General features: G+C 71.9%; 54 protein-coding genes and 2 pseudogenes (2 of these 56 cut by a window edge). 33 read left to right on the top strand and 23 right to left on the bottom strand.

The window, feature by feature from the left end; translation table 11 throughout:
• Both MRQ36_RS08355 and MRQ36_RS08360 read right to left on the bottom strand, forming a co-directional pair.
• Positions 1-384: the 5' portion of an ABC transporter ATP-binding protein gene (locus tag MRQ36_RS08355; protein ID WP_374249913.1), read on the bottom strand. The gene continues 720 nt to the left of window position 1, outside the view; 384 of the gene's 1,104 nt are visible here — the first part of the coding sequence; its start codon is at positions 382-384; its stop codon lies off the left edge, out of view.
• A gap of 263 nt (positions 385-647) precedes the next feature.
• A complete protein-coding gene (locus tag MRQ36_RS08360) occupies positions 648-2,273 on the bottom strand; it encodes a hypothetical protein (RefSeq protein WP_242794321.1) in 1,626 nt (541 codons plus the stop codon).
• Positions 2,274-2,425: 152 nt separating this feature from the next.
• On the opposite strand from MRQ36_RS08360, the gene MRQ36_RS08365 reads away from it, so the two are divergent.
• From MRQ36_RS08365 to MRQ36_RS08385, 5 genes are all read left to right on the top strand, one after another.
• Complete coding sequence (locus tag MRQ36_RS08365; RefSeq protein WP_242794323.1) at positions 2,426-3,862, top strand: TldD/PmbA family protein; 1,437 nt, start codon at positions 2,426-2,428, stop codon at positions 3,860-3,862.
• 55 nt (positions 3,863-3,917) lie between these two features.
• Positions 3,918-5,378 (top strand): TldD/PmbA family protein, encoded by a 1,461-nt coding sequence (locus MRQ36_RS08370; protein WP_242794325.1) that lies wholly within the window; start codon positions 3,918-3,920, stop codon positions 5,376-5,378.
• 578 nt (positions 5,379-5,956) lie between these two features.
• The gene (locus MRQ36_RS08375) at positions 5,957-6,763 is read left to right on the top strand and encodes a hypothetical protein (protein ID WP_242794327.1); all 807 of its coding nucleotides are present in this window, start codon (positions 5,957-5,959) and stop codon (positions 6,761-6,763) included.
• Between the two features lie 12 nt (positions 6,764-6,775).
• Positions 6,776-8,689, top strand: coding sequence for a fumarate reductase/succinate dehydrogenase flavoprotein subunit (locus MRQ36_RS08380; protein ID WP_242794329.1), 1,914 nt, complete (start codon positions 6,776-6,778; stop codon positions 8,687-8,689).
• A gap of 3 nt (positions 8,690-8,692) precedes the next feature.
• Complete coding sequence (locus MRQ36_RS08385; protein WP_242794331.1) at positions 8,693-9,796, top strand: succinate dehydrogenase/fumarate reductase iron-sulfur subunit; 1,104 nt, start codon at positions 8,693-8,695, stop codon at positions 9,794-9,796.
• Between the two features lie 121 nt (positions 9,797-9,917).
• On the opposite strand, the gene MRQ36_RS08390 is transcribed toward MRQ36_RS08385, so the two are convergent.
• Positions 9,918-10,358 carry a (deoxy)nucleoside triphosphate pyrophosphohydrolase gene (locus MRQ36_RS08390; protein ID WP_242794333.1) on the bottom strand — a complete coding sequence of 147 codons (441 nt, stop codon included), beginning with the start codon at positions 10,356-10,358 and terminating at the stop codon, positions 9,918-9,920.
• 184 nt (positions 10,359-10,542) lie between these two features.
• On the opposite strand from MRQ36_RS08390, the gene MRQ36_RS08395 reads away from it, so the two are divergent.
• The 3 genes from MRQ36_RS08395 to MRQ36_RS08405 all read left to right on the top strand — a co-directional run bounded on the left by MRQ36_RS08395 (position 10,543) and on the right by MRQ36_RS08405 (position 12,059).
• Positions 10,543-10,851, top strand: coding sequence for a 4a-hydroxytetrahydrobiopterin dehydratase (locus MRQ36_RS08395; RefSeq protein WP_242794335.1), 309 nt, complete (start codon positions 10,543-10,545; stop codon positions 10,849-10,851).
• A gap of 68 nt (positions 10,852-10,919) precedes the next feature.
• Complete coding sequence (locus MRQ36_RS08400; RefSeq protein ID WP_242794337.1) at positions 10,920-11,282, top strand: PH domain-containing protein; 363 nt, start codon at positions 10,920-10,922, stop codon at positions 11,280-11,282.
• A gap of 6 nt (positions 11,283-11,288) precedes the next feature.
• The gene (locus MRQ36_RS08405) at positions 11,289-12,059 is read left to right on the top strand and encodes a class I SAM-dependent methyltransferase (RefSeq protein ID WP_242794339.1); all 771 of its coding nucleotides are present in this window, start codon (positions 11,289-11,291) and stop codon (positions 12,057-12,059) included.
• On the opposite strand, the gene MRQ36_RS08410 is transcribed toward MRQ36_RS08405, so the two are convergent.
• A complete protein-coding gene (locus MRQ36_RS08410; RefSeq protein ID WP_242794341.1) occupies positions 12,025-12,498 on the bottom strand; it encodes a GNAT family N-acetyltransferase in 474 nt (157 codons plus the stop codon). The genes MRQ36_RS08405 and MRQ36_RS08410 overlap by 35 nt on opposite strands.
• A gap of 98 nt (positions 12,499-12,596) precedes the next feature.
• Between MRQ36_RS08410 and MRQ36_RS08415 the strand changes: the two genes are divergently transcribed.
• The 3 genes from MRQ36_RS08415 to MRQ36_RS08425 all read left to right on the top strand — a co-directional run bounded on the left by MRQ36_RS08415 (position 12,597) and on the right by MRQ36_RS08425 (position 14,611).
• Positions 12,597-13,280, top strand: a complete 684-nt coding sequence (locus MRQ36_RS08415) for a vancomycin high temperature exclusion protein (RefSeq protein WP_242800944.1) — start codon at positions 12,597-12,599, stop codon at positions 13,278-13,280.
• 43 nt (positions 13,281-13,323) lie between these two features.
• Positions 13,324-13,815 (top strand): GNAT family N-acetyltransferase, encoded by a 492-nt coding sequence (locus tag MRQ36_RS08420; RefSeq protein ID WP_242794343.1) that lies wholly within the window; start codon positions 13,324-13,326, stop codon positions 13,813-13,815.
• Positions 13,816-13,879: 64 nt separating this feature from the next.
• The gene (locus MRQ36_RS08425) at positions 13,880-14,611 is read left to right on the top strand and encodes a class I SAM-dependent methyltransferase (protein ID WP_242794344.1); all 732 of its coding nucleotides are present in this window, start codon (positions 13,880-13,882) and stop codon (positions 14,609-14,611) included.
• Positions 14,612-14,650: 39 nt separating this feature from the next.
• Here the strand turns inward: MRQ36_RS08425 and MRQ36_RS08430 are convergent, their stop codons facing one another.
• The 3 genes from MRQ36_RS08430 to MRQ36_RS08440 form a co-directional block, all read right to left on the bottom strand.
• Positions 14,651-14,920 (bottom strand): DivIVA domain-containing protein, encoded by a 270-nt coding sequence (locus MRQ36_RS08430; RefSeq protein WP_242794345.1) that lies wholly within the window; start codon positions 14,918-14,920, stop codon positions 14,651-14,653.
• A 128-nt stretch (positions 14,921-15,048) separates the two neighbouring features.
• The gene (locus tag MRQ36_RS08435; protein ID WP_242794346.1) at positions 15,049-15,330 is read right to left on the bottom strand and encodes a helix-turn-helix domain-containing protein; all 282 of its coding nucleotides are present in this window, start codon (positions 15,328-15,330) and stop codon (positions 15,049-15,051) included.
• Entirely contained in the window at positions 15,327-15,731 is a 405-nt protein-coding gene (locus MRQ36_RS08440) for a VOC family protein (RefSeq protein WP_242794347.1), read from the bottom strand. The genes MRQ36_RS08435 and MRQ36_RS08440 overlap by 4 nt, the downstream gene beginning before the upstream one ends.
• Positions 15,732-15,930: 199 nt before the next feature.
• Between MRQ36_RS08440 and MRQ36_RS08445 the strand changes: the two genes are divergently transcribed.
• Both MRQ36_RS08445 and MRQ36_RS08450 read left to right on the top strand, forming a co-directional pair.
• On the top strand, positions 15,931-16,689 hold the full coding sequence (locus MRQ36_RS08445) for an aminoglycoside adenylyltransferase family protein (protein ID WP_242794348.1): 759 nt from the start codon (positions 15,931-15,933) through the stop codon (positions 16,687-16,689).
• Positions 16,690-16,691: 2 nt separating this feature from the next.
• Complete coding sequence (locus MRQ36_RS08450) at positions 16,692-17,057, top strand: PQQ-binding-like beta-propeller repeat protein (protein WP_242794349.1); 366 nt, start codon at positions 16,692-16,694, stop codon at positions 17,055-17,057.
• 351 nt (positions 17,058-17,408) lie between these two features.
• Here MRQ36_RS08450 and MRQ36_RS08455 read toward each other — a convergent pair whose 3' ends face one another.
• The 3 genes from MRQ36_RS08455 to MRQ36_RS08465 are packed head-to-tail and all read right to left on the bottom strand — an operon-like array spanning position 17,409 to position 18,808.
• Complete coding sequence (locus tag MRQ36_RS08455; RefSeq protein WP_242794350.1) at positions 17,409-17,648, bottom strand: hypothetical protein; 240 nt, start codon at positions 17,646-17,648, stop codon at positions 17,409-17,411.
• Between the two features lie 28 nt (positions 17,649-17,676).
• Positions 17,677-18,366, bottom strand: a complete 690-nt coding sequence (locus MRQ36_RS08460) for a hypothetical protein (protein WP_242794351.1) — start codon at positions 18,364-18,366, stop codon at positions 17,677-17,679.
• A gap of 4 nt (positions 18,367-18,370) precedes the next feature.
• Positions 18,371-18,808: a nucleotidyltransferase domain-containing protein gene (locus MRQ36_RS08465; protein ID WP_242794352.1), complete on the bottom strand. Its 438-nt coding sequence runs from the start codon at positions 18,806-18,808 to the stop codon at positions 18,371-18,373.
• Between the two features lie 163 nt (positions 18,809-18,971).
• Between MRQ36_RS08465 and MRQ36_RS08470 the strand changes: the two genes are divergently transcribed.
• The 5 genes from MRQ36_RS08470 (at position 18,972) to MRQ36_RS08490 (ending at position 23,152) form a co-directional block, all read left to right on the top strand.
• Entirely contained in the window at positions 18,972-20,180 is a 1,209-nt protein-coding gene (locus MRQ36_RS08470; RefSeq protein WP_242794353.1) for an MFS transporter, read from the top strand.
• 86 nt (positions 20,181-20,266) lie between these two features.
• Complete coding sequence (locus tag MRQ36_RS08475; RefSeq protein ID WP_242794354.1) at positions 20,267-20,704, top strand: DUF6234 family protein; 438 nt, start codon at positions 20,267-20,269, stop codon at positions 20,702-20,704.
• Positions 20,705-21,613: 909 nt separating this feature from the next.
• Positions 21,614-22,069, top strand: coding sequence for a lamin tail domain-containing protein (locus tag MRQ36_RS08480; protein ID WP_242794355.1), 456 nt, complete (start codon positions 21,614-21,616; stop codon positions 22,067-22,069).
• A gap of 147 nt (positions 22,070-22,216) precedes the next feature.
• Entirely contained in the window at positions 22,217-22,567 is a 351-nt protein-coding gene (locus tag MRQ36_RS08485; protein WP_242794356.1) for a hypothetical protein, read from the top strand.
• 231 nt (positions 22,568-22,798) lie between these two features.
• Complete coding sequence (locus MRQ36_RS08490) at positions 22,799-23,152, top strand: hypothetical protein (protein WP_242794357.1); 354 nt, start codon at positions 22,799-22,801, stop codon at positions 23,150-23,152.
• A 117-nt stretch (positions 23,153-23,269) separates the two neighbouring features.
• Here MRQ36_RS08490 and ychF read toward each other — a convergent pair whose 3' ends face one another.
• Genes ychF through MRQ36_RS08505 form a run of 3 tightly spaced genes read right to left on the bottom strand, consistent with a single transcriptional unit; the run spans position 23,270 to position 25,708 of the window.
• Entirely contained in the window at positions 23,270-24,355 is a 1,086-nt protein-coding gene (gene ychF / locus MRQ36_RS08495) for a redox-regulated ATPase YchF (protein WP_242794358.1), read from the bottom strand.
• 60 nt (positions 24,356-24,415) lie between these two features.
• Positions 24,416-25,150: a peptidase E gene (locus tag MRQ36_RS08500; protein ID WP_242794359.1), complete on the bottom strand. Its 735-nt coding sequence runs from the start codon at positions 25,148-25,150 to the stop codon at positions 24,416-24,418.
• Between the two features lie 60 nt (positions 25,151-25,210).
• Entirely contained in the window at positions 25,211-25,708 is a 498-nt protein-coding gene (locus MRQ36_RS08505; RefSeq protein ID WP_242794360.1) for a MarR family winged helix-turn-helix transcriptional regulator, read from the bottom strand.
• 87 nt (positions 25,709-25,795) lie between these two features.
• Between MRQ36_RS08505 and MRQ36_RS08510 the strand changes: the two are divergent.
• Positions 25,796-26,611: pseudogene (locus MRQ36_RS08510) on the top strand (EamA family transporter); the annotation flags it as partial.
• A 32-nt stretch (positions 26,612-26,643) separates the two neighbouring features.
• On the opposite strand, the gene MRQ36_RS08515 reads toward MRQ36_RS08510, so the two are convergent.
• Positions 26,644-27,111 carry a hypothetical protein gene (locus tag MRQ36_RS08515; RefSeq protein ID WP_242794361.1) on the bottom strand — a complete coding sequence of 156 codons (468 nt, stop codon included), beginning with the start codon at positions 27,109-27,111 and terminating at the stop codon, positions 26,644-26,646.
• 175 nt (positions 27,112-27,286) lie between these two features.
• Here MRQ36_RS08515 and MRQ36_RS08520 point away from each other — a divergent pair, with 175 nt between their 5' ends.
• From MRQ36_RS08520 to MRQ36_RS08535, 4 genes and pseudogenes are all read left to right on the top strand, one after another.
• On the top strand, positions 27,287-28,807 hold the full coding sequence (locus MRQ36_RS08520) for an AlkA N-terminal domain-containing protein (protein ID WP_242794362.1): 1,521 nt from the start codon (positions 27,287-27,289) through the stop codon (positions 28,805-28,807).
• Complete coding sequence (locus tag MRQ36_RS08525) at positions 28,804-29,313, top strand: methylated-DNA--[protein]-cysteine S-methyltransferase (RefSeq protein ID WP_242794363.1); 510 nt, start codon at positions 28,804-28,806, stop codon at positions 29,311-29,313. Before MRQ36_RS08520 ends, MRQ36_RS08525 begins: the two co-directional genes overlap by 4 nt.
• A 48-nt stretch (positions 29,314-29,361) precedes the next feature.
• A complete protein-coding gene (locus tag MRQ36_RS08530; protein ID WP_242794364.1) occupies positions 29,362-31,170 on the top strand; it encodes an ABC transporter ATP-binding protein in 1,809 nt (602 codons plus the stop codon).
• A 60-nt stretch (positions 31,171-31,230) separates the two neighbouring features.
• A pseudogene (locus tag MRQ36_RS08535) lies at positions 31,231-33,051 on the top strand (ABC transporter ATP-binding protein); the annotation flags it as partial.
• Positions 33,052-33,085: 34 nt separating this feature from the next.
• On the opposite strand, the gene MRQ36_RS08540 reads toward MRQ36_RS08535, so the two are convergent.
• Positions 33,086-34,534, bottom strand: coding sequence for a hypothetical protein (locus MRQ36_RS08540; RefSeq protein ID WP_242794365.1), 1,449 nt, complete (start codon positions 34,532-34,534; stop codon positions 33,086-33,088).
• A gap of 138 nt (positions 34,535-34,672) precedes the next feature.
• Between MRQ36_RS08540 and valS the strand changes: the two genes are divergently transcribed.
• Positions 34,673-37,237 carry a valine--tRNA ligase gene (valS, locus tag MRQ36_RS08545; RefSeq protein WP_242794366.1) on the top strand — a complete coding sequence of 855 codons (2,565 nt, stop codon included), beginning with the start codon at positions 34,673-34,675 and terminating at the stop codon, positions 37,235-37,237.
• 157 nt (positions 37,238-37,394) lie between these two features.
• Here the strand turns inward: valS and MRQ36_RS08550 are convergent, their stop codons facing one another.
• The 4 genes from MRQ36_RS08550 to MRQ36_RS08565 all read right to left on the bottom strand — a co-directional run bounded on the left by MRQ36_RS08550 (position 37,395) and on the right by MRQ36_RS08565 (position 40,919).
• Positions 37,395-38,105 (bottom strand): ABC transporter permease, encoded by a 711-nt coding sequence (locus MRQ36_RS08550; RefSeq protein ID WP_242794367.1) that lies wholly within the window; start codon positions 38,103-38,105, stop codon positions 37,395-37,397.
• Between the two features lie 69 nt (positions 38,106-38,174).
• A complete protein-coding gene (locus MRQ36_RS08555) occupies positions 38,175-39,134 on the bottom strand; it encodes an ABC transporter ATP-binding protein (RefSeq protein WP_242794368.1) in 960 nt (319 codons plus the stop codon).
• Positions 39,131-40,012, bottom strand: coding sequence for an ABC transporter permease (locus MRQ36_RS08560; protein WP_242794369.1), 882 nt, complete (start codon positions 40,010-40,012; stop codon positions 39,131-39,133). The genes MRQ36_RS08555 and MRQ36_RS08560 overlap by 4 nt, the downstream gene beginning before the upstream one ends.
• Positions 40,005-40,919, bottom strand: a complete 915-nt coding sequence (locus MRQ36_RS08565; RefSeq protein WP_242794370.1) for an ABC transporter ATP-binding protein — start codon at positions 40,917-40,919, stop codon at positions 40,005-40,007. Before MRQ36_RS08565 ends, MRQ36_RS08560 begins: the two co-directional genes overlap by 8 nt.
• A gap of 141 nt (positions 40,920-41,060) precedes the next feature.
• Between MRQ36_RS08565 and MRQ36_RS08570 the strand changes: the two genes are divergently transcribed.
• From MRQ36_RS08570 to galT, 4 genes are all read left to right on the top strand, one after another.
• Positions 41,061-41,609, top strand: coding sequence for a DM13 domain-containing protein (locus MRQ36_RS08570; protein ID WP_242794371.1), 549 nt, complete (start codon positions 41,061-41,063; stop codon positions 41,607-41,609).
• 109 nt (positions 41,610-41,718) lie between these two features.
• Positions 41,719-43,248, top strand: a complete 1,530-nt coding sequence (cysC, locus tag MRQ36_RS08575) for an adenylyl-sulfate kinase (RefSeq protein ID WP_242794372.1) — start codon at positions 41,719-41,721, stop codon at positions 43,246-43,248.
• 187 nt (positions 43,249-43,435) lie between these two features.
• Positions 43,436-44,236, top strand: a complete 801-nt coding sequence (locus tag MRQ36_RS08580) for a DeoR/GlpR family DNA-binding transcription regulator (RefSeq protein WP_242794373.1) — start codon at positions 43,436-43,438, stop codon at positions 44,234-44,236.
• Positions 44,233-45,306, top strand: a complete 1,074-nt coding sequence (gene galT, locus MRQ36_RS08585) for a galactose-1-phosphate uridylyltransferase (RefSeq protein ID WP_242794374.1) — start codon at positions 44,233-44,235, stop codon at positions 45,304-45,306. The genes MRQ36_RS08580 and galT overlap by 4 nt, the downstream gene beginning before the upstream one ends.
• A 304-nt stretch (positions 45,307-45,610) precedes the next feature.
• On the opposite strand, the gene MRQ36_RS08590 is transcribed toward galT, so the two are convergent.
• From MRQ36_RS08590 to MRQ36_RS08600, 3 genes are all read right to left on the bottom strand, one after another.
• Positions 45,611-46,828 carry an NADP-dependent isocitrate dehydrogenase gene (locus MRQ36_RS08590; RefSeq protein WP_242794375.1) on the bottom strand — a complete coding sequence of 406 codons (1,218 nt, stop codon included), beginning with the start codon at positions 46,826-46,828 and terminating at the stop codon, positions 45,611-45,613.
• A gap of 520 nt (positions 46,829-47,348) precedes the next feature.
• Positions 47,349-48,299, bottom strand: a complete 951-nt coding sequence (gene mdh, locus MRQ36_RS08595) for a malate dehydrogenase (protein WP_242794376.1) — start codon at positions 48,297-48,299, stop codon at positions 47,349-47,351.
• A gap of 129 nt (positions 48,300-48,428) precedes the next feature.
• Complete coding sequence (locus MRQ36_RS08600) at positions 48,429-49,289, bottom strand: bifunctional methylenetetrahydrofolate dehydrogenase/methenyltetrahydrofolate cyclohydrolase (RefSeq protein WP_242794377.1); 861 nt, start codon at positions 49,287-49,289, stop codon at positions 48,429-48,431.
• A 412-nt stretch (positions 49,290-49,701) separates the two neighbouring features.
• On the opposite strand from MRQ36_RS08600, the gene MRQ36_RS08605 reads away from it, so the two are divergent.
• From MRQ36_RS08605 to MRQ36_RS08625, 5 genes are all read left to right on the top strand, one after another.
• Entirely contained in the window at positions 49,702-51,306 is a 1,605-nt protein-coding gene (locus tag MRQ36_RS08605) for an ABC transporter substrate-binding protein (RefSeq protein ID WP_242794378.1), read from the top strand.
• A gap of 81 nt (positions 51,307-51,387) precedes the next feature.
• Positions 51,388-52,326: an ABC transporter permease gene (locus MRQ36_RS08610; protein ID WP_242794379.1), complete on the top strand. Its 939-nt coding sequence runs from the start codon at positions 51,388-51,390 to the stop codon at positions 52,324-52,326.
• Positions 52,319-53,266 (top strand): ABC transporter permease, encoded by a 948-nt coding sequence (locus MRQ36_RS08615; protein WP_242794380.1) that lies wholly within the window; start codon positions 52,319-52,321, stop codon positions 53,264-53,266. The genes MRQ36_RS08610 and MRQ36_RS08615 overlap by 8 nt, the downstream gene beginning before the upstream one ends.
• A gap of 7 nt (positions 53,267-53,273) precedes the next feature.
• The gene (locus tag MRQ36_RS08620; protein ID WP_242794381.1) at positions 53,274-54,311 is read left to right on the top strand and encodes an ABC transporter ATP-binding protein; all 1,038 of its coding nucleotides are present in this window, start codon (positions 53,274-53,276) and stop codon (positions 54,309-54,311) included.
• Entirely contained in the window at positions 54,295-55,326 is a 1,032-nt protein-coding gene (locus tag MRQ36_RS08625; RefSeq protein ID WP_242794382.1) for an ABC transporter ATP-binding protein, read from the top strand. Before MRQ36_RS08620 ends, MRQ36_RS08625 begins: the two co-directional genes overlap by 17 nt.
• A gap of 306 nt (positions 55,327-55,632) precedes the next feature.
• Here MRQ36_RS08625 and MRQ36_RS08630 read toward each other — a convergent pair whose 3' ends face one another.
• A protein-coding gene (locus tag MRQ36_RS08630; protein ID WP_242794383.1) for a glycosyl hydrolase crosses the window boundary here: on the bottom strand, positions 55,633-56,062 show its 3' portion. Its footprint extends 2,204 nt past the window's final position; the window shows 430 of its 2,634 coding nt (coding positions 2,205-2,634); its start codon lies beyond the right edge, outside the window; it ends in the stop codon at positions 55,633-55,635.

Here is a 56,062-nt window from a genome sequence, read left to right on the forward strand (position 1 = left end):
CGGGTGCAGCGCGGACAACGGGTCCTGGAAGATCATCGACATGTCCCGGCCGCGCAGCCGGCGTACCTCCTCCTCGGGCAGGCCGACCAGCTGACGGCCGCCGACGACGATCTCGCCGGTGACGGTGGCCCGCCTGGTGTCGTGCAGGCCCAGGACGGCCAGCGAGGTGACACTCTTGCCGGAGCCCGACTCACCCACGATGCCCAGCGTCCGACCGCGCTCGACGGCGAAGGAGACCCCGTCCACCGCGCGGACCACGCCGTCCTCGGTGTCGAACCGCACCCGCAGGTCGCTCACCCGCAGGTAGGGCCCCTCGCCGGAGCGTTGCTCCGGCACGGCGGGGCGGTCCGGTTCCCCGGACGGCGACGATTCCGAGCTGCCCACGACCGCCTCCCTCAGTGTTGAAGAGAACCTACAACAAAGTTCTGAGGGCGAAAATAAGCTACATCCGCGGTCGTGTCAGCGGCCCCAGCGTAACGACTGGGTTTCACGGCTGCACGGGCTCGCCTGGACACCCACCCGCATCGATGTCTGGACACGCCGGTGCGGGCGACGCTTCGACCGGAGGACCTCGTCCCCTGACGGACGTCGCGGCGACGTGACGGAGGGCGAGCGGCCGACGGTGGCGGCTCGCCCTCCGCGTCGACTCAGCCCTCGGTGACGGTGAGGACCACCGGCCCACCGGGCAGCGGCTGGCTGTCCTGGCGGTCCGGCATGTTCCACGCGCTGGTCTTGCGGGCGGCGTCACCCAGCACGAAGCCCACCGTGTAGCTGCCCACCGGCAGACCGTCCCAGGGCAGGTAGAGCCAGTGGGTCACGGTGCCGTCGGCGGCCTGGCTGGCGCCGCCACCCGACTGGGACACCACCTTGCCGTCGGCGTCGTAGAGGTAGACGTCGAGGCTCTGGATCGGTGCCACCTGCACCTGCGTCGAGATGGTGAGCTTGACCGAACTCTGCCCCACCTCGCTCGCCGGCACCGACGACGGGTCAAGCGTCGCGCCGAGCGCCACCGGCGGGTTGACGCTCGGCACCCGGGTGATGGTCAGCCCGGGATCGGGCGCGCCGTAGGCGTTGCCGTACAGCGCGATGTTGCCGGCCCCGTCGACGACCACGATGCCGTCGACCTCGCACTTCTCGGTCTGCCGGTAGACCATGACCCGCACGGCGACCCGGCCGTCGACCCTGGTGGTCGGGTTGCCCCACTGCTGGCAACCGTTCATGACGAAGTCGACGTACACCGCCGAGACGCCCTTCTGGGCGCCGGTGACCGCCATGCTGAGCTCCGTGGGCACCGCGTCCTGCCAGTTGTTCACCGGGTTCGGGTCGACCGTGAAGTCACTCGCCTGCACCGTCGAGTTGGCCGTGGTGGTGATCGAGGGCGCGGTCGGGTTCTTGTAGGTGGCCGTGCCGCCGGCGTTGTTCCGCAGCACCAGCGCCGCCAGCCGCCAGTTGCCCGGAGCCGCGTCGGCCGGCAGCGTGACGGCGACCGTGCACTGCATGTACACGCCGTCCTGCTCACCGCTGGTGGACTGCCCGCACCGGTAGCCGGTGCTGTATTCGTCGCGGTCCCAGGTGACCGGGGCGGTGACGCTCGCGCCGCCCGGCCCGGCCAGCCGGATGGTGCCCTTCCAGAAGCCGGACTCGCCGTCCTGCACGGTGAAGTCGTAGATCACGGTGGCCGGGTCGGTGCCGACGTAGAAGTAGGGCTTGCGCGAGTTGGCCAGGCCGATCGACTGCACGGTCGGCCCCGACGAGTCGACCAGGGTCTGCGCCGTGAAGCGGTAGCCGAACGGCTGGAGCCGGGTGCCGGACACGCTCACCGCGAGGTCGCCGGAGGCGATCGTGACCCGGGTGACCTCCCAGATCGCGGTGGCCGCGTCGGCGTACCGCCGCACCGGCAGGTAGAAGGAATAGGTGGACTCCTGCGGCGTGCCGGACTCGTACGCGGCGCCGCTGCAGCAGCTCTCCTGGAACCGGTAGTCCGCGGTCCAGTCGTGGCCGACCAGCTCGCCGGTCACCGTGCTGCGCATCCGCATGGTCACGGTGCCGTGGACCGAGTCGGCGTCCTGGTCGGTGTTGGTGACGGTCCAGGTGAGCTTGTTCGCCGCGTACCCGCCGGTCACGTCCACCGTGGAGTTTTCGAAGGCGAGCGCGGTGAGGGCGAGTCGTGGGGTTGCCGCGTGCGCGGCGGTGGCACCGGACACGGTCGCGGCGACCATGACGGCGAGCGTCAACGCGCCACGGAGTACCCGGCGCGCGAAAGTGACAGACATGAAGGGTTTTTATCAGTGGACCACGTTTCCGGCTGCCCCGTTTCCGGGCCGGCCGGCATCGGGTGCGTCACGTTGCGACCGGGTGCGGTGCCGGGCCGGGATCGTGCCGACACGACCGACGGATGTCGGTGGGCTCGCCTAGGGTCGGTGGCATGAGCGAGTTCGATGCGGCGGGTGCCGCCGTGCAGGCCGCCCTCGACGCCGGTGCCCGCTATGCGGACGCCCGGGTGATGCACCGCCGCTACGAGTCGATGTCCGCCCGCAACGGCGACATCGAGGAGCTGACCCAGGACGAGAGCATCGGGCTGGGTGTCCGCGCGCTGGTCGGGTCGAGCTGGGGCTTCCACGCCGTACCGGAACTGTCGGACGCCGCGGCCCGCGACGCCGGTCGGCGCGCCGCGCGGATCGCCGCCGCGAGCGCGCGGGTCCCCGGCCCGCCGATCGACCTGGTCGCGGTGGAGCCGACCGTGGCGAGCTGGTCCTCCGGCTGCGACGTCGATCCGCTCGGGGTGCCCCTGTCCGACAAGGGCGACCTGCTGGTCCGGGCCACCGGCACGATGCGGGAGCACGGCGCCGACCTGGCCGAGGGGCTCTACCAGATCTGGGACACCGCCAAGTGGTTCGTCTCCAGCGAGGGGCACCGGATCGACCAGCGGATCCGGGAGTGCGGCGGCGGCATCTCGGCCACCTCGATCGGCGACGGCGAGACCCAACGCCGCTCCTATCCGAGTTATCGCGGGCAGTACGGCACCACCGGCTGGGAGCTGGTCACCTCGCTCGACCTGGTGGGGCACGCCGCGCGGATCGCCGAGGAGTCCCGCGCGCTGCTCACCGCGCCCGAGTGCCCGGCCGGGGAGACCGACCTGATCCTCGGCGGCGAGCAGCTCGCCCTGCAGATCCACGAGTCGGTCGGGCACGCCATCGAGCTGGACCGGATCCTGGGTTGGGAGGCCGCCTTCGCCGGCACGTCCTGGCTCGACCTGGCCCAGCTCGGGTCGCTGCGTTACGGCTCCGAGCTGATGAACGTCACCATCGACCCGACCATCCCCGGCGCACTCGGCAGCTTCGGCTTCGACGACGAGGGCTCCCCGGCGGTCAGGCGGGACGCGGTCCGCGAGGGGCGGTGGGTGGGTGTGCTCGCCGGCCGGGACTCGGCCGCCGTCGCCGGTCTGGGTTACGGCGGCAGCGTACGCGCGGACGGCTGGGCCCGGCTGCCGATGGTGCGGATGACCAACGTGGGCCTGGAACCCGGCCCGCACACCCTCGACGAGATCATCGCGGCCACCGACGACGGGGTGCTGATGGACGTCAACCGCTCCTGGTCGATCGACGACAAGCGGCTCAACTTCCAGTTCGGCTGCGAGGTCGGCTGGGAGGTCAAGAACGGCCGGCGCGGGCGGATGCTGCGCAACCCCACCTACACCGGGATCGGCCCGCTCTTCTGGCGCTCGATGGACATGCTCTCCGGCGAGATCGTCCCGTGGGGGACGCCGAACTGCGGCAAGGGCCAACCGGGCCAGATCGGCCACACCGGCCATCCGTCCGCGCCGGCCCGCTTCCGCAACGTCCGAGTGGGGGTACGCGCATGAGCGCGAGGGATGCGGCGGAGCGGAACCCCGCAGCCGCGAACGGAAGGGTCGCGGCATGAGCGAGCTGGAGATCGCCGGCCGGGTCGTGGAGCTGGTCCGCCGGCTCGCCGGCCCGGACGCGCAGGCCGAGGCCGTGGTGACCCGGACCGACCTGGCGCTGACCCGGTTCGCCAATTCCTTCATCCACCAGAACGTCGCCGAGTCGGGCGTCACGGTGCGGCTGCGGGTGCACGCCGACGGGCGTACCGCGTCGGGTGGCGGGAGCCTGGTCGACCCGGACGGCCTGCGGGCACTGGTCGAGCGGACGCTGACCGCCGCCCGGCTCTGCCCGCCCGACCCGGCGTGGCCGGGGTTGACGCCACCGTCGCCGGTGCCGCCGGGCACGACTCCCGACGAGGCCACCGTGCACGCCGACCCGGACGAGCGGGCCGCCCGGGTGCGTGCCTTCGTGGACGCGGCCGGCGGGCTGGAGGCGGCCGGTTTCTGCCGCACCTCCCACCGGTCGGGCGCGTTCGCCAACTCGGCCGGGCACACGGCGCAGGGGAGCAGCGCGGAGGCGGCGATGGACGGCATCGCCCGTACCGGCGGGTCGGACGGGGTGGCCCGGCTCTGCGCCGACCGGCTCGCCGACCTCGACGGCGCGCTGCTGGGGGCCCGGGCGGCGGCGAAGGCACGGGCCGGCGTCGACCCCGTCGAGCTGCCCCCGGGGCGCTACGAGGTCGTCCTCGAACCGGCCGCCGTCGCCGACCTGCTGCAGAATCTCGCCTGGTACGGCTTCAACGGCAAGCGGTACGCCGAGCGCCAGAGCTTCGCCGAGCCGGGTGCCGCCCAGTTCGACCCGGCGGTCTCCCTGGTCGACGACCCGCTGCACGCCTCGACCCTGCCGTACGACCTGGAGGGCACCGGTCGCGGGCCGCTGACCCTGGTGGACGCGGGGGTGACCCGGGCGGTCGCGCACGACCGGCGCAGCGGCGCGGAGGCGGGCAGCGGCTCGACCGGGCACGGCATGCTGGGCGCGGCCACGTTCGGCCCCATCCCCCGCAACCTCCGGCTCCTCCCCGCCCCGAACGGCAGCACCCCCACCGGCGGCACCCCGGCGCCGGGCGGTGGGGCGGCAGGCGGCGGCACGGCCGGCGGTGGGGCGGACGTGCTGCCCGTGGTGGCGGGTGGGGTGACCGGTGCGGTGGCCGACCCGGACACCGCCGAGCTGGTCGCCGGGATGGAGCGAGGGCTGCTGGTCAGCGACTTCTGGTACACCCGGGTGCTCGACCCGAAGAGCCTGGTCATCACCGGGCTGACCCGCAACGGGGTGTGGCTGGTGGAGGACGGCGTGCCCACCCGGGCGGTGCGGGACTTCCGGTTCACCGAGTCCTACCCGCGGGCGCTCGGACCGGGCGCGGTACGCGGCCTCGGACGGCGGTCGGTGCGGCAGCCGGACCGGATGGACGGCTCGTGGTGGCAGGCCCCGCCGCTACGGCTGGCCACCTGGAACTTCACCGGCGGCGCATCCGGCTGACCGGTCCGACCGTGGCCACCCCGGCGCCCCCGGCTGGCCGGTCGGGCCGCGGCCCCTCCCGGCGCCGACAGGCGAGGTCGGGCGTAGTCGAACGCTACGAGTTTGATGACGTAAACGAATCACCGCGCCGATTCATCTTCGTCATCAAACTCGTAGCGTCGCGCGACAGGTTGTCGGCGACTCGGTGTGCGACGTCGCGGCGGCCGGCAGGGCGTGGTGCTGCTCGCCGTTCTCGCCACCGGACGCACGCGCTGACTCGGGCGCGGGCGCGGTGACGGGGCCGTGTCTCCGGCCCGTCGGCGGGCCGTGACACGCTCCCGGTGAGGCGGCCCACCCCGCGTTCGTACATTGATCTTGGTCTAGGGTCTTTCCAACCTGCGGGACACACGGGACACTGCGTTGCGCGGCCGGGCCGCGAAGATCGGCGTAACGTGTGTCACTTAGCTGCGCCGTCACGCCGGTGCGGTCGTTGGTGTGTGCGCATGACGTGGCAGTGGACGCGGTCTCGCCGGTCCGCTGACCGGTACCGAACGAGATCCGCCGCCCGCGAGGGCTGCCCGTCAGGGAGACGAACTCGAATGACATCAACGGCAACGAGGCCGCGGGGCGGGCGAGCGCGCGCCGCCATCGCGGCGAAGACGTTGCGGACCGACCGCTGGTGGCTCGCCCCACTGATCACCGTCATCGGGCTCAGCGCCTGGGTCGCCTACGCGACGGTCCGGGTCTTCATGCACCGCGACTACTGGGTGCCGCAGTACCACTACCTGACCCCGTTCTACTCCCCCTGCGTCACCGAGCGTTGCGTCGAGGGCTCCTCGCACTTCGGCAGCTTCCTGCCCGGCTGGTGGATCATCCCGGACGCGGCGCTGACCCTGCCGTTCCTGCTGCTGTTCCGGCTGACCTGCTACTACTACCGCAAGGCGTACTACCGGTCGTTCTGGCTGTCGCCGCCGGCCTGCGCCGTGCCGGACGGTCACCAGTCCTACAGCGGTGAGACCCGCTTCCCGCTGCTCGGCCAGAACCTGCACCGCTACTTCTTCTACGCCGCCGCGATCATCTCGGTGATCAACACCTGGGACGCCATCTACGCGTTCCACTCGCCGAAGGGCTTCGGCTTCGGGCTGGGCAACCTGATCCTGCTGGCCAACGTGGTGATGCTCTGGGCGTACACAATCTCCTGCCACTCGTGCCGGCACATCATCGGCGGCCGGCTCAAGCACTTCTCCAAGCACCCGGTCCGGTACAAGGCCTGGACGATCGTCTCCAAGCTCAACGTCCGGCACATGCAGCTCGCCTGGATCACCCTCGGCACCCTCGCGTTCACGGACTTCTACGTCATGGCGGTGGCGGCCGGCTGGTTCAACGACCTGCGGTTCATCAACTAGAGGGCCCTGGACATGACTGAGACGCGAATCGAACGACACCACTACGACGTCGTCGTGATCGGGGCCGGCGGCGCCGGCCTGCGCGCGGCGATCGAGGCCCGGCTCGCCGGCAAGAAGACGGCGATCATCTCCAAGTCGCTCTTCGGCAAGGCGCACACGGTGATGGCCGAGGGCGGCGCGGCGGCCGCGATGGGGAACGTGAACAGCCGGGACAACTGGCAGGTGCACTTCCGGGACACCATGCGCGGCGGCAAGTTCCTCAACAACTTCCGGATGGCCGAGCTGCACGCGAAGGAGTCGCCGCAGCGGATCTGGGAGCTGGAGACGTACGGCGCGCTCTTCGACCGCACCAAGGACGGGAAGATCTCGCAGCGCAACTTCGGTGGCCACGAGTACCCGCGCCTGGCGCACGTCGGCGACCGGACCGGCCTGGAGCTGATCCGCACCCTCCAGCAGAAGATCGTCTCCCTCCAGCAGGAGGACAAGCGGGAGTTCGGCAGCTACGACGCCCGGATCAAGGTCTTCGCCGAGACCACCATCACCGAGCTGCTGCTCGACGGCGACCGGGTGGCCGGCGCGTTCGGCTACTACCGGGAGTCCGGCGAGTTCGTGCTCTTCGAGGCGCCGGCCGTGGTACTGGCGACCGGCGGGGTCGGCCGCTCCTACAAGGTCACCTCGAACTCGTGGGAGTACACCGGGGACGGTCACGCCCTCGCGCTGCGCGCCGGGGCGACGCTGATCAACATGGAGTTCCTCCAGTTCCACCCGACCGGCATGGTCTGGCCGCCCTCGGTGAAGGGCATCCTGGTCACCGAGTCGGTGCGCGGCGACGGCGGCGTGCTGAAGAACTCCGACGGCAAGCGGTTCATGTTCGACTACGTCCCCGACGTCTTCCGCAAGCAGTACGCGGAGACCGAGGAGGAGGCGGACCGCTGGTACACCGACCCGGACAACAACCGGCGTCCGCCGGAGCTGCTGCCCCGCGACGAGGTCGCGCGGGCGATCAACAGCGAGGTCAAGGCCGGTCGGGGTACGCCGGCCGGCGGCGTCTACCTGGACATCGCGTCCCGGCGTTCGGCGGAGGAGATCCGTCGTCGCCTACCGTCGATGTACCACCAGTTCAAGGAGCTGGCCGACGTCGACATCACCAAGGAGCCGATGGAGGTCGGCCCGACCTGTCACTACGTGATGGGCGGCGTCGAGGTGGACCCGGACACGGGCGCCGCACACGGCACCGTGCGGGGGCTCTTCGCCGCCGGTGAGGTCTCCGGCGGCATGCACGGCTCCAACCGGCTCGGCGGCAACTCGCTGTCGGACCTGCTGGTCTTCGGCAAGCGGGCCGGCGGTCACGCCGCTTCGTACGCCGACCAGCTCGGCTCACGCCCGACGATCGCCGTCGGGGCGGTCGAGGCGGCGGTGGAGACGGCCCTCGCGCCGCTGCAGCGGGACACCGGCGAGAGCCCGTACACCCTCCAGCAGGACCTCCAGGCGGTCATGGGGGATCTCGTCGGCATCATCCGGCGGGAGGGCGAGCTGGTCGACGCGCTGAGCCGGCTGGTGGAGCTGCGAGAGCGGGTGGCCAAGGTGAGCGCGGCCGGCGGCCGGCGCTACAACCCGGGCTGGCACCTGGCGCTGGACCTGCGCAACATGCTGGTGGTGTCGGAGTGCACCGCGAAGGCGGCGCTGGAGCGGCAGGAGTCCCGCGGCGGGCACACCCGGGAGGACCACCCGGCGATGGACCCGGCCTGGCGGCGGGTCAACCTGGTCTGCTCGCTGGACGGCGACACGGTCCGCCTGACGCACAAGCCGCTGCCGAAGATGCGGCCGGAGCTGATCGGCCTCTTCGACCGGACGGAGCTGGCCAAGTACCTGACCGACGAGGAGCTCGCCGAGTTCGACGCCCTCGCTGCGGAAGAGGAGCGCTGAGCAATGGGCAACCACAGTTCACCGGCGGCCGGCAAGTCGGGCGCGAAGCGACAGTTCCGCATCTGGCGGGGCGACGAGAACGGCGGCGACCTGCAGGACTACGCCGTCGAGGTGAACGAGGGCGAGGTGGTCCTCGACGTCATCCACCGGCTCCAGGCCACCGAGGCGCCCGACCTGGCCTGCCGGTGGAACTGCAAGGCCGGCAAGTGCGGCTCCTGCTCGATGGAGATCAACGGCAAGCCGCGGCTGAGCTGCATGACCCGGATGTCGACGTTCGAGGAGAACGAGACCGTCACGGTCACGCCGCTGCGCACGTTCCCGGTCATCCGGGACCTGGTCACCGACGTCTCGTTCAACTACGAGAAGGCCCGGGAGACCCCGGCGTTCGCGCCGCCGGCCGACCTGGCGCCCGGTGACTACCGGATGCAGCAGGTGGACGTCGAGCGCTCGCAGGAGTTCCGCAAGTGCATCGAGTGCTTCCTCTGCCAGAACGTCTGCCACGTGATCCGCGACCACGACGAGAACAAGCAGGCCTTCTCGGGCCCGCGGTTCTTCATCCGGGCCGCCGAGCTGGACATGCACCCGCTCGACGCGAAGACCGACCGCAAGGAGTACGCGCAGGCCGAGCAGGGCCTCGGGTTCTGCAACATCACCAAGTGCTGCACCGAGGTCTGCCCCGAGCACATCAAGATCACTGACAACGCGATCATCCCCATGAAGGAGCGCGTCGTCGACCGCAGGTACGATCCCCTGGTGTGGCTTGGTAGCAAGATCTTCCGGAGGGGTCAGGTGCCTCAGACCAGCTCGACCAGCGGGCATCACCGCGGGGCCGTGACCGCCAGCGCAGCCCACGGCGGTGTGCACTCGCACGCCGGCGGCTCGCACGATGCGCGGGCCGAGGCCCAGGTGCAGCAGGGCGTCAACTGGCACCGCGAGGTGCCGCACCCGACCGCCCCGGCGGTCGACGACAACGGCAAGCTGCCGCTGACGGAGCTGACCTTCGACCGGGCGGCGGCACCGTCGCCGTTCGGTGACGACGTCACGTTCCCGCTGCCGCCGGAGCACCTCAACTTCGCGCATCCGCAGCAGGACGACCCGAAGCACTGAGCACCACGACGACAACGACGGGGGCCGCGGCGACTGCCGCCGGCCCCCGTCCCCTTTTCGACCGGCTGTCCGGTTCCGCCGGCCGGGTGCGACCGGCCGCGGCCGGGCTGTCCGGTTCCGCTCAGCGGGCGGCGAGCAGTGGCCGCAGGGCGGCGACGATCGGGGCGTCGGCGGGGAGCCAGTCGACGGTGTCCAGTTCGGCGGCGGTCAGCCAGCGCAGCGCGGCGTGTTCCAGCGCGGTCGGCTCGTCGTCGTGCAGCAGCCGGGCCGCGTACACCTTGAGGACCGAGCGGCCGTGGGCCATCCGTACGTCCCGGCCGACCCGGTCGCCGATCTCCACGCGTACGGCGAGCTCCTCGGCGCACTCGCGGACCAGCGCGGCGGTCTCGCTCTCCCCCGGCTCGACCTTGCCGCCGGGGAACTCCCACCGGCCGGCCACCTCCGGCGGTGCGGACCGGGCGCAGGCCAGGACCCGCCCGTCCGCGATGATGGCCGCCCCGACGACCACCTTCGGCTCGCGCCGGTCAGCCTGTCCGTTCCCGCTTACCCGTTCGGTCTGCACAGGCGTCCAGCGTGCCAGATCAATCGGCGGTTTGGGTAGCGCCCTCCTCCGTCAGGTCAGCAGAGAACGGAAGTGTGGGCGTGGACACACCTTCTGTGCGACGACAGACTAGGGGATGTCGACGAGGACACGGGATGGCGACGATTTGGCCACAAGCCGTCAACGACGCCTGGGAGGTGCGGTGATGCGCGTGCTGTTCAGCGGCCGGGCGAAGCACGACTATCTCAGCGACGCACTCACCCTGCTCTCCGGGTGGACCCGGGAGGGTGAGCAGATCCGCCGGATCCTCGTCCTGGACGACACCCAGCATGCCGCCCTCACCGAGCGGGTGAAGGTGGTCGCGGACGCGCTCCGGGTGCGCCCGGACATCAGCCGGCGCGCGGATCGTACCCAGATCCGGGTCGGGCACGGCGACGGAGAGCCACTGACGGAGGGCGAGGTCCTGCTCGCCGCCCGCATCGAGGACGCCGTCCGCGCCGTCACCAACCCCTGACCTGACCTTCCAGGGGCCCGCCGACCACGTCGGCGGGCCCCTGGCGCGTGGTGCCTACCGTGGAGCGCATGGCCAAGGCGACGTACGACCGCAAGGAACAGTTCCAGCAGATCCAGAGCGGCCTGCTCACCGGCGAGCAGATCATCGCCGTCTACGACGCGATCGGCACGGGCACCGGGTTCATCGGAGTGACCGACCGGCGGGTGATCATCCAGGACCGGTCATTCGTGGGCAAGCGCTTCGCCATCACCAGCATCCCGTACTCGAAGATCACCAGCGTGAGCGTGGTGAGCAACAAGTCGTGGGGCGGGTCGTTCTTCTCCACCGGCGCGATCGCCATCCACGTCGGCGCGCACACCTACGAGGTGGAGTTCCGGGGTTCGGAGAAGAGCCACCACGTGCACAACGTGATCCTGCACTACATCTCCTGACCGGGCATGGTGGACCACCCAGCCCTGGCGGCGATCTACGACGCGGAGAACCCGTGGGGCCGCGACGACGACTTCTTCCTCGCGGTGGTCGGCGAGACCCCGGCGGCCCGGGTGCTCGACCTGGGCTGCGGCACCGGACGCCTCACCGTGGCGCTCGCCGGAGCCGGCCACTCGGTAACCGGTGTCGACCCGCACCGCCCCTTCCTCGCCGCGGCACGGGTCCGGCCCGGCGCCGACCGGGTCACCTGGCGGCACGGCACCTCCGAGGTCCTGCCGGACGCCGCGTACGACGTCGCGGTGCTGACCAGCCACGTCGCGCAGGAGATCCACGTCGAGGCGGACTGGCGACGTACCCTGGCCGACCTGCACCGGGCGCTGGTGCCCGGCGGCCGGCTGGTCCTCGACTCCCGCGACCCGGCCGCCCGCCACTGGGAGCGGTGGACCCCCCGCCACTCGCGGCGTCGGCTGACGCTGCCCGACGGCACGGTGGTGACGGCCTGGACCGAGCTGACCGAGGTCGGCGAGGGCCTGGTCCGGTTCCGGCACCACCGGGTCCTCCCGGACGGCGTCGAACTGCTCGACCCGGGCACCCTCCGGTTCCGCACCGAGGACGAACTGCGGACCGCCCTGCACGCGGCGGGCTTCGCCGTCGAGCGGATCCACGGCGGCTGGGCCGGCGAACCGGTCGGCGCGGGGGACGACGGCGAGCTGATCGTGGTGGCCGGCAGCCACCGTCAGCCGCTCAGCGCAGCGGCTTGCGCATCTGCACCGAGGTGACCTCGAAGCCCATCTCCTCGTAGAGCGCGCGGGCACCGGCGTTGAAGCCGAAGACGTTCAGCCCGATCGACACCACGCCCAGCTCACGGCAGACCTGTTCGGCGGCCTGGATCATCGCGCGACCGTAGCCCCGGCGGCGCAGGTCCTCGCGGACCTCGAAGTCGTAGCCGAAGGCGTGCGGGCCGTCGGACTTCTGCTCCACGTGCAGCCAGAGCAGCCCCACCTCGTCGGCACCGTCGTAGGCCGTCCACAGTCGGTGGCCCTCGGTGGCCAGGCCGTCGGGCAGGAGGCGCTGGTAGTCCGCGCGGGACTTCTCCCGCGCCTCCGGCAGCGGCATGGCACCCGAGTCGGCGATGTTCCGCGCGTAGTCCTCCTCGGCGCGCGCCCGGTACCGCTCGTACTGCTCGTCGGTCATCGGTTCGAGTCTCAGCGTCACCATCCTCGACACGGTAACCGCATCGCGGGGCCCGCGATGTCCCCCCGTCACGCGGGCCTCGACGCGGCCACGCGCCTGCGATACTCACCCGGGTGCGAGAGCTGTTGAGGCGCTGGTGGAACAGGCGGACGGCCCGCAGGGCACTCGTCGCGGTCGCCGCCGGCGCGGTGCTGCTGGCCGCCGTCACCGTGGGCAGCGTGGCGTGGATCCGCGCCGGTGCCGAGGACCATCTCTTCGCCGAGGCCGACGTGCCGGACGAGCCGGTCGCCCTGGTCCTGGGCACGAAGGTCGAGGCGGACGGCACGCCGTCGCCGTTCCTCACCGGCCGGTTGGAGCTCGCCCGACGGCTCTTCACCGCGGGCCGGGTGCGCGCGGTCCTGGTCTCCGGCGACAACATGCACGCCGGCTACAACGAGCCCGAGGCGATGCGGCGCTGGCTGCTCGATCACGGCCTGCCGGCGGAGAAAATCGTGATGGACTACGCCGGCTTCGACACGTACGACTCGTGCGCGCGGGCCAAGCGGATCTTCGGGGTGGACCGGGCGACCGTGGTGACCCAGTCGTTCCACCTGCCCCGCGCGGTGGCGCTCTGCCGCCGGCTGGGCATCGACGCCGTCGGCGTCGGTGACGACACCGCCCGCCGGTACGCCGACCGGTGGCGGGTCAGCTCCGCCCGGGAGTACGGCGCCTGCGTGAAGGCGGCGGTGGATCTGCTCTCCCGGCGTGACCCTGTCCACCTGGGCCGGCACGAGACCGGTGTCGAGGACGCGCTGCGCACGAGCTGAAAAACGATTGGCCACCCCGCCGGCCGGGCGGCACGCTGCTCACATGATCGAGTTGCGCGCCCTCACCCCCGACGACTGGCCGATCTGGCGGGAGCTGCGCCTGGCGGCCCTCGCGGAGGCGCCCCACGCGTTCGGTTCCCGGCTCGCCGACTGGCAGGGCGACGGCGACCGCGAGGAGCGCTGGCGCGGCCGGCTGGACATTCCCGGCTCGTACAACGTGGTCGCCCTGCTCGCGGGCGAGCCGGTCGGCATGGCCAGCGGCGTGCCCACCGGCGAGCCCGGGGTGGTGGAGCTGATCTCGATGTGGGTGGCACCGGCCGGGCGCGGCCGGGGCGTCGGCGACACGCTGGTGCGGGACGTCGAGCGCTGGGCACGCCGGGTGGACGCCGAGGTGCTGCGCCTCTCCGTGGCCCACGGCAACGCCCCGGCGACGGCGCTCTACGAGCGGCACGGGCTGGCGTACACCGGGGAGGTGGGCGAGCTGATGCCCGACGGCGTCCACCGCGAGCGGGTGATGGCGAAGGCCCTCCGGTAATTGCGTTGCCCGACCGCCGGGGCCCTGTTGTCCTGGGTGGAGTGCCGACCGGAGGGAACACCTGATGTCCATCCTCGACGATCCCGGCCTCTTCGGCCGGCTCTGGGCCGCGAGCTACGACCGCACCGACAATCCCGATCCCGCCGCCACGGTCGAGTTCCTCGCCCCACTGGCCGGCGACGGCCGGGTGCTCGAACTGGCGATCGGCACCGGACGGGTCGCCCTGCCCCTGGCCGCCCGCGGCGTTCCCGTCGAGGGCGTGGAGGCGTCGCCGGAGATGGTGGCGCAGCTCCGCGCCAAGCCCGGTGGGGACCGGATCCCGGTCACGATCGGCGACATGGCGGACGTCCCGGTCACCGGGCCGTACACCATGGTCTTCCTGGTCTTCAACACGCTGTTCAACCTGGTGCGCGAGGAGCGCCAGGCGGACTGCTTCCGCAACGTCGCCCGGGTGCTCGCGCCCGGCGGGGCGTTCGTCGTCGAGACCTTCGTGCCCGACCCGGCCGGCTTCGACCGGGACGAGCAGGTCCAGATGCGGGCGGTGACCGAGGACTCGGCCACGATCCGCCTGCACCAGTACGACCGGGCGGCGCAGACCTTCGTCCGGCAGACCATCACCTTCGACCGCGACGGCGTACACCTGAAGCCGTTCGCCATGCGGTATGCCTGGCCGGAGCAGATCGACGAGCTGGCCGAGCGGGCCGGCCTGCGGCTGGCCGAGCGGTGGGCGGACTGGGACCGCTCGCCGTTCGGCCCGGAGAGCCGGGCGCACGTCTCCGTCTACCGCACCGCGTAGCCGGGGCCGGGGCGCTCCCCCGACCCCGGCGTCAGCGGGTCAGCCGGCGGGCGCACGGCCGGCGTTGACCCGCTGCTGCGCCTGCTCGGACTGCCAGCGCCGCAGCGCGTCCCTGATCCGGGCCGTCTCCTGCCGGCTGTCACCCAGCGCCCGGTAGGCGGCGGTCAGGTCGTCGGCGACCCGGTCGGGGAACTCGGTCACCTCGGCCGGATCGAGGCCCCGCCGGCCGAGGCGGGTCGGCCGGAACCGCCGCTCCCGCACCTGCCAGGGGGCCAGCGGTACGTAGGACGAGGAGCGGTAGGCGGCCATGCAGACATCATCCGGGAGCAGATCGACGGCATGACCGGGGACCAGGGAGCGTCTCTCGGACACGAGCGACGATCCCGTAACCGTCCGACCAGCAGGCCCACCGCCGCAGGCGTGGCATCACCCGTTTCCTAGGCGCCGTTCCTGCCCCAGTTGCCGAGTGCGACGATCGCCTCGCGCAAGGCGAACCCGCGATCGGTCAGCGCATAGGCCCGGGTGTTGTGTCGAAGGGGCAGGCGGGCCAGCACGCCGGCCGCTTCGAGCTCGCGCAGCCGTGTCGCGAGCATGTTCGTCGGCACGCCGAGGTCGCGCTGCAGATCGCCGTAGCGTTGTGGCCCGTCGAGCAGCCGCTCCACGATGAGCAGGGCCCACCGTGCTCCGACGATGTCGAGGGCCGCGGCGAGGTCGCTCACGCGGTCGGATCGGCGTCCGCCTCCATCCAGAACGGTGAGTAGTGGTAGCCGTCGGGGTCGTCGAATTGGCGCTGGTACATGAAGGGGTAGTCGTCGGTATCACCGATCCGCCCGCCAGCAGCGCCGGCGCGGTCGATGAGCTCGTCGACCGCCTCGCGGCTGCCCAGGTCGAACGAGACCGTGACCTTCGAGGGCGTCTGAGGTCCACCGACCAGCTCTTCGACTCCGCCGACGCTCGCGTACATCTCGCGGCTGCCGAGCATGACGTACTGCTCGGGGGCGATCGCGAAGCATGACACGTTGTGGTCGGACATCTCGGCGTTGAGGGTCCAGCCGAGGGCGGTGTAGAAGGCGGTTGCGCGCTCAACGCTCTCGACCGGGCAGGTGATGAAGAGGCTCATGGGGGCCATACTTGCAAAATGCAAGTAGTCCGTCAAGCGACATGCGTACGCACCAGGGTCGGCTACTGCCTGCGTCTGACATGACGGTCGGCTACCGCGTGCGGCATCAGCGTCGGCCTGCACCGCTGCTGAGCATGGCGCGCGGGCGAGACGGAAAATGCCGAGGCGCTCCGCCCGCCCAATGGTCGAGACTGGCGCGATGGATCAGATTCAGCGGATCGTCGGGCTGGTGGACCGGGTGCTCGGTCCGGAGGTCATCGGCAGCTACCTGCACGGCTCGTCCGTGCTGGGCGGCCTCAGACCGGCCAGCGACGTGGACGTCCTGGTCGTCACCCGGCGCGGCCTGGACGACCAGGAACGGCGCAGCCTCCTCGACGGGCTCCTGGCCATCTCCGGCTCCCGCAACCAGGCCCGCCCCGTCGAACTGACCGTGGTGGTCCAGTCGGAGGTACGACCCTGGCGCTTCCCGCCGACCGGTGACTTTCTCTACGGCGAGTGGCTACGCGACGACTTCGAGACCAACGGGCCGCCGCAGCCGGAACCGATGCCCGACCTGGCCCTCCTGGTCACCATGGCGCTCAGGGGCGACCATCCGCTCACCGGCCCGCCGCCGGCCGACGTACTCGATCCGGTTCCGCACGCGGACTTCGTGCGGGCGACCGTGGCGGGCATCCCCGGCCTGCTCGACGACCTGACCGGCGACACCCGCAACGTCCTGCTGACCTTCGCCCGCATCTGGACCACGATCGCCACCGGCGAGATCAGGTCCAAGGACGCCGCCGCGGACTGGGCGCTGGGCCACCTCCCGCCGGAGCACCGCCCCGTCCTGGAACATGCCCGCGACCTCTACCTCCACCGCACGTACTCCGAGGAGAGCTGGAGCGACGAGCTGATGGCCCAGGTACGCCCGCACGTGGACCACGTCCTCGCCGAGATCAACCACCGCCACCAGGAGTGACCATGGCGGTGCGGTGGTCGCGGTTGCTGCACCTGAGGTCGAGCCCGGCGACGATGGCCGCCGGCCCGGACGTCCTCGTCGTGGCGGAGCGGCACTCACGCCTGGTCGGCCTGGACCCGACCACCGGAACCTTGCGCTGGGAGCAACGCGTCGAGGACTGCTGGGGTACGACCGCCGTCGCGGACGGAAGGTGCCTCCACCTGAGCCAGACGGGCGTCCTGCACTGCTTCGACCTCGACAACGGCGACCGGTTGTGGTCGACGCCGGGGCTGGGCCTGCGGCGCTACGTCACGGTGACGGCGAGGTCGATGCGGCGGCGCGGCTGCCGGTGCGGGTCGACCGGCTGGTCCCGGGCGGCGGCTCCCTGATCCACGCCATCGGCAAGGGCCGCCTCGTCACCCTCACCGTCCCGACCAGCCGGCAGGGTGCCTGATCAACCGACCGGCTCGATAGCCTCACGCCGTGACGTCTGCTGCTCAAGAAGGTCGGTCGTGGGCCACTGCCCGGGTCCCGGCCGAGTTCGGCGCAGCAATCCACGGGCGCGAACCGGGTGTCGAGCACGCGTGGAGCGGCGAGGAAACCCTGTGCGGCCTTGTAGAGGATCAGATCGAGGTGTACCTGCGCCTCTTCGACCGCCAGGACGACTCAGCCTGCCCGACCACGGCTCTCCGGTGATCGCTCGCGCGCCAGCCGGGCGGTAGAGACCGGGGACCGCACCGCTAGTCGAGGGTGTAGAAGACCGTCATGCGCGGCCAGACGCCGTACTCGTTCACCTCGTCGTCGCTGTACATCAGGCCCGCCACCTCGACCGTGCCGTGCTCGGCCAGGTCGTCGATCGACGTGGCCACATGCCGCAGCAGAGCGGGCACGTCACCCTGCCCCTCGCCGAGTGGCAGACCGATCGAGTAGTAGTAACAGGACGAAGCTCGGTGGGTAACCCGGTGGTCTTCGGCGGGCACGCCGTCCTCCTTGTCATGCGCTCGGATCTCAGTGGTCTGCGCTCAGCCAACGCTGCCAGGCGCCCCGGGTGATCCGTCGCTCGGGGTCCCCGGCCGCGTGCAGGACGAACCGGGCCCGGAGTCGGACCAACGGGTCGTCCGCCGACGCCAGCGCGGCGACCCGGTCGGGGAACGACGGGTCGAGGTGCCGGACCAGCCGGGCGTACATCCAGTCCTTGCACTGGTAGGGCCGCTGCAGCGCGGCAAGCACCAACTCAGCGATCTGTGGGCCGGTGCCGTCCGGCAGGCCGCCGCGTTCGAGCCTGCGGAGCAGGCTCTCCTTGGTTCCCCAGCGGGACCACATCAGCGACCCGGGCGCACCCCACTCGGTCGGATGTTGCGCCTCCCAGCGCAGGAACAGCACCGCGAACGGCGACCACAGCGCCTCGGTCACGGGATCGCCAGGGTCGGCGCCCAGGAAGGCACCAACCGGTCCCGAGATCGTCTGCCGCTGGTACCAGAACCGGGCGGCGCCGGCCTGGTCCAGCTCGGCGACAAGTTGCGGCCGGGTCGGTGCGGCACTTCTCTCCCGGGCCCACAGCACGTTCCACCGGTGCAGCGCCTCGATCGCGGCCGCGACCAACGCCTGGTGCCGGTCGAGCGCCCGGCGTCGTACGACCTCGTCCCAGGCGACCAGGTCGAACAGCCAGGAGTAGTCGCCGTACAGCGGTGCAGGCACGCGGTCAGCCTGCGCTACTCGGGGCGCGGCAGGCGGCCGAGAGGGCAACCAACCGACCTGCCGGATCGCGTACGACGCAGTGGCCGTCGCTGACGACCCGGCGGGTGCCGGGCTCGACCGGATCGGTGTCCGCCCAGCTCAGCGGCACGAACCCCAATTCGACCTCAAGTCCCGACGGGCGTCGTAGCCGAACCTCCCGCAACGCTCCCCATTGCGCCAACCGGATCACGTCGCCACCGAGCAGATCCGTCCAGCCGCTCGGCTCGGCGTGACCCGGGTTGTCGGTGAGGAGCACGATGTCGACGTCCGAGTCCATGCGCGCGGCCCCGCGGGCCCAGGAGCCGACGACCAGCACCCCATCGACGTCCTCGCGCCCGGTCGCCCAGGAGGCCACCAGGTCGATCACCGATCGGACTTCCTCCGACCGCTCCGCTGTCACCACGCGGTCGAGTCTCACACGACCGCCAGGTGCGATGGCGCGGCGGGAGACGGCTCACCGCGCGACGACAGAAAAATCGTTTGACGGCGCCGATATTCTGATCCTCCGTACCTCCGGCACGCCGTGAGTCGCGAGGGGGCCCTGCCCTCTCGACTCAGGAGCCGCAATGCGCCGGGCACCCGCCCTCCCCTTCCTCCTCGTCACCGTCTTCCTGGACATGCTCGGGCTCGGCCTGATCGTGCCGATCCTGCCGGCCCTGATGACGGCCGTCACCGGGGACGCCACCACCGCAGTCGTCTGGTCCGGGCTGCTCGGCTCGACCTACGGCCTGCTGCAGTTCGTCGTCTCGCCGCTGCTCGGCCGGCTCTCCGACCGGTACGGCCGACGGCCCGTCCTACTGGCGTCACTGACCTGCCTCGGCGTCGACTGGCTGGCCCATGCGATGACGCCCGGCCCCTGGACCCTGCTGGTGTTCCACGCCCTCGCCGGAGCGTGCGCGGGAACGTACACCGTGGTCAACGCGTACGTCGCGGACGTCACGGAGCCCGGCTCGCGGGCCCGCGCCTACGGGCTGATCGGGGCCGCCTTCGGGCTCGGCTTCGTCGCCGGACCGACCATCGGCGGCCTGCTCGGCGCCGTCGACGTACGCCTGCCGTTCCTCGCCGCCGCCACGCTCTGTATGACCAACGTCGCCTACGGCTGGTTCGTCCTGCCCGAGTCACGGCCCGGCGACCGCACCACCCCGCTGACCCTGCGGACGGCGAACCCGGTCGCCGCAATCGGCGTCGTGCTGCGCCGGCCGGTGCTCGGGCGGCTCGCGTACGCCCGCTTCTGCGCCGACGTCGCCCGGATGACCCACCAGTCGGTGTGGACGTTCTTCCTGACGTACCGCTTCGGGTGGAACACCACGCACGTCGGCCTGGTGCTGGCGGCCAGCGCGCTGGCCGGCGCGGCCTTCCAGACCTGGGCCGTCGGTCCGGTCGTCGGCCGGCTCGGCGACAAGCGGGCCGCGGTCGCCGGCAGCCTGCTCGGCGCGGCGTCCCTGTCGGGTACGGCGTTCGTCTCCGTGCCGTGGCTGCTCCACGTCCTGCAGGCGGTCGGCGTGCTCGGCTCGGTCGCCGGTGTCGCCGTCCAGTCGTGGATCTCGGGCAGCGTCCGGGCTCACGAGCAGGGCACCGTGCAGGGCGCGCTGACCGGGATGGGCGCCCTCGCGGAGACCGTCGTGCCGGTTGCGGCCGGCGCGGCGTTCGGCTGGTCGCTGGCGTACGCGGCACCGGGTCTGGTCTTCGTGGGTGCGGCCGCCTGCGCGGCGCTGTCGGCGCTCCTGCTGGCCGCGACGCCCGACGCCCGACCGGACCCGGCGACAACCGGCTGAACCCTCCCCCGACTGCTGGTCGGGTCCACCGTGAGCTGAGTACGCCGGCTCATGCGCGGCCGTCCCGCCTCGACCAGGCTGGCGGCATGACGACTGCGACGACGGCCTCGACCGGACGTCGGGGCGGCCCGGTGGTCGGGATCCTGGTCCTACTCTGGGTCTGCGCCCTGCTGGCGCTGGCGTGGTGGGTGTTCAGCATCGGCATGCAGCAGTGGGCCGCCAACTATTCGGACGGGCCCGCCGACCTCGACGGGCTCAAGCGACAGGCGAACCTCGCCATGCTGATCATCACGGTGGTGGCGGCGGGCGGACCGGTGATGATCGCGTTCGTGGCGTACCGGCTGCGGCTGACCCGTACCGCGATCGTCTTCGCGGTGCTCGCGGCCCTGCTGGCGATCCCCGCCATGTTCCTCGCCGCCTCCGCCTACCAGAGCCTCAACCCCGCCCCGGCTCCGGCGCAGCCCGGACCGCCGGGCCACTGCGTGGAACTGAGCGGCGACGACAATCGCTGCCCAGGCGGATAGGTTTGGTACGTGAACGTTGGCGCGGTCGTCGAGTTCGGACTGGTGGTCTTCGCCGGCCCCACTCTGCTCTTCCTGCTTGCCATGGTCACCCGCTGGTGGCAGCACCGGGGCTAGAGTCCTGGTGGGGCCTGGGTGTGTCGGGACTCCTATCCGGATCGGCCGATCGAGATCGTGGGCGTGCGTCCGGCAGACGGCTGAAAGGTCTTCCACGTCTACGCCCGCTGCGACGGCTGGGCGTTCGACCATACGGGCTGGAACCCGCCTCGTCTATGTTCGCCCGGTGGAATACGGAACCTTCGCTCCGCTGGGCCTGGCGGTGTGCGCGGGATGCAACTGTCTCTTCCTCCTCGCCGTCGTTGGGCTCCTTGCGGCCTGGTGGAAGCCGAAGGACTGAAGCGCGACGTGTTACCTGGTGGTGCGGGTGGTCGACTCTCACTAGCGTGCTCGACGTGGCCGAGGGACTTCCGCAGATGATCGTCAGGCAATGCCGATAACAGGACGTCGCCGTCCTGGAGCCGCCGCGCGGTATCTCCGGCTCGGGTATCGGGATACGGGCTGCCGCTACCTGGACCGCTACCGGTATATGGACGATCACGGCATCCGTCACGAGGTTGCGGACCCATGTCGGTTCCTCATCAAGGCGGGTGTCGGTGGGACGGCTCGGCGTCACGCCTCGCCTCATGGTCAGCCCGACCGGTAGACGCGCGCCGATGGCCACTGGCCCACGACGGTCAGGACCGTTGGAGCAGCAGGGATGGGCTCTTCGGACAGGACTGACGCGGCCGGGCCGTTTCCACCCGCACCCGACCGTCCACTGTGGCTACGATCTGCCGCGCATGCGATGCGATTGACGCATCCGGCCGGGCGTCGGGTTCACGCCGGCCACCATTTTCCACCGAGGGGGACCACTTGAAGAAGAAGCTGACGGGGATCGTCTCCGCGCTGGCCGTCGCGGTCGGCGGATCGCTGGCCGCCGCCGCCCCGGCGCAGGCCGCCACCCCGGCCGTCATGATCACGAAGGTCTACTACAACTCGCCGGGCAGCGACACCGGGTCGAACACCAGCCTGAACGCCGAGTACGTGCAGCTGACCAACAAGCGCAGCACCAGCGTCAACCTCAAGTACTGGACCGTGCGCGACAAGTCCAGCCACGTCTTCACGTTCACCACCAACTGGTACCTCAAGGCCGGTGCCAGCGTCGTGATCCACACCGGCAAGGGCACCAACACCAGCAGCAACCTCTATTGGGGCCAGTCCGCCTACATCTGGAACAACACCGGCGACGCCGCCTACCTGCGCAACTCCGCCGGCACGGGGATCGACTCCTGCTCCTGGGGCAGCAGCGGCAGCTACACGAACTGCTGAGCCTCGTCCGCCCGCAGCGCCCGGCCCGGTGGCGGCATTTCTGCCCACAGAACATGAGCATTGACTCTTGGGAATCTGCGAATGTAGAGTCTTGGCAACGCAGAGCTTCCACTGCCTTACCGGCAGTGATCTGACACGGGGAGACAAATGAAGAAGACGCTGATCCGCGCCGCCACCGCTTCTGCGCTTGGCGTCGCCATTGGCCTCATCGCAATTCCGACCGCGGCACAAGCGGCGACGACCAAGTGCGGGTATGACGGTTACGACCGCGCGTGCGCCACCAACAACGACAACGGCACGTCATCCTACGAGGTGTGCGACAACGAGGATGACGGCCGGTCCGTGACGGGCTTCTTCGTCATGTCCAACGGCAACCAGTACATCATCACCGACCTCTACGGTGGGGCATGCAAGACGGGAACGGCCACCATCAAGGTCCACTATTTCACCATGCAGGAGAACCTCGGCACCAAGATTCCCAACGTCTACATGTACTGAGCACGCACATGCAATTTTAATGAGCAATCCCCTCGCTCCTTCATCGAGCGAGGGATTGCCCATCGCCGGGCCATGTCCGATCCGGCACCAACCCTGGCGAAAACCTGCAAGCAGCGGGATCACATCGACTCAGCAGGGAGAACGTTGGCCCGGCGCATAGTCGCACATATGATCCTTTCATCTCTGTACATCGCATTGTGCATGACACAATGCCGTCAGACGGGGGAGACAATGAAGAAACTGCTCAGCCGCACGGCAGGAGCTTCCGCGCTCGGCGTCGCCGTGGTGCTCGCCGGAATTCCGGGTGTGTCGGGTGTGGCGTACGCGGCGACGACCAAGTGCGCATACAGCGGTTACGACCGGGCATGTGTCACCAACTACGCCAGCACTTCCACGGTGGAAGTCTGCGACAACACGAACAATGGTCGCAGCGCCTACGTCTGGGCCACCCTCCCGACAGTGGGAATTGGGTTCAACGACACCTACGGCGGAAGCTGCACGACGAAGAACTACAGTGTTCTGGTCGAAGACTTCAAGGTCTGCGGCGACTACACCAGCAACTGCAGCGGGCGGGTCTACATGTAGCGCGCACGCCAGTAAACAGTGAGCTCCAGCCCGATATGATGTTCGGGCTGGAGCTCACCACATAAAGGCGCCGCCCGTCCCGCCACGTCAAGCGGACCTCGCGACGACGGGCCGGGTTCAGACGTTGAAGCGGAACTCCACCACGTCGCCGTCCTGCATGACGTACTCCTTGCCCTCGATCCGGACCTTGCCGGCGGCCTTCGCCGCCGCCATCGATCCGGCCGCGACCAGGTCGTCGTAGGAGACCACCTCGGCCTTGATGAAGCCGCGCTGGAAGTCGCTGTGGATCACACCCGCGGCCTCCGGCGCGGTCGCGCCGACCGGGACGGTCCAGGCGCGCGCCTCCTTGGGGCCCGCCGTCAGGTACGTCTGGAGCCCGAGCGTGCGGAAGCCGACCCGGACGAGCTGGTTCAGGCCGGGCTCGTTCTGCCCGATCGACTCCAGCAGCTCGCGGGCCTCCTCCTCGGGCAGGTCCACCAGCTCGGACTCGATCTTGGCGTCCATGAAGACCGCCTCGGCGGGGGCAACCAGGGCGCGCAGCTCGTCGAGGAACTCGGCGTTGGCCAGCTCGGCCTCGTCGACGTTGAAGACGTAGAGGAACGGCTTGGTGGTGAGCAGGTGCAGCTCCCGCAGGTGCTCCAGCTCGATCTTGGCGGCGGCGGCCCCGGCGTAGAGGGTGGTGCCGCCGTCGAGGACCTCGACGGCCTGCTTGGCGGCGGTGACGGCGGCGGCCCGGTCCTTGCGGAGCTTGGCCTCCTTCTCCAGCCGGGGCAGCGCCTTCTCCAGGGTCTGGAGGTCGGCCAGGATCAGCTCGGTGTTGATCGTCTCGATGTCGTCGGCCGGGGAGACCTTGCCGTCGACGTGCACCACGTTCGGGTCGGAGAAGGCGCGCACCACCTGGCAGATCGCCGAGGCGTCGCGGATGTTGGCCAGGAAGGCGTTGCCCCGGCCCTGCCCCTTCGACGCGCCACGGACCAGCCCGGCGATGTCGACGAACGACACCGGCGCGGGCAGCACCTTCTGCGAGGCGAAGATCTCGGCGAGCTTGTGCAGCCGCTCGTCGGGCAGCCCGACGACGCCGACGTTCGGCTCGATGGTGGCGAACGGATAGTTCGCCGCGAGCACGTCGTTCTTGGTCAGCGCGTTGAACAGGGTGCTCTTGCCGACGTTGGGCAGGCCGACGATGCCGATGGTGAGACTCACGACGAGCCAGCTTACGCGCCTCCCGCCGACCACCCGGCAGCCGGCCGGGAAAAGGGGGTGTCAGGCGGTCAGCAACCGGGGCTCGATCCGGGTCTCCCGGACACTGCCGTCCTCGGCCCGGCTCACCTCGTACGCCGACACGCCCTCCCGGTCCGCGACCGCCTCGACCAGCTCGGTCCCCCGGTAGACCAGGCCGACGCCGTCGTCGGTGCAGTGGCTGGTCGGCAGGGTGCCGTCGCCGACCAGCCGGTGCATCAGCGGGCGGCGCTGCTCCTCGCCGTCGTAGTGCACGCCGTTGCCGTAGGGCAGCCAACCCAGGCCGTCGGTGAAGCCGCGCAGGGTCGGGCCGTAGCTGTCGGTGGCCCCGCCGAGGTGCCAGCAGATCGAGCTGGCGGAGACGCCGGCGAGCACCACGCCGGCCTGCCAGCACTCGTGCAGGATCTCGTCCAGACCGTGCACCCGCCACACCGCGCAGAGGTTCGCCACGCTGCCGCCGCCGACCCAGATGGCGTCCTGGGCGAGCAGGTGCGCCCGCACGTCGTCGACGTTGGGCATCGGGAACAGGGCCAGGTGGGACGCGCGGAACCGGGTGCCGGCGAACGCGCCGTGGAACGTGGCCAGCGCGGTCGGCTGGTCGCCGACGGCCTGGTTGAGGTAGCAGATCCGGGGCTCGTCGGCACCCGCCAGCTCGGCCATCAGGTCGAAGACCGGGCCGGGCTGCACGTCGTACGGGCCCCGGCGTCGGCTCGTGAAGCCCATGCTGGTGGCGACGATGGTCGGCTCGCTGGCGGCCATGGTGGTCCCTTCGACGACTCGGTCACGATCATCCTGCGGCACGTCCGGCGGACCCGCCGGTCAGGTCCCCGCCTCGGCGGTGGCGAGCAGCGTACGCAGCAGGTCGGCCAGGCGGGCCTGGTCGTCGGGGGGCAGCGCGTCGAGGATCCGCCGCTGGACGGCCAGCCCGGCGTCGACGGACTCCTCGACCACCCGCCGGCCGGCGTCGGTGAGGACGATCCGCAGCCCCCGCCGGTCCGCCGGGTCGGGCGTACGCCGGACCAGGCCGGCCCGTTCCAGCCGGTCGAGCCGGCCGGTCATCCCGCCGGAGGTGAGCATCAGCCCGGCGGCGAGCGCCTTCGGCGGCAGCGCGTACGGCTCACCGGCGCGGCGCAGGGCGGCGAGCACGTCGAACTCGCCCCGGCTGATCCCCCACCCGGCGTACACCTTCTCCTGGCCGTCGCCGACCAGCCGGGCCAGCCGGTAGATCCGCCCGAAGACGGCCATCGGTTCGGGTCGCATGCCGGGCCGCTCCCGCCGCCACTGCGCGACGATGACGTCCACGTCGTCCGTTGCCACCCGGGGATTGTGCCCCACCTCGCACTTCCCTTCTTCCCTTACCGGTGATTAGCTTAGCCCTAAGCTACTTAGTGTTGAGGTGAAGAGATGGACCGACGCTGGCCGGACGTCGCACTGACCGCCGCCGCCCCGGTGGCCTGGGGCAGCACCTACCTGGTCACCTCCGAGCTGCTGCCCCCGGGCCGGCCACTCTGGTCCGGCGTGCTCCGGGCCCTGCCCGCCGGGCTGCTGCTGCTCGCGCTGACCCGCCACCGGCCCCGGGGCGCCTGGTGGTGGCGGGCCGGCGCACTGGGCGCGCTCAACATCGGCGCCTTCTTCCCGCTGCTCTTCCTCGCCGCGTACCGGCTGCCGGGCGGCACCGCCGCCGTGCTCGGCGCCGTCCAGCCGCTGCTGGTCGCCGGCCTCACCGTGGTCGCCCTGCACAGCCGGCCCGGCCGGCCCGCACTGCTCGCCGCGCTGGTCGCGCCGCTCGGCGTGACCCTGGTGGTGCTCCGGCCCGGTGCCGGCCTGGACCCGCTCGGCGTCGCGGCCGGCCTCACCGCCACCGCCGCGATGGCCGCCGGGCTGGTGCTCGCCCGACGCTGGGGGCGGCCCGCCGGGATCGGCACCCTCGCCGTGACGAGCTGGCAACTCGTCGCCGGTGGCCTGCTCGTCGTGCCGCTGGCCGCCGCCGTCGAGGGACCGCCGCCCGCCCCGGACGGCCCGGCCTCGCTCGGGTACGCGTGGCTCGGCCTGGTCGGCACGGCGCTGGCGTACGCGCTGTGGTTCCGGGGCGCGGCCCGGCTGCCCGTCACCCAGGTGTCGGTGCTCGGCGCGCTCAGCCCGCTGACCGCCGCCGCGCTCGGCTGGCTGGTGCTGGGGCAGGCCCTCACCCCGATCCAGCTCGCCGGCTTCGCCGTGGCGGTCGGCGCGATGACGCTCGGGCAGCTCACCGGTCAGCCGGCCAGCAGCCGGCGCCCGTCCGGCCACTCGGACGCCGTCCCGTCCCCCCACTCGGGCAGCGCGCCGGGCGGCAGCTCCGCGGCGGCGGCCAGCGGCAGGGTGAACCGGTGCGCGGCGGCCGGGCCCGCCGCGTAGGACTGGTCGAGCATCCAGCGCACCTCGTCGGCCGTCCAGCCCAGCCCGCGCCGACCCGCGATCTGCCGGACCAGCCGCAGGCCGACCCGGGTGTCGTCGTCATAGAAACGCATGCACCAGTGGTGCGCCCACATGCCCAGCGCGCGCAGCCCCGGCCCGTCGAGCGAGCCGACCAGCCGACCGCAGGCGGTCTCGGGGAACGCCCGCACCGGGTCGTCGGCCCGGTCCCGCTCGATCGCGCCGTACGCCGCCGACGCCACCACCCGCATCCGGTCGTAGAAGCCCTGCACCACCGCCCGGTCGAGCCGAATCCGCCCCGACCGCATCAGCGGGCACCTCGCCCGGCCACGCTCGCCATCCTGCGCACCTTTTCTTGAGTTGGTGGCCGGACCGTACCGACCACGACCGACACTTCTTCACCTCCGACGACCCGTTCGTCCGGTACGGCGAGGTCCGAATCCCGCCAGCCGAAGCCCCGACCAGCGAGGCAGGATCGGTGGCGTGGAATTGGACTTCGAACGGTGCTACCGGGCCGTGGACAGCCGTGACCAGCGCTTCGACGGCTGGTTCTACACCGGCGTGACCTCGACCGGGATCTACTGCCGGCCGTCCTGCCCGGCGATGACGCCGAAGCGGCAGAACGTCCGGTTCTTCCCGTCCGCCGCCGCCGCGCAGGGCGCCGGGCTGCGCGCCTGCCGCCGCTGCCGCCCCGACGCCGCCCCCGGTTCGCCGCAGTGGGACGTGCGGGCGGACCTGGTCGGCCGGGCCATGCGGCTGATCGCCGACGGGGTGGTCGACCGGGACGGCGTACCGGGGTTGGCCGCCCGGCTCGGCTACACCGAACGCCACCTGCACCGGATGCTCCGCGCCGAACTCGGGGCCGGGCCGCTCGCCCTGGCCCGGGCCCAGCGCGCGCAGACCGCCCGGATCCTGATCGAGACCACCGGCCTGGGCCTCGCCGAGGTCGCGTTCGCCGCCGGGTTCGGCAGCGTCCGCCAGTTCAACGACACCGTCCGCGAGGTGTACGGGGCCACCCCGTCGCAGCTGCGGGTCAGCCGCGGCGGGCGGCCGGCGGTCGGCGGGGCGGGCACGATCACGCTGCGGCTGGCGTACCGGCCGCCGTTGCACACGGCGGCGCTGCTGGACTTCCTGGCACTGCGCGCACTGCCCGGCGTGGAGGAGGTACACGACGGGACGTACCGCCGGGGGTTGCGGCTGCCGCACGGACCCGGCGAGGCGGCGCTGACCCCGGCCGACGGCCACGTCTCCGCCACCCTGCGACTGGCCGACATGCGCGACCTGGCACCCGCGGTGGCCCGCTGCCGCCGCCTCTTCGACCTCGACGCCGACCCCACCGCCATCGACGACACCCTCGCCCAGGACCCCGCCCTGGCCGCAGCGGTCCGCACCGACCCCGGAATCCGCCTCCCCCATGCCGTGGACGGCTTCGAAATGGCCCTCCGCGCCATCGCCACCCAACAGATCTCCCTGACCTCCGCCCGCACCACCCTCACCCGCCTCCTCACCGCCGCCGCCCACCCCCATCCCACCCACCCCGATGATCATGGGGTTGGCGGCGATGTGGATCTCCAAAACCACCGCCAAACCCATGATCACCGGGAGAACGGGGGGTGCGGTGGGGGGTTGCGGGGGTTTCTCAGTGCGGAGGAGGTGCTGGAACTGCCGGATGGGGCCTTCGGGATGCCTGCGGGGCGGCGGGAGGCGATTCGGGGGGTGGCGCGGGCCGTGGCCGGCGGGGAGCTGGATCTGGAGGGGGGCGGGGATCGGGAGGAGGCGGTGCGGCGGTTGACCGCGCTGCCGGGGATCGGGGCGTGGACCGCCGGCTACGTGGCCATGCGGGCGCTCGGCGACCCGGACGTCCTGCTCCCCACCGACCTCGCCGTCCGCCGGGGCGCCACCGCGCTCGGCCTGCCCGACGACCCGAAGACCCTTGACGCGTACGCCGACCGCTGGCGCCCCTGGCGGTCGTACGCGGTGATCCGACTCTGGAGAGCAGCATGACCACACTGGACAGCACCGTCGTCGCCACGCCCGTCGGGCCGCTGAGCATCCTCACCGGCCCCGACGGGGCGGTACGCGCGGCCGGCTTCACCGCCGACCCGGCGAGCCTGCTGCCGCTGACCCACCCGGGGCTGCGGGGTGACCTGCGGCACCGCACCGACCTCGGCCCGGTCACCGCCGCCGTCGCCGCCTACCTGGCCGGTGACCTGGCCGCGATCGACGTGGTGCCGGTGCAGCAGCACAGCGGCGGGACGTTCCTGCCGCACGCCTGGCAGGTGCTCCGCGAGGTGAAGCCCGGCCGGCCGGTGACGTACACCGGTTTCGCCGAACTGGCCGGACGGCCGGCGGCGGTACGCGCCGCCGCGGCGGCGTGTGCGCGGAACGCCGCCGCGCTCTTCGTGCCCTGCCACCGGGTGCTGCGCACCGACGGGACGCTCGGCGGCTACCGCTGGGGGCTGGACGTGAAGACGTGGCTGCTGCACCACGAGGCCCCGGGCGAACAGTGACGGGAAGCCGACAGCGGCGTGTCGCCAATTTGCCGCTACCGTCGGGTAGTGCCTGCGCAGAGCGACGGCAACCCCGCAGTCGGTGGCCGCCCCCACCCGCTGCGAAACCTCTGGCGACTGCACCCCTACCTGCGCCCGTACGCGACGGAGTTCGGCTGGCTGCTGGTCGCGGCCTTCGCCGCCACGGCCGCCAGCCTCGCCGTGCCGCTGGTGGTGCAGCGGGTGGTCGACGGGCCGATCGCCCGGCACGACACCGCCGGGCTGCTCCGGCTCGGCGCCCTGGCGCTGGTGCTCGGCCTCGCCGAGGCGGTGCTCATCTTCGTCCGGCGGTGGACCCAGTCCTCCTCGTCGGTCGGCATGGAGGCCGCCATCCGCGCCGACGTCTACGCCCACCTGCAACGCCTGCCCGCCGCCTGCCACGACCGCTGGCAGTCCGGCCAGCTGCTCTCCCGGATCACCAGCGACCTGTCGGTGGTCCGCCGGTTCCTCTCCTTCGGCCTGCTCTTCCTGGTGCTGAACCTGGTCACCTACGTCGCCGTGGTGGTGCTGCTGGTCCGCCTGCACCCGGTGCTCGGGCTGCTGGTCGCGGTCAGCGCGGTGCCGCTGTTCCTGATCAGCCGCCGGTTCGCCCGGCACTACCACGCCGCGTCCCGGCGGATGCAGGACCAGCAGGGCGACGTGGCCACCCTGGTCGAGGAGACCGCGCAGGGACTGCGGACCACCAAGGCGTACGGGCGGGGGCCGGAGCTGGCGGAGCGGTTCGCCGTGGGCGCCCGCGCGCTGCACGACACCGGGGTGGGCAAGGCGCGGTTGCTGGCCCGCACCTCGGCGCTGTTCGACCTGGTGCCCAACCTGACCCTCGGGGTGGTGCTGGTGGCCGGTGCGGCGGCCGCCGCCCGGGGCGGGCTCACCATCGGCGAGCTGGTCGCCTTCGTCAGCCTCCAGCTGATGCTGATCTGGCCGGTGCAGTCGCTCGGCTGGATCATCGCCAACGGACAGGAGGCGGCCACCGCCGCCGACCGGATCCAGGAGGTGCTCGACACCCAGCCGTCCATCGTGGACGCTCCGCACGCCCGGACGCTGGACCGGGCACAGGTCCGGGGCCGACTGCGCTTCGACGGGGTCTCGTTCCGCTACCCCGGCTGCCCCGACCCGGTGCTGCGTGACATCGAGCTGACCGTCGAGCCGGGCGAGACGCTGGCCCTGGTCGGCGCCACCGGCTGCGGCAAGAGCACGCTGCTCTCCCTGGTCCCCCGGCTGCACGAGGTGACCGGTGGGCGGATCACCCTGGACGGACACGACGTACGGGACCTGCGGCTGGCCTCCGTGCGCCGGCTGGTCGGGGTGGCCTTCGAGGAGCCCACGCTGTTCTCCATGTCCGTCTGGGAGAACCTCACCCTCGGCCGGCCGGACGCCGACGAGGAGGAGGTCCGCGCCGCGCTCGCCCTCGCCCAGGCCGACTTCGCGTACGACCTGCCGTGGGGTCTGGCCACCCGGGTCGGCGAGCAGGGGCTCACCCTCTCCGGTGGGCAGCGGCAGCGGCTGGCGCTGGCCCGGGCGGTGCTCGGCCGGCCCGCGCTGCTGGTGCTCGACGACCCCCTCTCCGCGCTGGACGTGCACACCGAGGCGCTGGTCGAGGCGGCGCTGCGACGGGTGCTGCGGGACACCACCGCCCTGCTGGTGGTGCACCGACCCTCCACGGTGGCGCTCGCCGACCGGGTGGCGCTGCTGCAGGACGGCCGGATCGTCGCCGTCGGCACCCACTCGGAGCTGCTGGCCGGGGTGCCCGCGTACCGGGCGGTGCTGTCGGCCCGGCCGGCACGGCGGCCGGACGACGCCGGCCTGGTGCGCTCGTGACCGAAGCACCGGACGGGTCCGTCCCCCGGCCGCGCGGCGACGGCTCGACCTGGACCGGGCCGGGGCCGGGCCACCGACCCGGACGCCGACCGCAGCCGGGCCGAGGACACCTCGCCCGAGGCGGTCGCCCGCCTGCGGGGGCGCAGCCGGGCCCTGCTCCGGCAGCTGCTGCACCCGCACCGGAGGTTGCTCGGGCTGGCCATGGCGCTGCTGCTGGCGCAGAACGCCGCCGCCATGTCCGGGCCGTACCTGGTGATGCTCGGCATCGACCGGGCCATCGCGCCGCTGCGCGCCGGCGACGCCGGACCGCTGGTCACGGTGGCCGCCGCGTTCGGCACCGCAGCCGGAGTCGAGTACGCCGCCCGGCGCGGCTTCCTCACCCTCTCCGCGCGGATCGGCCAGGCCGTCCTGCTGGAGCTGCGCCGCCGGGTGTACGACCACTTCCTCCGTCTCGACGTCGGCTTCCACGAGCGCTACACCTCCGGCCGGGTGGTGTCCCGGCTCACCAGCGACCTCGACTCGATCGCCGAACTGGTCGACGGCGGGATCGACAACCTGGTCGTCGCCGCGCTCTCGGTGCTCTCGGTGGCCGGCATCCTGCTCTGGCTGGACCTGCCGCTGGCCGCGGTGACCCTGCTCGCCTTCCCGTTCCTGTTCTGGCTGTCCCGCTGGTTCGCCCGGGCCTCCGCCGGGGCGTACCGGCGCACCCGGGAGGCGGTGGCGCTGGTGATCGTGCACTTCGTGGAGTCGCTGCGGGGCATCCGCGCGGTGCAGGCGTACCGGCGGGAACCGCGCAACCAGCGGATCTTCGCCGCGGTGAACGACGACTACCGGCAGGCCAGCCTGTCCGCGTTCCGGCTGATCGCGGTCTACTCCCCCGGCATCAAGCTGATCGGGAACCTGACCGTGGCGGTGGTGCTCGGCTACGGCGGCGCCCGGGTGCTGGGCGGGCGAACCGAGGTGGGGGTGCTCGCCGCGTTCCTGCTCTATCTGCGGCGGTTCTTCGAGCCGATGCAGGAGCTGAGCCAGTTCTACAACTCGCTCCAGTCGGCCACCGCCGCGCTGGAGAAGCTGGCCGGGGTGCTCGACGAGCGGCCGGCGGTGGCCGAACCGGAACGGCCCGTTCCGCTGCCCGCCGGGGCGGCCCGGGGGCTGGTCCGGTTCCGTGCGGTGTCCTTCGGCTACCGCCCGGACACCCCGATCCTGGCCGGACTGGACCTGACCGTGCCGGCCGGGCAGACCGTGGCGCTGATCGGCCCGACCGGCGCCGGCAAGTCGACCATCGCGAAACTGCTGGCCCGCTTCCACGACCCGGACACCGGCACGGTCAGCCTGGACGGCGTCGACCTGCGGGACCTCGCCGACGCCGAGCTGCGCCGCGCGGTGGTGCTGGTCACCCAGGAGAACCACCTGTTCAGCGGCTCGGTGGCGGAGAACATCCGGTTCGGCCGGCCCGACGCGGACGACACCGCCGTGGAGGCCGCCGCCCGGGCCATCGGCGCGCACGACTTCATCGCCGCGCTCCCCGACGGGTACGCCACCGAGGTGCACCGGCGCGGCGGGCGGCTCTCCGCCGGGCAGCGCCAGCTCGTCGCGTTCGCCCGGGCGTTCCTGGCCGACCCACGGGTGCTGATCCTCGACGAGGCCACCTCGTCGCTGGACGTGCCGACGGAACGGCTGGTGCAGCACGCCCTCGGCAGCATCCTGCGGGACCGGACCGCACTGGTGATCGCGCACCGGCTCTCCACCGTGGAGATCGCCGACCGGGTGCTGGTGCTCGACGGCGGCCGGATCGCGGAGGACGGCTCCCCCGCCGAACTGGCCGCCGCCGGTGGCCGCTACGCCGCCCTGCACGACCAGTGGCGCGACTCGCTGATCTGACCGCGCGGCGGCCGGCCGGCGCGGTGGGCCGCCGTCAGTCGGTGGGCGGGGTGAGCGTCGCCTCGGCGCGCAGGTCGCGGCGGAGCCGCTCGACGGCCCGGGTGAAGGCAAAGATCAGCACCAGCGCCACGGCGGTGCCCGTGACGAAGACCGGCACGGTCAGCAGCGGCTCCCGGTAGGGGCCGTCGGCCTGGGCGCGGACCACCACCGGGGCCAGCGCCAGCGCGGCGAGCACGAGGGCGGCCGGGCCGAGCACCAGCAGGCCGGTGAGCACGCCGGTCTCTTCCACCGGGCGGCCCACCGTCCGGGCGGCCGCGCTGAGGCCGAAGCCCAGCGCCAGCCCGAGCCCCACCACCATGAGCACCGGCTGGGCCTGGACCGTCGAGGGCAGTTGGGCCCGGACCACGGCGGAGCCGAGCGGCATGGCGACGGCGGCCAGCACCAACCCCACCGCGTCCCAGGGCAGCGTTCGGGCGGGCGACCGGGCCAGCAGCGCGGCGGCGGTGAGGGCGGCCACCCCGGTCACCGTCACCAGGAACACCGACTGCGGCGTGTACCGGTAGACGATGCGGAAGGCGTACAGCAGGGCCGGGCCGGCGCCGACGCAGAGCGCCACCCAGCGGGCCGCCGGCACCCCGCCCGCCCGGTACGCCCACCAGAGCAGCACCAGCCCGACCAGGGCCGCGACCAGCACCAGCGACCAGTGGCCGAACTCCTCCACCGCCCGGGTGCGGCGATAGCCGGCGAAGCCGTCCGGGCTGACCCGGAAGGTGGTCACCACCCAGGAGCGGACGAGCAACCCGGCCACGGTGAGAGCGGCGGCCACCACGACCACCAGCACCGGCCGGACCGCCGGGCGGCCCACCGGCGGCACCGGCACGTCGAGCCCTCTCCGGTTTGCCAGCAGCGCGGCGAGCACCGTCACCAGCACCGCCAGCCAGAGCTGCACGGTGACCGGGGAGACCGACCGGGCGTACCGGTCGGGGAGCGTGTCCTGGACCAGCAGGGTGGCCACGGGTTGCAGCACCAGCCCGGCGGCCAGGCCACCGGCGGGCAGCCAGCGCGCGGCGCGCGGCGCCTGCCCGACGGCGAGCAGGGTCCCGCCCAGCGCCACCCCGACGCCGACGGCGGCCAGCACGGCCGGGACGACCGTCCGCGCGGGCAGCGCGTACCCGGAGACCAGCGCCACCGGACCACCGGCCACCTGGTCTGCCGCCGCCACCAGCAGCAGCGCACCCGCCACCACCGGCCAGCCGGGCAGCCGCGGCACCAGGGCGACGGCGGCCACCACGACGGTCAGCAGCACGGTCACCAGCGGCGCCGCCCGGACCGGTGAGCCCTCCACCAGATCGGCGTAGCCGGACTGGACCAGCAGCGCCAACCCGCGCGCCGCGACCAGCACCCCGACCGCGAACGCCGCCAGCGCCTCCACCGGCTCCGGCCGGTCCCACCAGCCCGGGCGTACGCGTATCCGCTCGTCCATGGTCTGCCTCCCCCGCGGTCCCGGACGCGGCCGATGCTGTCACAGCGGGGGGTCCGGCGCTGTCCCGTCGCGGTCCACCGGCCGGGGCGCGCCGGTTAAGCCGTGGTCGGTGGGCCACCGGCTGCCTACGATCGGCTGATGACCGACACGGCGAGGACGGCCCGCACCGGCGTCCCCGAGCGTCCGACCCTGGACGGCCTCGAGGAGAGCTGGGCGCGCCGCTGGCAGGAGGACGGCACGTACGCGTTCGACCGGACGAAGCAGCGGTCGGACGTGTACGCGATCGACACGCCGCCGCCGACCGTATCGGGCGAGCTGCACATGGGACACGTCTTCTCGTACACGCACACCGACACGGTGGCCCGGTTCCAGCGGATGCGCGGCCGGACCGTCTTCTATCCGATGGGCTGGGACGACAACGGCCTGCCCACCGAGCGCCGGGTGCAGAACGTGTACGGGGTGCGCCCCGACCCGTCGCTGCCGTACGACCCGGACTGGCAGCCGCCGGCCGGGCCGGTCGGCGACGACGCCCGGAAGAACCCGACGGCCGTCTCCCGGCGCAACTTCATCGAGCTGTGCGAACTGCTCACGGCCGACGACGAGCAGGTCTTCGAGGCGCTGTGGCGGCGGCTCGGGCTGTCGGTGGACTGGTCGCTGACGTACACCACGATCGGGCGGGTGGCCCGGGCGACCAGCCAGCGGGCGTTCCTGCGCAACCTGGCCCGGGGCGAGGCGTACCAGGCGGAGGCGCCGACGCTCTGGGACGTCGGCTTCGCCACCGCCGTCGCACAGGCGGAGCTGGAGGACCGGGAGCGGCCCGGGGCGTACCACCGACTGCGGTTCACCGGGCCGGACGGGCGCGAGGTGCTTATCGACACCACCCGGCCCGAGCTGCTGCCGGCCTGCGTGGCGCTGGTCTGCCACCCCGACGACGAGCGGTACGCCGACCTGGTCGGCACGTCCGTGCGTACCCCCGTCTTCGGCGTCGAGGTGCCGGTGCGCGCGCACCCGCTGGCGGACCCGGCCAAGGGCACGGGCATCGCGATGGTCTGCACCTTCGGCGACCTGACCGACGTGACCTGGTGGCGGGAGCTGCAACTGGACACCCGGGTGGTGATCGGCCGGGACGGGCGGCTGCTGCCCGAGCCGCCGGCCGGCGTGCCCGCGCAGCCCTACGCGGCGCTGGCCGGGCAGCCGGTGAACGGTGCCCGGCGGACCCTGGTGGAGCTGCTGCGCGACGCGGGTGACCTGGTCGGCGCGCCGCGCCCGATCAGCCACCCGGTGAAGTTCTACGAGCGCGGCGACCGACCACTGGAGATCGTCTCCACCCGGCAGTGGTACCTGCGCAACGGCGGCCGGGACGCCGGCCTCCGCGCGGAACTGCTGGCCCGGGGCGCCGAGCTGCGCTGGGTGCCCGAGCACATGAAACACCGGTACGACCACTGGGTGGGCGGGCTGACCGGGGACTGGCTGGTCAGCCGGCAACGCTTCTTCGGGGTGCCGGTGCCGGTGTGGTACCGGCTCGACGACGCTGGCGAGCCGGACTGGAGCCAGCCTCTCACACCGCCGGAGGCGATGCTGCCGATCGACCCGTCCAGCGACGCCCCACCCGGCTACGACGAGGCGCAGCGCGGCGTGCCCGGCGGGTTCGTCGGCGACCCGGACGTGCTGGACACCTGGGCCACCTCGTCGCTGAGCCCGCAGATCGTCGGCGGCTGGGAGACCGACCCGGATCTGTTCGGCCGGGTCTTCCCGATGGACCTCCGCCCGCAGGGGCAGGAGATCATCCGGACCTGGCTCTTCGCCACCGTGGTCCGCGCCCACCAGGAGTTCGGCGTGCTGCCCTGGCGGGACACCGTGCTCTCCGGCTGGATCCTCGACCCCGACCGGAAGAAGATGTCCAAGTCCAAGGGGAACGTGGTCACCCCGATGGCCCTGCTGGAGCAGCACGGCTCCGACGCGGTCCGGTACTGGGCGGCCAACGGCCGACCCGGCATGGACCTGGCCTTCGACCCGGCGCAGATCAAGGTCGGCCGGCGGCTCGCCACCAAGCTGCTCAACGCGTCGAAGTTCGCCCTCGGGCTGGGCGCCGCCGACGCGCTGCGCGCCCCGGCCACCGAGCCGCTCGACACCGCCATGCTCGCCGAACTCACCGGCGTGGTCGGCACCGCCACGGCGGCCTTCGACGCGTACGACCACACGGCGGCCCTGCAGGCCACCGAGTCGTTCTTCTGGCGGTTCTGCGACGACTACATCGAACTGGTGAAGGAACGCGCCTACGGCACCGGGGCGGGGGCCGACTCGGCCCGGGCGGCCCTGGCGACCGCGCTCTCGGTGCAGTTGCGGCTCTTCGCCCCGTTCCTGCCCTTCGTCACCGAGGAGGTCTGGTCCTGGTGGCGGTACGGCTCGGTGCACCGGGCCACCTGGCCCACCACCTACGAGGTGGGCCGGGCGATCCAGGCACCCGGTGACCCGGAGCTGCTGCGGCTGGCCGCGGACGCCCTCGGCCAGGTGCGCCGGGCCAAGTCCGAACGGAAACTGTCGATGAAGGCGGAGGTGCCGCTGGCCGAGGCACTGGGGCCGGCGGCCCTGCTCGACCGGCTCATGCTGGTCACCGACGACGTGCGCGCGGCCGGCCGGATCGGCAAGCTCGACCTCCTCCCCGACCGCACCGGTGAACTCGTCATCGCCTGCGCCTTCTAGATGTAAGGAGGGGCCCCCTGTTAACGCATTTCGTATAGCAGGGGGCCCCTGTTAACAACCGCCCCTCGCCCGCGCGCCGGCGCCCGCCGTTGGAGCAGTTGTTAATAAGGGGCCCCTGCTATACCGGAGGCGTTAACAGGGGCCCCCTCCTTACATCTCAGCTGGTTTCGCCGGCCACGCTGAAGGAGCGGAGGCGGTCGATCGCCAGCACCGTGAAGCCGACGCTGACCAGCGCGGTCAGCACCGCCGCCACCGGCACCGAGACGGTGGTCGACAGCAGGTCCGTCGGGGCCATCCGGTCGGCCAGGGCGATCACCCACTGCTGGATCGAGAGCACCTTCGTGCCGCTGACGAACCGGCCCAGCAGCCCCTCCCAGATCAGCACGTACACCAGGCCGAGCAGCACCGGCCGCCGGGTGACCAGGCTCAACGCCAGGAACAGTGCCGAGTACGCCAGCGCGCCCAACGCGGACGCGGCGGCCAGCGCCAGACCGAGGCGTACCGAATCGGCGAGCACGCCCACGACGTAGATCGGCACGGCGACGGTGGCCGCGGTGACCCCGGTCGCCACCGCGAGCTTCGGCAGCACGATCTGCCAGCGCGGCAGCGGCTTGGTCAGGATGTGCACCACCGTGCCGTCGTCGATCTCCGCACCCAGCACGCCGGTGCCGACGATCAGCGCGACCACCGGCAGCACCACGGCCAGGCCGAGACCCACCACCACCGGCGGCGCCCACTGGCCGGGGTCGACGCCGAGCGAGCGGGAGACGATGGCGAGCACCAGCAGCACCGCCGGCAGCGGGAGCAGCAGCAGGAACCGCCGCCGGCCGAAGAGCCCGCGCACGGTGATCCAGGAAACGGTCGACATGTCCTCAGCTTCTTTCGTTCGTGACTGCGGGGCTCACTCGCTGCGCTCGTTCACTCCTCGCACTCACCGTCAGGCCCCCACCAGATAGGAGAAGACGCTCTCCAGGGACTCGTCCTCGGGCGTCAGCGTGCGGACCCGGATGCCCCGGGCCAGCGCGATCTTCGGCAGCGCCCGGGTGAAGGCGCCGTAGTCGCCGGCCCGGACGGTCAGCCCGTCCCGGCCCAGCTCCACCCCGGTCACCGACTCCTCGGCGATCAGCGCGACCGCGAGCGCCCGGTCGTCGGTGGAGCGGACCGCGAAGACGTGCGGCCGGTTGGTCATCAACCGCCGGATGGTCCGGAAGTCGCCGGAGGCGGCCAGCCGGCCGGCGACCATCACCTGCACCGTGCCGGAGACCTGCTCGACCTCCTCCAGGATGTGCGAGCTGAACAGGATCGTCCGGCCGGCGTCGCCGAGGGAGTGCAGCAGGGCCATCATGTGCAGCCGCTGCCGTGGGTCCATCCCGTTGAACGGCTCGTCCAGCAGCAGCACCTGCGGGTCGTGGACCAGGGCCGCGGCGACGCGGGTGCGCTGCCGCATGCCCTTGGAGTACGTGCCGATCCGGCGCTCCTGCGCGCCCTCCAGCTCGACCAGCTCGATCGCCCGCCGGGCCGCCGCCTCGGGGTCGGGCAGCCGGTGCAGCTTCGCGCTGGCCAGCACGAACTCGTACGCGGTCAGGAAGCTGTGCACCGCCTCCCGCTCGCTGACCAGGCCGAGCCGCCGGTAGACGGCCGGGTTGCGCCAGGTGGGCTCGCCGTCGAGGGTGACGCCGCCCCGGGACGGGGCGAGGAAGCCGGCCATCATGTGCAGCAGCGTGGTCTTGCCGGCCCCGTTCGGGCCGAGCAGCCCGGTCACGCCGGGCCCGAGCCGCATGGTGACGTCGTTGACCGCCACCACGTTGCCGTACCAGCGGGACACGCCGGCGAGGTCGAGGGTGCTGGTCGGCGTGGTGGGCGTGGTAGCCGTCGGGCCGACGCTGGTCGTGGTCATCGGGCGGCCACCTTCCGGTATCGCAGCAGCAGCAGGGTGACGCAGCCGGCGACGAGCAGCACGGCGGCGAGGACGTAGACCGGACCGAAGTCGCCGATCAGCCGGTTCGCCTCGCCCGCCGGGGCCAGCAGGTCGCCGAGGGTGAACAGGCCGACGCCCTGGACCAGGGTGGACGGCGAGGCGAGCAGGGCCAGCTCGTTGACCGTCCGGGACGGCATGATCGACAGGGTGCCGACGATCGGGGTGGTCATCAGGAAGGCCGCCACGATGCCACCGGCGGCGAACGCCCGCTTGCCGGTGAGCGAGGCGATCAGCAGGCCGACGGAGGCGAAGACCACCGCCCAGAGGGCCGCGTAGAGCAGGCCGGGCAGCAGGTCCAGCAGCTCGTTCCAGACTCCGCGCATCCCGTCGTCGGTGGTGAACGCGGCACCGAGGAACATCACCAGTTGCGGCGCGCCGAGCAGCAGCCACAGCGCGGTCATCAGGCTCAGCAGCTTGGCCAGGGCGTAGTCACCGCGCGGCAGCGGGCGGGAGAAATAGAGCGGCAGCACCCCGCTGTGCAGGTCGCGGGAGACCAGCTCCGGCCCGACCACCGCGACGAAGAAGATGACCAGCCAGCTCATCGCGTCGGCGAACTGGGCGTACGTCATCACCACCTGCCCGGTCTGGCTGCGGACGGCGGTCAACCCGGCGGCGGTGACCACCACGATGCCGACCACCAGCCAGGGGAAGATCTTCGCCTTGGCGCTGCGACCCAGCCCGAACGCGGTGCGCAGACCGTGGCCGTAGAGGGCGCCGAAGACCTGCCGGCGACCCAGCCGTGGCCCGGTGTAGCGCTGGTAGCCGATGTCGTGGATGACGCCCGTCGACTCAGACATGGCTGGGCTCCCTCACGGCGAAGAGTTCGGCCACCCGGTGCCGGCGCTGGTCCAGCCGGTGCAGCGGCAGGTCCAGCTCGGCGACCGCGCCGAGGATCAGGTCGTACGTGGCGTCGTCGGCGAGCGGCACCAGCAGCAGCCGCCCGTCCCGGGACACCGGCAGGTCGAGCGCGGCGAGCCGGGTGGCCAACTCCTCGGTGCCCTCGCTGACCTCGACGGCCAGCACGTCGGTGGCGGAGGTCATCGCGGAGATGTGGTCGGCGCGCAGCAGCCGCCCGCCGTCGATGGCGACCAGCGTGTCGCAGATCCGTTCCACCTCGCCGAGCAGGTGCGAGCAGACCAGCACGGAGATGCCGAACTCGGTGCCGATCCGGTGGATCAGGGCGAGCATCGCGTCCCGGCCGGCGGGGTCGAGGCCGTTGGTCGGCTCGTCGAGCAGCAGCAGGTCCGGGTCGTGGACGAGGGCCTGGGCCAGCTTGACCCGCTGCTTCATGCCGGTCGAGTAGCCGCCGACGGCCCGGTGGCGCTCCTCGTGGAGGCCGACGTGGCGCAGCGCCTCGGACGCGCGTTCCCGGGCCACCGTGCGGGGCAGCCCACTGATCCGGCCCAGGTGGGTGACCAGCTCGGCGGCGGAGAGGTCGGGCGGCAGGGCGTCGTGTTCGGGCATGTAGCCGACCCGGGCGCGGACCGCCGCCGGGTCGGTGGTCGGGTCGAGGCCGAGCACGGAGACCCGGCCGCTGGTGGGTGGGAGCAGGCCCAGCAGGATCTTGATCAGGGTGGACTTGCCGGCGCCGTTCGCGCCGACCAGGCCGATGATCCCCGGCTCGACCGACACCGTGAGGTCGGCGAGCGCGGTGACCCGACCCCCGTACGTCTTGGTCAGCGACTCGGTCGCGATCAGTGTCACGCCCACCAGCCTAGGAACACCGGGCTCGCACGGGCATCGGGAAACGCTCGGGGATGCCCCTGATTCGGCCCGGAGCGCCGCCGGGTGGTCGGTAAGGGTTCGGTAAGCGCCGCGCGGGGTGACCGGCGGGAGACTCGTCGCATGCGTGATCGCCTGTGGCGCAAGCCGCTGACCCGGGTCGTGGTCGCCGTCGTCGGCGCCGGGACCGCGTTCGGGCTGTTCTGGTTCCAGCCCTGGAAGCTGGTCACCGACATCGAGGTGCACGAGCAACTCACCGCGCTCGGGCCGGCGTCGCCCGGCCCCCTGCCGTCCGGCACCCCCGCGCCGGCCGGTCCGACGCTGGTCGGCGAGGGTGAGTTCGTCGGTCACGAGCACGACACCATGGGCAGCGCGCGGCTCGTCCGGGGTGTCGACGGCCGGTTCCGGCTGGAACTGGTCGGGCTGGCCACCTCCAACGGTCCGGATCTTCACGTCTGGCTGACCGACCAGCCGGTGCGTACCGGTCCGTCCGGGTGGAAGGTCTTCGACGACGGCCGCCGGGTCGAGCTCGGCGCGCTCAAGGGCAACCGCGGCGATCAGGCGTACGACCTGCCGGCCGGGACCGACGTCACCGGCCTGACCAGCGTGGCGATCTGGTGCGAGCGGTTCGCCGTGTCGTTCGGGGCCGCCCCGCTGGACCCCACCGGTTGACCGCTGCGGCGCCGGGCGGAACGCCCGGTGGCCGGGAGGTGGAGTGGCGCTCTCGACCGATCGCCGGTGGGCTGCGAAACTGTGTGCCGGCCGGTGAGTTGGGGGTTCGATGAGCAACGGGTGGGTGCTGCCCGAGGATGTCTTGCGGGACGCGCCGGCATACGCGCCCCGCACCGGTGAACTGGCCGATCTGGAGTTGCTGCTGACCGGGGCGTACGCCCCGCTGACCGGCTTCATGACCCGCGCCGACCTCACCGCGCTGGCCCGACGCGGCCGGCTGGCCGACGGCACGCCCTGGCCGGTGGCGGTGACCCTCCAGGTGCCGGCGGCGCTCGCCGACGGCCTCGACCCGGACGACCCGGTGCACCGGGCGCTGGTGCTGACCGACGGCGAGGGCGCCCCGGTCGCGGCGATGGAGGTGACCGACCGTTGGCCGGTGCGGGAGGGCATCGTCGGGGTCGGCGGGCCGGTCCGCCGACTCGGTGACGGCGGCCACGGACCGTTCCAGCGGCTGCGGCGCAGTCCCGACGACGTCCGGGCGCTGCTGCCCCCGGGCCGGGTGCTCGGTGTCTTCGCCGACCGTCCGCTGCACCGGCCGCAGCTCGCCCAGATCGCGCACGCCGCCCGCACGCTCGGCGCGCACCTGCTGGTGATGATCCCGGTGGGCGAGGAAGCGGTCGGTGGACTGCCGTCGGAGGCGCTGGTCCGCAGCGTCTTCGCCGCCCGGGACCGGATGCCCCCGGCGACCCTGGTGGCGGTGCCGCTGGTCCGCCGGCGCGACGAGATCAGCGACGCGCTGCTGCGGTCCCGGATCGCCGCCGCGTACGGGGTGACCCACCTGCTCTCCACCACCGACGTCTTCTCCGGGGCGGGTCTGCGGGTGCTGGTGCCCCGCGAACTGGCCTACGACAACCGGGACGGGCAGTGGCGCTGGCGGGAGGACATCCCGCCGCGCAACCGCCGGCTGGCGCTGAGCCAGGCGGAGATCGACGACCTGCTGGACCGGGGCTTTCCGCTGCCCGAGTGGCACACGCCGCCGGCGGTGGCGAAGGAGCTGGCCCGGGCCCGGCCGCCACGCCGGCACCGGGGCCTGGTGGTCTTCCTGACCGGGCTCTCCGGCTCGGGCAAGTCGACCATCGCCCGAGGTCTGGCGGACGCCCTGCGGGAGGGCGGCGACCGGACGATCACCCTGCTGGACGGGGACGTGGTGCGCCGGGAACTCTCCGCCGGCCTGACCTTCAGCAAGGCCGACCGGGACCTGAACGTGCGCCGGATCGGCTGGGTGGCCGCCGAGATCGCCCGGCACCGGGGGGTCGGCATCTGCTGCCCGATCGCCCCGTACGCGGCCGCCCGGGCGACCGCCCGGGAGATGGCGCACGCCGCCGGGGCGGGCTTCCTGCTGGTCCACGTCGCCACTCCGCTCCAGGTGTGCGAGCAGCGGGACCGCAAGGGCCTGTACGCGCGGGCCCGGGCCGGCCTGCTCACCGGGATGACCGGCATCGACGACCCGTACGAGGAGCCGACCGACGCCGATCTGGTGGTCGACACCACCGACATGACCATCGAGGAGGCGGTCCAGCAGGTGATGGACCACCTGACCGAGACCGGCTGGGTGGAGCCCCGCCTGCCGTCCGCCTGATCCGCCTCGACGCGACGCCGCCACCCGGCCGGGTGGCGGCGTCGCCGTTTCCGTGACCTGCTGCTTCCGTGGTACGCCCCTGGGCGCTAGTGTTCATCTTTGTTGGAACACGTTCGACCGCGTGGGTCCGGGTCTCGTCGAAGTCCGAAGCCCCACCTCCGGTCGCAGAACCGCGGAGGTACGGCGGATGCTGGCGCGACAGCGGCAGGCGGCCATCCTGGAACGGGTCCGCACCGCAGGCGGGGTACGGGTGACCGAGCTGGCCGCCGAGTTCGGCGTCTCCGACATGACCATCCGGCGCGACCTGGAGACGTTGCACGAGCAGGGCCTGCTCGCCAAGGTGCACGGCGGGGCGACCGTCGCGGGGCCGGGCTCCACCGACGAGCCCGGCTTCCGGGCCAAGTCGGTCCGGCAGTCGGCCGAGAAGGCCGCGATCGCGGAGCGGGCCGTCCAGCTGGTCCGCCCCGGCGCGGCGATCGCCCTCTCGGCCGGCACGACCACCGCCGAGCTGGCCCGCCGGCTGGTCGACGTGCCCGGCCTGACCGTGGTGACGAACTCCCTGCCGGTCGCCGAGATCCTGCACGTCGGGGGTGGCCCCGGGCAGACCGTGGTGCTCACCGGCGGCGTACGGACCCCGTCCGACGCGCTGGTCGGGCCGCTGGCCGTCGCGGCCATCGCCGCCCTCCACCTGGACCTGCTCTTCCTCGGGGTGCACGGGATCAGCGAACGCGCCGGTTTCACCACCCCGAACCTGATGGAGGCGGACACCGACCGGGCGCTGGTGGCGGCGGCCGACCGGCTGGTGGTGCTCGCCGACCACACCAAGTGGGGCACGGTGGGGATCTCCTCCATCGTGCCGCTGACCGCCGCGGACGTGCTCGTCACCGACGACCGGTTGACGCCGGACGCGCGGCGGGTACTCGACGAGAAGGTGGGCGAACTGGTGGTCGTGCCCGGCACCGGGCCGGCCACGGAGGAGGCGGAGTGAAGCGTACGCAGATCGAGCTGGCCGACGGCCGCGAGCTGATCTACTTCGACGAGCGGGACGACGCGGTCCGCGACCAGCCCGACCGGCGGGAGCTGCCCCCGCCCCCGCCCGCGTCGCAGCTGCGCCACGACCCGCTCACCGACGAGTGGATGGCGGTCGCCGTGCACCGGCAGACCCGCACCTTCCTGCCCCCGGCCGACCAGTGCCCGCTCTGCCCGTCCCGCGGTGACCGGCACAGCGAGATCCCGGCCCCCGACTACGACGTCGCGGTCTTCGAGAACCGCTTCCCGTCGCTGAGCCAGCGGGTCGCCGACGAGCCCGCCGAGATCACCCCGTTCACGCCGGTCCGGCCCGGCCGGGGCCGCTGCGAGGTGGTCTGCTTCACCGACGACCACAACGCCTCGTTCGCCGGACTGCCGCCGAGTCGGGTGCGGACCGTGCTGGACGCGCTCGCCGACCGGACCAGCGCGCTGAGCGAGCTGCCCGGGGTGGAGCAGGTCTTCCCGTTCGAGAACCGGGGCGTGGAGATCGGGGTGACCCTGCACCACCCGCACGGCCAGATCTACGCGTACCCGTTCGTCACGCCCCGGACCCGGTCGATGCTGGCCGCCGCCCGCCGGCACGCCGACCGCACCGGCGGCAACCTCTACGCCGACGTGCTCGCCGCGGAACGCGCCGCCGGGGAGCGGGTGGTGGCGAGCAACGCGCACTGGACGGCGTACGTCCCGGCGGCCGCCCGGTGGCCGTTCGAGGTGCACGTCGCCCCGCACCGGCCGGTGCCGGACATCCCCGCCCTGGACGACGCCGAGCGGGCCGCGTTCGGGCCGCTCTACCTGGACGTGCTGCGCCGCTTCGACGGGCTGTTCGACCTGCCCATGCCCTACATCGCCGCCTGGCACCAGGCCCCGGTACGCATCGACCGCGAGCTGGGCCACCTGCACCTGCAGCTGTTCACCATCCGGCGGGCCAAGGACAAGCTGAAGTACCTGGCCGGCTCGGAGTCCGGCATGGGTGTCTTCATCAACGACATCGCCCCCGAGCGCGCCGCCGAACTCCTCCGCGCCGTGTGACGACGGCGGCGCCCGGTCGACACGTCGTAGACAGGGCGCGGGGGGCCCGGGACAGGGCCCCCCGCAGGGAAGGGACGGCTGGCTGTGTGCGACAGCCGGGAAGGCTGGTCGATCGGCACTCGTGCCGCGAGGCGACCGCGGTCAACCTTCCTCGGACGCGACTGGCATCACGTCCATCCTGCCCAACGACCCGCCCCACCCCGGGTGACGCCCCACCTCACCGCGCGATCTTGCAGCGGGCGGGCGGAAACGACGGAGCCCGCCGGCGGGTGCCGGCGGGCTCGGTCGGTGACGCGGTACGGAATCAGGCGTTGATCTTGCGCGCCAGGTTCTCGTCGAGCGCGTTCATGAACTCGTCGGTGGTCAGCCACGGGGCGTCCCGCGAGATGAGCAGCGCGAGGTCCTTGGTCATCTGGCCGCCCTCGACGGTGTCGACGATGACCTGCTCCAGGGTGTTGGCGAACTCGGTGACCGCCGGGGTGCCGTCCAGCTTGCCCCGGTGGGCCAGGCCCCGGGTCCAGGCGTAGATCGAGGCGATCGGGTTGGTGGAGGTCTTCTCGCCCTTCTGCCACTGCCGGTAGTGCCGGGTGACGGTGCCGTGGGCGGCCTCGGCCTCGACGGTACGGCCGTCCGGGGAGAGCAGCACGGAGGTCATCAGGCCGAGCGAGCCGAAGCCCTGCGCGACGGTGTCGGACTGCACGTCACCGTCGTAGTTCTTGCAGGCCCAGACGTAGCCACCCTCCCACTTGAGCGCGGCGGCGACCATGTCGTCGATGAGCCGGTGCTCGTAGGTGATGCCGGCGGCGTCGAAGTCGGCCTTGAACTCCGCCTCGAAGACCTCGGCGAAGAGGTCCTTGAACCGGCCGTCGTACGCCTTGAGGATGGTGTTCTTGGTGGACAGGTAGACCGGGTACTTGCGGTCCAGGCCGTACCGGAACGAGGCGCGGGCGAAGTCCCGGATCGACTCGTCGTAGTTGTACATGCCCATGGCGATGCCGCCGCCGGGGAAGTTGGCGACCTCCATCTCCATCGGGGCGCCGCCGTCGGCCGGGGTGTAGGTGATGGTCACCTTGCCCGGGCCGGGGACCACGAAGTCGGTGGCCTTGTACTGGTCGCCGTGGGCGTGCCGGCCGATGACGATGGGCTTGGTCCAGCCGGGGACGAGCCGCGGCACGTTGGACATGATGATCGGCTCGCGGAACACGACGCCGCCGAGGATGTTGCGGATGGTGCCGTTCGGCGACCGCCACATCTTCTTCAGGCCGAACTCCTCGACCCGGGCCTCGTCCGGGGTGATGGTGGCGCACTTGACGCCGACGCCGTGCTCCTTGATGGCGTTGGCGGCATCGACGGTGACCTGGTCGTCGGTCGCGTCGCGGTTCTCGATCGACAGGTCGTAGTAGTGCAGGTCGACGTCGAGGTAGGGCAGGATCAGCTGCTCCCGGATCTGCTTCCAGATGATCCGGGTCATCTCGTCGCCGTCGATCTCCACGACCGGGTTGTTTACCTTGATCTTCGCCATCGGCCGGCGCTCCTCTCGGGGGACACGTGCTCAAGCAGTACGAGCGTACTGGAAACAGGCCGGCACCCCCCAGTCGGCCTCGGTGGGCGGGAAAACCGGCCGGCCGACCTGGGAATCACTGGCACCGTCGTCCGATGCCACTGAGCCGCACCCTCGGGTCTATCACGGTGACCCCGCCCACCGACGGCGAGGCCCCGTTCTTCCCGCCCCGCGCGACGGCGTTCCCGTCGTCCTGACCCACCTGCACAGCGATCACATCGGCTGGGCGGTCACCGGAACACCCGGCCGCCCCTGGCTCCCGAACGCCGACCACGTGGTGCAGCGGGCCGAGCTGGACCGCCACCTCCCGCACCCCCTCCCCCCATCGAGTTGAGCAAGAGGTTTGCGTCACGATCGGCGCGATTCATGACCCGAACCTCTTGATCAACTCCACCGGAGCGGGTGGCGTGGTGGGGTGGGCGGAAAGAGCAGGAGGGGCACGCCGGGGTGCCGGCGTGCCCCTCCTGTGGGTGTGATCGGGTCACATGTTGGCGACGTCGGCCTGCTTGGCGCGGACGGCCTCGGCGGCCTCCTTCAGGCTGGCCAGCTCGTCGGCGTCCAGGTCGGTCTCGACGACCCGCTTGACGCCCTCGGCGCCGATCTGGGCCTCGACGCCCAGGTAGACGCCGGAGATGCCGTACTCGCCGTCGACCCACGCGCAGACCGGCATGACCTCGCCGGAGTCCTCCGCGACGGCCTTCGCCATCCGGGCGGCGGCGGCCGAGGGGGCGTAGTACGCCGAGCCGGTCTTCAGCAGCGCGACCACCTCGGCGCCACCGTTGCGGGTCTTGACGACCAGCTCCTCGATCTGCTCGGCGGGCATGGCGTCGCGCAGCGGCTTGCCGTTCACGGTGCTCTGCGACGGCACCGGCACCATGGTGTCGCCGTGCGAGCCGAGGGTGAGCGTCTTCACCGACTTCACCGGTACGTTCAGCGCCTCGGCGACGAAGTTGGTGAACCGGGCGGTGTCCAGCATGCCGGCCTGGCCGAGCACCCGGTTCTTGGGGAACTGGGAGGCGAGCTGCGCCATCGCGGTCATCTCGTCGAGCGGGTTGGACACGACGATGACGACGGCGTTGGGGGCGTACTTGGCGACGTTCTCGGCGACCTGGCGGACGATCTTGGCGTTCGTCTCCAGCAGGTCCATCCGGCTCATGCCCGGCTTACGGGCCAGGCCGGCGGTGATGACGACGACGTCCGAGCCCTCGATGGCCTCGTAGCCCTCGCCGTTCGGGCCGGTGGTGACGCCGACGACCTTGGTCTCGAAGCCCTCCACCGGGCGGGACTGGTTGAGGTCGAGCGCGATGCCCGCCGGCTTCCCCTCGACGATGTCGGTGAGGACGACCGTCTCGAAGACGTCGTACTCGGCCAGGCGCTGTGCGGTGGTGGAGCCGTAGAAGCCGGCCCCGACGACAGTGACCTTCTTACCCATGGTCGTCCCACTCCCTGATACCAGTCGGTTTTCCGGACCGTATCAGTCATCCTGGCACCGAACCGGCCAGGGGCGGCGGCCATCGCCAGGATGGGGCGAACGTCACCGCCGCCCGGTTCGGACCCGCCCTCAGCCGCGCTCGGCGCGCTCGACCACGTTGGTCAGCAGCATGGCGCGGGTCATCGGCCCGACACCGCCGGGCATCGGCACCAGTCGGCCGGCCACCTCCCGCACCTCGGGGTCGACGTCGCCGGTGTAGCGGCCCTTGCCGTCCGCCCCGATGACCCGGGTGATGCCGACGTCCACCACGGTCGCGCCCGGGGTGACCATGTCGGCGGTGAGCAGGCCCGGTACGCCGGCCGCGACGATGACGATGTCGGCGGCCCGGGTGTGCGAGGCGAGGTCCAGGGTGCCGGTGTGGCAGAGGGTCACGGTGGCGTTCTCGCTGCGCCGGGTGAGCAGCAGGCCGAGCGGGCGGCCCACGGTGTTGCCCCGGCCGACCACCGCCACCTTCGCGCCGCGCAGCGGCACGTCGTGACGGCGCAGCAGCTCGACGATGCCGCGCGGGGTGCAGGGCAGCGGGCCGTCGTAGCCGAGCACGAGGCGGCCCAGGTTGACCGGGTGCAGGCCGTCGGCGTCCTTGTCCGGGTCGATCATCTCCAGCGCCCGCTGGGTGTCCAGGTGGGCGGGGAGCGGGAGCTGCACGATGTAGCCGTGGCAGGCCGGGTCGGCGTTCAGCTCGGTGAGCACGGCGTCGACCTGCTCCTGGGTGGCGTCGGCGGGCAGCTCGCGCCGGATCGAGGCGATGCCCACCTCGGCGCAGTCGCGGTGCTTGCCGTTGACGTACGCCTGGGAGCCGGGATCGGCACCGACCAGGACCGTGCCCAGTCCGGGGGTGATGCCGCGTTCCGCGAGCGCCTTGACCCGTACCCGCAGCTCGTCCTTGATCTGCGCCGCGGTCGCCTTGCCGTCCAGGATCGTCACCGTCACGCCTGAATCGTCTCATGACGCGGGGCCACCGATCCGACGACGCCGCATGGTGACTCTGCGTTACGTGTCGTTATTCACCGAGAGTGAGCTTCTGTGCTGTGCACCACATGTTGGGACGGACAGTCGATCATGAAAAGGCACAGAGCGGACAGCGGGCCGGCAACCACGCGGCCGGCACCCAACCTGACCACCCAACCGGCACGACCCCACATTCATCCCACTTGACCAGGGTTTTCACTCTGGCTATTAGCAGACGCCGCAGCAGTCGACAAGACCGGGGTGGGCCATCCGTTACCCGTTCGCAACGGTCTCGTTGCCGAATGCCACCCCGACGACCTACGGTTGCCGCCGATTGCGCACAGTCACCCAACGCCGGGCCTGACTGCGCAGCGTGAGGAGATGAGGAGACTCAATGCGTGTTCGTAGGCTCGCTGCCTGGACCGCTCTCCCGCTCGCGGTGACCCTGGGCCTGGTGGCCTGCGGCTCGGGCGGCGACGGCGGATCCGGTCAGCGCGACCCCAACGCGGCGGTGCGGATCGAGATCGCCGAGCCGCAGCACCTGGTGCCGACCAACACCAACGAGACGAGCGGCTCGCAGGTGCTCTCCGCCCTGTTCAGCCCGCTGGTCGACTACGACGGGGCGAACAAGCCCCACGAGGTCGCGGCCCAGTCGGTGACGTCGTCGGACAACACGGTCTGGACGGTCAAGCTGAAGGACGGCTACACCTTCCACAACGGCGAGAAGGTCACCGCCGACAACTACCTCGACGCCTGGAACTACGGCGCGTACGCCCCGAACGGCCAGAACTCCAGCTACTTCTTCGAGAAGATCGCCGGGTACGAGAACCTCCAGGGCGAGAAGCCGAAGGCGAAGACGCTGAGCGGGCTGAAGAAGGTCGACGACCTGACCTTCACCGTGAAGCTGTCCGAGCCGTACAGCGAGTTCAAGTCGATGCTCGGCTACACGGCCTTCTACCCGCTGCCGAAGGCAGCCTTCTCCGCCCCCGGTGTGCTGGCCGAGGGCTACGAGCAGGCGCCGATCGGGCAGGGCCCGTTCCGGATGAAGGGCACCTGGCAGCACGACGCCAAGGTCGAGGTGACCCGCTACGACGCGTTCCCCGGCGAGAAGCCGAAGGTGGGCGGCGTCGAGTTCCGGATCTACCAGCAGCCGACCGCCGCGTACGCGGACGTGCTCTCCGACAACCTCGACGTGATCAAGACGATCCCGACCGAGAACCTGTCGACCGCCGCCACCGACCTCGGCGACCGGTTCCAGCAGAGCCCGGCGTCGTCGCTCCAGGTGCTGGCGATCCCGACCTTCCAGAAGGAATTCGCCAAGCCCGAGGTGCGCAAGGCCATCTCGATGGCGATCGACCGGGACGAGATCACCAAGTCGATCTTCAAGGACTCGCAGCAGCCGGCGCGCTCCTTCGTCTCACCGGTCGTCGCCGGCTACCGGGAGAACACCATCGGCACCGCCGGTGAGTTCGACCCGGCCAAGGCGAAGGCGATGTACGAGGCCGCGGGCGGCCCGAAGAAGATCGAGCTGTCCTACAACGGCGACGGTGGCCACAAGGACTGGGTCGACGCGACCTGCAACCAGCTCAAGGCGAACCTGGGCGTGGAGTGCGTCGGCACCGCCGAGCCGAAGTTCGCGGACCTGCTGACCAAGGTCAAGCAGAAGCAGTCGGTCGGCCTGTTCCGGATGGGTTGGGTCATGGACTACCCGTCCATGGAGAACTACCTGGGCCCGCTGTACAGCACCAACGGCTCGTCGAACTACTACGGCTACAGCAACCCCGAGTTCGACAAGCTCCTCGCCGAGGGTGCCAAGGCCCCGAACGAGGAAGCGGCGATCAAGAAGTACCAGGCGGCGGAGGACCTCCTGGCCGAGGACATGCCGGTGATCCCGCTCCGGTTCGGCCAGAACAACTTCGGTCACTCGACCAAGGTCAGGAACGTGGAGATGGATCTCTTCGACCGGGTCGACCTGCTGAAGATCGAGGCCGTCAAGTAACACCGCGCTCGACGGGTCGGGTCACCACCGGGTGGCCCGACCCGCCACGCCCTTCGCCCCTTTTCAGAGAGACTGCACAGTATGTTCCGCTTCATTCTGCGGCGACTGCTCCAGATGGTCCTCGCCTTCTTCGGGACCACGCTGATCGTCTACGCGCTGATGTTCGCCGGTCAGGGCGATCCCATCCAGGCGCTCGCGGGCGAACGCCCCGTCACCGCGGCCCAGCGGGCATACCTGACCGAGAAGTACCACCTCGACGCCACCGGCGTCGGCGGCTTCTTCTACCGCTACCTCGACTACCTGAAGAACCTGCTCCAGGGCGACCTGGGACAGTCGCTGACCGGCCGGCAGATCAGCGACGTCCTCGCCGCCGCCTGGCCGGTCACCGTGCAGCTCGCGCTGATCGCGATGGCCGTGACGGTGCTCTTCGGGGTCACCGCCGGCGTGCTCGCCGGCATCCGCCGGGCCAGCATCTTCGACAACTCGACGCTGGTGCTCACGCTGCTCGTGCTCGGCATCCCGACCATCGTGCTGGCCCCGCTCGCGCAGTACCTCCTCGGCGTCAAGTGGCAGCTCTTCCCGCCGACCGCCGGCGCCGAACCCGACCTGTACGCGCTGCTGCTGCCCGGCATCGTGCTCGGCTCGCTCTCGCTGGCCACCGCGCTGCGGCTGACCCGGACCTCGGTGGCGGAGAACCTGCGCGCCGACTACGTCCGGACCGCCCGGTCGAAGGGCCTGGTCAAGCGGCGGATCGTCGGCGTGCACGTGCTGCGCAACTCGCTCATCCCGGTGGTCACCTTCCTCGGCGTCGAGCTGGGCAACCTGATGAGCGGCGCGATCATCACCGAGGGCGTGTTCAACATCCCCGGTGTCGGCTTCAACCTGTTCCGCGGCATCCGCACCGAGGACGGCCCGCTGGTGGTGGGCATCGTCAGCGTGCTCGTCGTGGTCTACCTCGTCTCCAACCTGGTGGTGGACGTCCTGTACGCCGTACTCGACCCGAGGATCCGCTATGAGTGATTTCGAAACGGTGGCGGCGACCGAGGACCAGTCGGCGCGGCGCGGGGTCTCCGGGGAGCCGGGCACCCCGGCCGCCACCCAGCGGCCGCGCAGCCTGGCCGGGGACGCCTGGCGGGAGCTGCGCCGCAAGCCGATCTTCTGGATCAGCCTCGTGCTGGTGGTGCTGGTCGCCGCGATGGCCGCCGTACCGTCGCTCTTCACCGCCAACGACCCGCGGGACTGCCTGCTCTCCCGGCAGCACGCCGGGCCGTCCGGCGGGGCCATCTTCGGGTACGACTTCCAGGGCTGCGACACGTACGCCCGGGCCGTCTACGGTGCGCGCGCCTCGTTGCTGGTCGGCGCGCTCTCGGCGCTGCTCACCGGCGTCATCGCGCTGGTGGTCGGGATGCTGGCCGGCTTCTTCGGCGGCTGGGTCGACGCGGTGCTCTCCCGGGTGATCGACATCGTGCTCGGCATCCCGCTGCTGCTCGCCGCGATCGTGCTGCTCAAGCGGGTCAGCACGAGCAGCGACAACGTCCGGCTGTTCGCGGTGATCTTCGTGCTGGCGGTGCTCGGCTGGACCACCGCGGCCCGGGTGGTCCGCTCCTCGGTGATCACCGCCAAGGGGCAGGACTACGTGGCCGCGGCCCGGATGCTCGGCGCCGGCAACGGCCGGATCATGTGGCGGCACATCCTGCCGAACGCGCTCGCCCCGGCGATCGTGGTGCTCACCATCGCGCTCGGCTCGTTCATCGCCGCCGAGGCGACGCTGAGCTTCCTCGGCATCGGCCTGAAGGCCCCGACCATCTCGTGGGGCATCGACATCGACGCCGGCCGGGTGCACATGCGCGAGTCGGCCACCCCGCTGGTCGTCCCGTCCGCGTTCCTGGCGCTGACCGTGCTCGCCTTCATCATGCTGGGCGACGCGATCCGCGACGCCTTCGACCCGAAGCTGCGGTGATTCCCTCATGACCCAGTCCGCCGTCCGGCCCACGCCGGCCTCCCCCACCCCGCCGGGTGGGCACCTGCTGGAGGTACGGGACCTGCACGTCGAGTTCCGCACCGGCGAGGGCGTGGCCAAGGTGATCAACGGGGTGTCGTACCACCTGGACGCCGGGGAGACCCTGGCGGTGCTGGGCGAGTCGGGCTCCGGCAAGTCGGTGACCGCGCAGGCGATCATGGGCATCCTGGACACTCCCCCGGCCCACGTCCGTGCCGGTCAGATCCTCTACCGGGGCCAGGACCTGCTGACCCGGTCGGAGGAGCAGCGCCGGCAGGTACGCGGCAAGGAGATCGCGATGATCTTCCAGGACGCGCTGTCGGCGTTGAACCCGGTCTTCCCGGTCGGCTGGCAGATCGGCGAGACGCTGCGCCAGCGCGAGGGGATGTCCAGGGCCGACGCCCGCCGGCGGGCCGTCGAGCTGATGGACCTGGTCCGGATCCCGGGCGCGGCGAAACGGCTCGGCGACTATCCGCACCAGTTCTCCGGCGGCATGCGGCAGCGCGTCATGATCGCGATGGCGCTGGCGCTGAACCCCAAGGTGCTGATCGCCGACGAGCCGACCACCGCGCTGGACGTCACCGTGCAGGCCCAGATCATGGACCTCCTGGCCGACCTGCGGCGCGACCTCGACATGGCGATGATCCTGATCACCCACGACCTCGGCGTGGTGGCCGGCGTCGCCGACCGGATCGCCGTCATGTACGCCGGCCGGATCGTCGAGCACGCCGACGTGCGTCCGCTGTACCGGGCACCCGCCCATCCGTACACGAAGGGGTTGCTGGCGTCGATCCCGCGCCTGGACGTGCGCGGCCAGGCGCTGTCGACGATCCGGGGGCTGCCGCCGAACCTGATGCGGATCCCCTCCGGCTGCCCGTTCCACCCCCGGTGCCCGTACGCGCAGCAGGTCTGCGTGGACGTGGTGCCGCACGACCTGGTCCTCGGCGACGGCCGGACCAGCGCGTGCCACTTCGCGCAGGAGGTCCGTGATGACAGCGCCCGCTAGCCCGGCCAAGGTCCGCGGCGAGACGATCCTGTCGGTCGACAACGTGGTGAAGCACTTCCCGATCAGTCAGGGCGTGCTGTTCAAGCGGCAGACCGGCGCGGTCCGCGCCGTCGACGGGGTGAGTTTCGAGCTGCGCCGGGGCGAGACGCTCGGCATCGTCGGCGAGTCCGGCTGCGGCAAGTCGACCCTGGCCCGGCTGCTGATGCGGCTGGAGACGCCGACCGCCGGCCGGGCCACCCTGGAGGGGAAGGACCTCTTCGCCGCCTCCGGGTCGCAGCTGCGCCGGCTGCGCCGCAACATGCAGATGGTGATGCAGGACCCGTACACGTCGCTGAACCCGCGGATGACGGTCGGCGACATCATCGGCGAGCCGTTCGACATCCACCCGGAGGCCGCCCCGAAGGGCAGCAAACGCACCCGGGTACGCGAACTGCTCGACGTGGTAGGGCTCAACCCCGAGCACATCAACCGCTATCCGCACCAGTTCTCCGGCGGGCAGCGCCAGCGGATCGGGATCGCCCGCGCGCTCGCCCTGCGGCCGGAGATCATCGTCTGCGACGAGCCGGTGTCGGCGCTCGACGTCTCCATCCAGGCCCAGGTGATCAACCTGCTGGAGCAGCTCCAGGACGAGTTCGGGCTGTCGTACGTCTTCATCGCGCACGACCTGTCGGTGGTCCGGCACATCTCCGACCGGGTCGCGGTGATGTACCTCGGCAAGATCGTGGAGATCGGCACCGAGCAGGAGATCTACGAGCGGGCCACCCACCCGTACACCCAGGCCCTGCTCTCGGCGGTGCCGGTGCCCGACCCCGACGCCCGGGAGAACCGCACCATGATCCGCCTCACCGGCGACGTGCCCAGCCCCGCCGACCCGCCGAGCGGCTGCCGCTTCCGCACCCGCTGCTGGAAGGCCCAGGACATCTGCGCCACCCAGGAACCGCACCCGGTCCCCCGCCCCGCCGACCCCCACCCCTCGGCCTGCCACTTCGCCGAACTCCGCCCCACCACCCCCTGACCCACCCCGACCACCGCGGAGGCCACTCTTTCCGGGAAAGAGTGGCCACCGCGGACACGGAGGCCACTCTTTCCCGGAAAGAGTGCGGAACTCGGACGCGCCCGGGCTGCGGTGATTCGAATGCGTCATCAAACTCGTAGCGTCCGGGAGGGAGGCGACTCGCCGGGCGGCGGCGGGGGCGTCGTCTGCCGAGGCGACGCCGGCCCGGGTCCTGCGGCGACGCCGGCCCCGCCTCCACGGGTGGGGGCGGGGCCGGGTGGGTCGAGGTGACCCGGCCCGGATCGAGGGCCGGGCCGGGTCACCGGATCAGAGCTGGGCCAGGTCGAAGGCCCAGATGCCGCGGCCGTGGGTGGCCACGTAGAGCGAGTTGGCCGCCGCGTCGTACTCGACGTCCATGCCCACGGTCAGCGGCAGGCCGGCGCCGAGCCGCTGCCAGTCGGTGGCACCCGGCGCCCGGTAGAAGGTGGCCAGGTCGGTGGCGAGCACCAGCGCGCCGTTGGACAGCTCCTTCACCGAGCTGGCCGGCACGTCCGGCAGGTTCGCCGAGACGTCCTTCCAGGTCGCGCCCGCGTCGGTCGTCTCGTAGACGTGACCGAAGCCGGCCCCCGGTCCCTCGGTGAAGCGCCGGGAGAAGCCGTTGACCGCGAGGAAGGCGTGCGCGGCGTTCGCCGGGTCGATCCCGACGCCCTGCACGAACCGGTTCGGGAACTCCGCCGGCAGGGTCAGCTGGTGCCAG

The sequence above is a fragment of the Micromonospora sp. R77 genome, from assembly GCF_022747945.1.
Classification (GTDB): Bacteria; Actinomycetota; Actinomycetes; order Mycobacteriales; family Micromonosporaceae; genus Micromonospora.

Bases quoted from the DNA above. Each gene is read 5' to 3' on its own strand.
- cysC (WP_242794372.1), top strand. From the start codon at position 41,719: ATGAGCAACGGGTGGGTGCTGCCCGAGGATGTCTTGCGGGACGCGCCG.
- MRQ36_RS08445 (WP_242794348.1), top strand. From the start codon at position 15,931: ATGGATCAGATTCAGCGGATCGTCGGGCTGGTGGACCGGGTGCTCGGT.
- mdh (WP_242794376.1), bottom strand. From the start codon at position 48,299: ATGGGTAAGAAGGTCACTGTCGTCGGGGCCGGCTTCTACGGCTCCACC.
- MRQ36_RS08625 (WP_242794382.1), top strand. From the start codon at position 54,295: ATGACAGCGCCCGCTAGCCCGGCCAAGGTCCGCGGCGAGACGATCCTG.
- MRQ36_RS08360 (WP_242794321.1), bottom strand. From the start codon at position 2,273: ATGTCTGTCACTTTCGCGCGCCGGGTACTCCGTGGCGCGTTGACGCTC.
- MRQ36_RS08490 (WP_242794357.1), top strand. From the start codon at position 22,799: ATGAAGAAACTGCTCAGCCGCACGGCAGGAGCTTCCGCGCTCGGCGTC.
- MRQ36_RS08450 (WP_242794349.1), top strand. From the start codon at position 16,692: ATGGCGGTGCGGTGGTCGCGGTTGCTGCACCTGAGGTCGAGCCCGGCG.
- MRQ36_RS08470 (WP_242794353.1), top strand. From the start codon at position 18,972: ATGCGCCGGGCACCCGCCCTCCCCTTCCTCCTCGTCACCGTCTTCCTG.
- MRQ36_RS08425 (WP_242794344.1), top strand. From the start codon at position 13,880: ATGTCCATCCTCGACGATCCCGGCCTCTTCGGCCGGCTCTGGGCCGCG.
- MRQ36_RS08410 (WP_242794341.1), bottom strand. From the start codon at position 12,498: ATGGTGACGCTGAGACTCGAACCGATGACCGACGAGCAGTACGAGCGG.
- MRQ36_RS08620 (WP_242794381.1), top strand. From the start codon at position 53,274: ATGACCCAGTCCGCCGTCCGGCCCACGCCGGCCTCCCCCACCCCGCCG.
- MRQ36_RS08440 (WP_242794347.1), bottom strand. From the start codon at position 15,731: ATGAGCCTCTTCATCACCTGCCCGGTCGAGAGCGTTGAGCGCGCAACC.
- MRQ36_RS08420 (WP_242794343.1), top strand. From the start codon at position 13,324: ATGATCGAGTTGCGCGCCCTCACCCCCGACGACTGGCCGATCTGGCGG.
- MRQ36_RS08615 (WP_242794380.1), top strand. From the start codon at position 52,319: ATGAGTGATTTCGAAACGGTGGCGGCGACCGAGGACCAGTCGGCGCGG.
- MRQ36_RS08570 (WP_242794371.1), top strand. From the start codon at position 41,061: ATGCGTGATCGCCTGTGGCGCAAGCCGCTGACCCGGGTCGTGGTCGCC.
- MRQ36_RS08400 (WP_242794337.1), top strand. From the start codon at position 10,920: ATGGCCAAGGCGACGTACGACCGCAAGGAACAGTTCCAGCAGATCCAG.
- MRQ36_RS08555 (WP_242794368.1), bottom strand. From the start codon at position 39,134: ATGACCACGACCAGCGTCGGCCCGACGGCTACCACGCCCACCACGCCG.
- MRQ36_RS08395 (WP_242794335.1), top strand. From the start codon at position 10,543: ATGCGCGTGCTGTTCAGCGGCCGGGCGAAGCACGACTATCTCAGCGAC.
- MRQ36_RS08385 (WP_242794331.1), top strand. From the start codon at position 8,693: ATGGGCAACCACAGTTCACCGGCGGCCGGCAAGTCGGGCGCGAAGCGA.
- MRQ36_RS08370 (WP_242794325.1), top strand. From the start codon at position 3,918: ATGAGCGAGCTGGAGATCGCCGGCCGGGTCGTGGAGCTGGTCCGCCGG.
- MRQ36_RS08485 (WP_242794356.1), top strand. From the start codon at position 22,217: ATGAAGAAGACGCTGATCCGCGCCGCCACCGCTTCTGCGCTTGGCGTC.
- MRQ36_RS08430 (WP_242794345.1), bottom strand. From the start codon at position 14,920: ATGGCCGCCTACCGCTCCTCGTCCTACGTACCGCTGGCCCCCTGGCAG.
- MRQ36_RS08560 (WP_242794369.1), bottom strand. From the start codon at position 40,012: ATGTCTGAGTCGACGGGCGTCATCCACGACATCGGCTACCAGCGCTAC.
- MRQ36_RS08365 (WP_242794323.1), top strand. From the start codon at position 2,426: ATGAGCGAGTTCGATGCGGCGGGTGCCGCCGTGCAGGCCGCCCTCGAC.
- MRQ36_RS08515 (WP_242794361.1), bottom strand. From the start codon at position 27,111: ATGCGGTCGGGGCGGATTCGGCTCGACCGGGCGGTGGTGCAGGGCTTC.
- MRQ36_RS08610 (WP_242794379.1), top strand. From the start codon at position 51,388: ATGTTCCGCTTCATTCTGCGGCGACTGCTCCAGATGGTCCTCGCCTTC.
- MRQ36_RS08540 (WP_242794365.1), bottom strand. From the start codon at position 34,534: ATGGACGAGCGGATACGCGTACGCCCGGGCTGGTGGGACCGGCCGGAG.
- MRQ36_RS08525 (WP_242794363.1), top strand. From the start codon at position 28,804: ATGACCACACTGGACAGCACCGTCGTCGCCACGCCCGTCGGGCCGCTG.
- MRQ36_RS08590 (WP_242794375.1), bottom strand. From the start codon at position 46,828: ATGGCGAAGATCAAGGTAAACAACCCGGTCGTGGAGATCGACGGCGAC.
- valS (WP_242794366.1), top strand. From the start codon at position 34,673: ATGACCGACACGGCGAGGACGGCCCGCACCGGCGTCCCCGAGCGTCCG.
- MRQ36_RS08475 (WP_242794354.1), top strand. From the start codon at position 20,267: ATGACGACTGCGACGACGGCCTCGACCGGACGTCGGGGCGGCCCGGTG.
- MRQ36_RS08500 (WP_242794359.1), bottom strand. From the start codon at position 25,150: ATGGCCGCCAGCGAGCCGACCATCGTCGCCACCAGCATGGGCTTCACG.
- MRQ36_RS08605 (WP_242794378.1), top strand. From the start codon at position 49,702: ATGCGTGTTCGTAGGCTCGCTGCCTGGACCGCTCTCCCGCTCGCGGTG.
- MRQ36_RS08550 (WP_242794367.1), bottom strand. From the start codon at position 38,105: ATGTCGACCGTTTCCTGGATCACCGTGCGCGGGCTCTTCGGCCGGCGG.
- MRQ36_RS08380 (WP_242794329.1), top strand. From the start codon at position 6,776: ATGACTGAGACGCGAATCGAACGACACCACTACGACGTCGTCGTGATC.
- MRQ36_RS08405 (WP_242794339.1), top strand. From the start codon at position 11,289: ATGGTGGACCACCCAGCCCTGGCGGCGATCTACGACGCGGAGAACCCG.
- MRQ36_RS08375 (WP_242794327.1), top strand. From the start codon at position 5,957: ATGACATCAACGGCAACGAGGCCGCGGGGCGGGCGAGCGCGCGCCGCC.
- MRQ36_RS08580 (WP_242794373.1), top strand. From the start codon at position 43,436: ATGCTGGCGCGACAGCGGCAGGCGGCCATCCTGGAACGGGTCCGCACC.